The organism is Spirosoma migulaei, from assembly GCF_054776855.1.
This window is the reverse complement of sequence record NZ_BAAHBG010000045.1, coordinates 1-57671: the sequence shown is the minus strand read 5'-3', so window position 1 is coordinate 57671 and position 57671 is coordinate 1. Positions and strand designations below refer to the sequence as shown.

The 57671-nt window shown below is 48.0% G+C and carries 35 protein-coding genes (1 of these 35 running past the window's edge); 19 read left to right on the top strand and 16 right to left on the bottom strand.

The annotated features are described in order from the left end of the window. From ACYVGO_RS36890 to ACYVGO_RS36855, 8 genes are all read right to left on the bottom strand, one after another. Positions 1-363, bottom strand: partial view of a RagB/SusD family nutrient uptake outer membrane protein gene (locus ACYVGO_RS36890; protein WP_460973813.1) — the 5' portion only. 1179 nt of this gene lie to the left of the window's left edge; 363 of the gene's 1542 nt are visible here — the first part of the coding sequence; it begins with the start codon at positions 361-363; its stop codon lies beyond the left edge, outside the window. Positions 364-398: 35 nt separating this feature from the next. Then, positions 399-3533, bottom strand: a complete 3135-nt coding sequence (locus tag ACYVGO_RS36885) for a SusC/RagA family TonB-linked outer membrane protein (RefSeq protein ID WP_142770727.1) — start codon at positions 3531-3533, stop codon at positions 399-401. 485 nt (positions 3534-4018) lie between these two features. Continuing rightward, positions 4019-5629, bottom strand: coding sequence for a GH35 family beta-galactosidase (locus ACYVGO_RS36880; RefSeq protein ID WP_460973812.1), 1611 nt, complete (start codon positions 5627-5629; stop codon positions 4019-4021). A gap of 179 nt (positions 5630-5808) precedes the next feature. Then, positions 5809-7437 carry an endo-1,4-beta-xylanase gene (locus tag ACYVGO_RS36875; protein WP_460973811.1) on the bottom strand — a complete coding sequence of 543 codons (1629 nt, stop codon included), beginning with the start codon at positions 7435-7437 and terminating at the stop codon, positions 5809-5811. A gap of 111 nt (positions 7438-7548) precedes the next feature. Continuing rightward, on the bottom strand, positions 7549-9396 hold the full coding sequence (locus ACYVGO_RS36870) for a RagB/SusD family nutrient uptake outer membrane protein (protein ID WP_142770730.1): 1848 nt from the start codon (positions 9394-9396) through the stop codon (positions 7549-7551). A gap of 23 nt (positions 9397-9419) precedes the next feature. Next, positions 9420-12848, bottom strand: a complete 3429-nt coding sequence (locus tag ACYVGO_RS36865) for a TonB-dependent receptor (protein ID WP_460973810.1) — start codon at positions 12846-12848, stop codon at positions 9420-9422. Between the two features lie 240 nt (positions 12849-13088). Next, entirely contained in the window at positions 13089-14207 is a 1119-nt protein-coding gene (locus tag ACYVGO_RS36860) for a FecR family protein (protein WP_460973809.1), read from the bottom strand. A 55-nt stretch (positions 14208-14262) separates the two neighbouring features. After that, positions 14263-14835, bottom strand: a complete 573-nt coding sequence (locus tag ACYVGO_RS36855) for an RNA polymerase sigma factor (RefSeq protein WP_142770733.1) — start codon at positions 14833-14835, stop codon at positions 14263-14265. Positions 14836-15459: 624 nt separating this feature from the next. Between ACYVGO_RS36855 and ACYVGO_RS36850 the strand changes: the two genes are divergently transcribed. The 3 genes from ACYVGO_RS36850 to ACYVGO_RS36840 are packed head-to-tail and all read left to right on the top strand — an operon-like array spanning position 15460 to position 20564. Further along, on the top strand, positions 15460-18783 hold the full coding sequence (locus ACYVGO_RS36850) for a SusC/RagA family TonB-linked outer membrane protein (RefSeq protein ID WP_142770734.1): 3324 nt from the start codon (positions 15460-15462) through the stop codon (positions 18781-18783). Positions 18784-18802: 19 nt separating this feature from the next. Continuing rightward, positions 18803-20401: a SusD/RagB family nutrient-binding outer membrane lipoprotein gene (locus ACYVGO_RS36845; RefSeq protein WP_371731985.1), complete on the top strand. Its 1599-nt coding sequence runs from the start codon at positions 18803-18805 to the stop codon at positions 20399-20401. Positions 20402-20441: 40 nt separating this feature from the next. Next, entirely contained in the window at positions 20442-20564 is a 123-nt protein-coding gene (locus ACYVGO_RS36840; protein ID WP_460973808.1) for a hypothetical protein, read from the top strand. 93 nt (positions 20565-20657) lie between these two features. Here ACYVGO_RS36840 and ACYVGO_RS36835 read toward each other — a convergent pair whose 3' ends face one another. Beyond that, positions 20658-22238 carry an FG-GAP repeat domain-containing protein gene (locus tag ACYVGO_RS36835; RefSeq protein WP_460973807.1) on the bottom strand — a complete coding sequence of 527 codons (1581 nt, stop codon included), beginning with the start codon at positions 22236-22238 and terminating at the stop codon, positions 20658-20660. A 73-nt stretch (positions 22239-22311) separates the two neighbouring features. Then, positions 22312-23544, bottom strand: a complete 1233-nt coding sequence (locus tag ACYVGO_RS36830) for an ROK family transcriptional regulator (protein WP_460973806.1) — start codon at positions 23542-23544, stop codon at positions 22312-22314. Between the two features lie 247 nt (positions 23545-23791). Here ACYVGO_RS36830 and ACYVGO_RS36825 point away from each other — a divergent pair, with 247 nt between their 5' ends. From ACYVGO_RS36825 to ACYVGO_RS36785, 9 genes are all read left to right on the top strand, one after another. Continuing rightward, entirely contained in the window at positions 23792-24949 is a 1158-nt protein-coding gene (locus ACYVGO_RS36825; protein ID WP_460973805.1) for a glycoside hydrolase family 18 protein, read from the top strand. A 23-nt stretch (positions 24950-24972) separates the two neighbouring features. Further along, on the top strand, positions 24973-26430 hold the full coding sequence (locus ACYVGO_RS36820) for an alpha-L-fucosidase (RefSeq protein ID WP_460973804.1): 1458 nt from the start codon (positions 24973-24975) through the stop codon (positions 26428-26430). A gap of 251 nt (positions 26431-26681) precedes the next feature. Then, positions 26682-28745 (top strand): alpha-L-fucosidase, encoded by a 2064-nt coding sequence (locus ACYVGO_RS36815; RefSeq protein WP_460973803.1) that lies wholly within the window; start codon positions 26682-26684, stop codon positions 28743-28745. A 131-nt stretch (positions 28746-28876) separates the two neighbouring features. Next, positions 28877-31420 carry a carboxylesterase family protein gene (locus ACYVGO_RS36810; RefSeq protein ID WP_460973801.1) on the top strand — a complete coding sequence of 848 codons (2544 nt, stop codon included), beginning with the start codon at positions 28877-28879 and terminating at the stop codon, positions 31418-31420. A gap of 171 nt (positions 31421-31591) precedes the next feature. Next, the gene (locus ACYVGO_RS36805; RefSeq protein ID WP_460973799.1) at positions 31592-33871 is read left to right on the top strand and encodes a family 20 glycosylhydrolase; all 2280 of its coding nucleotides are present in this window, start codon (positions 31592-31594) and stop codon (positions 33869-33871) included. A gap of 371 nt (positions 33872-34242) precedes the next feature. After that, positions 34243-36879: a glycoside hydrolase family 2 protein gene (locus ACYVGO_RS36800; RefSeq protein WP_460973797.1), complete on the top strand. Its 2637-nt coding sequence runs from the start codon at positions 34243-34245 to the stop codon at positions 36877-36879. A 222-nt stretch (positions 36880-37101) separates the two neighbouring features. Next, positions 37102-37968, top strand: coding sequence for a YybH family protein (locus ACYVGO_RS36795; RefSeq protein ID WP_460973795.1), 867 nt, complete (start codon positions 37102-37104; stop codon positions 37966-37968). A 221-nt stretch (positions 37969-38189) separates the two neighbouring features. Next, a complete protein-coding gene (locus tag ACYVGO_RS36790; protein ID WP_460973793.1) occupies positions 38190-39398 on the top strand; it encodes a sensor histidine kinase in 1209 nt (402 codons plus the stop codon). Then, positions 39370-40170, top strand: a complete 801-nt coding sequence (locus ACYVGO_RS36785; protein ID WP_460973791.1) for a LytR/AlgR family response regulator transcription factor — start codon at positions 39370-39372, stop codon at positions 40168-40170. Before ACYVGO_RS36790 ends, ACYVGO_RS36785 begins: the two co-directional genes overlap by 29 nt. A 242-nt stretch (positions 40171-40412) precedes the next feature. On the opposite strand, the gene ACYVGO_RS36780 is transcribed toward ACYVGO_RS36785, so the two are convergent. The 3 genes from ACYVGO_RS36780 to ACYVGO_RS36770 all read right to left on the bottom strand — a co-directional run bounded on the left by ACYVGO_RS36780 (position 40413) and on the right by ACYVGO_RS36770 (position 44470). Next, positions 40413-41567, bottom strand: a complete 1155-nt coding sequence (locus tag ACYVGO_RS36780) for a glycosyltransferase family 4 protein (RefSeq protein WP_460973789.1) — start codon at positions 41565-41567, stop codon at positions 40413-40415. 624 nt (positions 41568-42191) lie between these two features. Next, on the bottom strand, positions 42192-43760 hold the full coding sequence (locus ACYVGO_RS36775) for an aminotransferase class V-fold PLP-dependent enzyme (protein ID WP_460973787.1): 1569 nt from the start codon (positions 43758-43760) through the stop codon (positions 42192-42194). Between the two features lie 47 nt (positions 43761-43807). After that, positions 43808-44470: a DUF4395 domain-containing protein gene (locus ACYVGO_RS36770; protein ID WP_460973785.1), complete on the bottom strand. Its 663-nt coding sequence runs from the start codon at positions 44468-44470 to the stop codon at positions 43808-43810. A gap of 404 nt (positions 44471-44874) precedes the next feature. Here ACYVGO_RS36770 and ACYVGO_RS36765 point away from each other — a divergent pair, with 404 nt between their 5' ends. From ACYVGO_RS36765 to ACYVGO_RS36755, 3 genes are all read left to right on the top strand, one after another. Next, on the top strand, positions 44875-45885 hold the full coding sequence (locus ACYVGO_RS36765; protein WP_460973783.1) for a sensor histidine kinase: 1011 nt from the start codon (positions 44875-44877) through the stop codon (positions 45883-45885). Beyond that, positions 45882-46595, top strand: coding sequence for a LytR/AlgR family response regulator transcription factor (locus ACYVGO_RS36760; protein ID WP_460973781.1), 714 nt, complete (start codon positions 45882-45884; stop codon positions 46593-46595). The genes ACYVGO_RS36765 and ACYVGO_RS36760 overlap by 4 nt, the downstream gene beginning before the upstream one ends. A gap of 355 nt (positions 46596-46950) precedes the next feature. Continuing rightward, positions 46951-47508, top strand: coding sequence for an RNA polymerase sigma factor (locus tag ACYVGO_RS36755; RefSeq protein ID WP_460973778.1), 558 nt, complete (start codon positions 46951-46953; stop codon positions 47506-47508). A gap of 41 nt (positions 47509-47549) precedes the next feature. On the opposite strand, the gene ACYVGO_RS36750 is transcribed toward ACYVGO_RS36755, so the two are convergent. Both ACYVGO_RS36750 and ACYVGO_RS36745 read right to left on the bottom strand, forming a co-directional pair. Further along, complete coding sequence (locus ACYVGO_RS36750) at positions 47550-47783, bottom strand: hypothetical protein (RefSeq protein ID WP_460973776.1); 234 nt, start codon at positions 47781-47783, stop codon at positions 47550-47552. 899 nt (positions 47784-48682) lie between these two features. Next, the gene (locus ACYVGO_RS36745) at positions 48683-49237 is read right to left on the bottom strand and encodes an RNA polymerase sigma factor (protein WP_142770747.1); all 555 of its coding nucleotides are present in this window, start codon (positions 49235-49237) and stop codon (positions 48683-48685) included. A gap of 717 nt (positions 49238-49954) precedes the next feature. Between ACYVGO_RS36745 and ACYVGO_RS36740 the strand changes: the two genes are divergently transcribed. From ACYVGO_RS36740 to ACYVGO_RS36725, 4 genes are all read left to right on the top strand, one after another. After that, positions 49955-50344, top strand: a complete 390-nt coding sequence (locus ACYVGO_RS36740) for a hypothetical protein (RefSeq protein WP_460973774.1) — start codon at positions 49955-49957, stop codon at positions 50342-50344. 917 nt (positions 50345-51261) lie between these two features. Then, positions 51262-53238, top strand: a complete 1977-nt coding sequence (locus ACYVGO_RS36735) for a sialate O-acetylesterase (protein ID WP_460973772.1) — start codon at positions 51262-51264, stop codon at positions 53236-53238. A 339-nt stretch (positions 53239-53577) separates the two neighbouring features. After that, complete coding sequence (locus ACYVGO_RS36730) at positions 53578-54489, top strand: hypothetical protein (protein ID WP_460973770.1); 912 nt, start codon at positions 53578-53580, stop codon at positions 54487-54489. 84 nt (positions 54490-54573) lie between these two features. After that, positions 54574-55482, top strand: coding sequence for a hypothetical protein (locus ACYVGO_RS36725; RefSeq protein ID WP_460973768.1), 909 nt, complete (start codon positions 54574-54576; stop codon positions 55480-55482). A 36-nt stretch (positions 55483-55518) separates the two neighbouring features. Here ACYVGO_RS36725 and ACYVGO_RS36720 read toward each other — a convergent pair whose 3' ends face one another. After that, on the bottom strand, positions 55519-57537 hold the full coding sequence (locus tag ACYVGO_RS36720; RefSeq protein WP_460973766.1) for a M13 family metallopeptidase: 2019 nt from the start codon (positions 57535-57537) through the stop codon (positions 55519-55521). Positions 57538-57671 lie beyond the last annotated feature (134 nt).

Genomic DNA, 57671 nt, shown 5'->3' with positions numbered 1-57671 from the left:
ATCAACGACCACATTGGCCCGGTGAATAACCCGGTAAGCGCCTGTCCAAACGGAACTCACCAACGAGTTTCCTGTGTCGTGAACACCCGTCAACAACTGGTTCCGGGGCGTTTCGAGTTGGCCACCGCCCGCCGATACATCGTCGGAACGAAGGTCTTCGGTAAAGAACCACTCACGCGCTATCAGATTAGTCGATTGAAGAGCCGCGTAGATACCATTCGTGGCGCTTTTTATCTGTACGTCGGTTTTAAAGTAACTATCGGTAGTAACGGCGTTTGGGTTGAGCTGATCCAAACTCTTGTCGTTACACCCAACCGTCATACCCAGGAGTAAAGCGCTGATTAAAAAATACTGTCTTTTCATGGAAATAATAAGATTTGAGGTCGTCGAAAAACCAATTAGAACGTGAGCTGAAGACCAGCCAGAAAGGTGCGTGCCTGTGGGTAGTTGGCATAGTCGATGCCGCTCCGTAGCAGCGTTCCATTACGCGAACCAATTTCTGGGTCGTAGCCTGTATACTTGGTCAGTGTCAGCAGGTTCTGGCTAGAGACATACACCCGGACTTTGCTGACGACACCACTGGTTAAGCTGCCCAGCGTTTTGACGGGTATCGTATACCCAATCGTCAGGTTCTTGATCCGCATATACGAACCATCTTCAATGAAGCGGTCCGATGTACGGCTGTTGTTGTTCGGATCTCCGCTTACTGCCCGTGGTACGTCGGTGTTGGTGTTGGTGGGTGTCCAGGCATTCAGGACAGCCGTGCCCGCATTAAACAAGCGAAGCATGCCCTGCGTAACCACTTTTGTGCCGTTATAAATCTTATTGCCCTGAACGCCTTGCAGATAGAGCGTAAAGTCGAAGTTTTTATAAGAGCCGGTGAAATTAGCGCCGTAGTTGAATTTCGGTAGATAGCTGCCTAAGTACGTCCGGTCGTTGGCGTCAATTTTACCGTCACCGTTGAGGTCTTTAAACTTGATATCGCCCGGTGCCGCCTTATCCTGGTACAAGGTCTGGTCATTTCCATCGATGCCATTTGCCGCATTGATAGCGGCCTGACTCTGGAAAATACCATCGACCTGCCAGCCATAGAACGACTGAATGGGTTGCCCAACTTCGGTTTTGGTAATATCGAATCCGCCGTAGTCCGCATTCTGGCCTGCGTAAATGGATGCCGTTGGCGTGGCCAGACTCAGCACCCGGTTGCGGGTAATCCCCACGTTTGCCGATACGTTCCCCCGGAAATCACCCTTCGCGTAATTATAACCTGCCTGAAATTCGTAGCCCCAGTTTTTCATGCTACCAATATTGGCAACGGGCGCATTGGTGTACCCAATGGAGTTCGGAATCGGAACAGCCAGAATCAAACCATCGGTAAAGCGGTTGTAGATTTCGCCGGTGAACGTAATGCGGTTATTGAACAAGCCCACATCCAGGCCTACATTGACCATGTCGGTAGTTTCCCATTTCAGTTCGGTATTACCCAGCGAGTTGAAATAGGAGCCCAACCCATTGGCGCTACCAAATGGATAAGCCGTGGCATCGGCCTGTACCAGCGATTGCCAGGCATAGTTGTTTATGCCATTGAAACCGGTCCGGCCGTAGCTGGCCCGCAGTTTTAACTCAGAGAGTTGCGGCATGCCTTTCATGAAGCTCTCCTGATTGATACGCCAGCCTACCGATGCCGATGGGAAGTTCCCCCACTTATTACCGGGGGCAAACAACGAGGACCCGTCCCGGCGAATCGAAGCGCTTAACAAATACTTACCTTCGTAATCGTAATTGATACGACCTACATACGAAATCAAGTCTGTTTCGGCACGAGTGCTGGTGATGGATGGGTTGCTAACACCTTGAATGACATCGAGATCGTTGTTGGGTCGGGTACCTGAACCGGTCAGACCCGTAGACAGTACCTTCTGCGTTTCGGCCACTGCCAGCACGCTGAGGGAGTGTTTTCCAAACGTTTTATCGAATGAAAGCTGGTTGGTAATTGTCTGAGCAATATTCGTATTGCGTACCTGCTGTACAGTGGCGGACGTACGCTGCACGTAGCCATCGTTGTAAATCGGATTAAACGTGCTACCGTTTGAAAACCCTAAATCGACCCCGTAATTAAAGCGGTATTTCAGAAAGCTGGTAAACCGGACATCGGCGTAGACCGTAGCAAAAGCTTTCAGGAATTTAGTTCGGGTAACGTCCATGGCTGGGGCGCGGAGCGGGTTTTCCGGGTCGGAACCGTCAAGGGCCGTTGGCGCACTATATCCACCTACTTTTGTAGGGTCCATCGTCGGCCAGTAAGGCATCATCCGAATGGCATGCATTAACTGCGACCGATCGCCTGTAGTTTCGTTACGCTGGTTGCTATAGGCAGCGGTCAGTGTCTGGCCAATCGTCAAAAACTTGGCTACCTGGTGATCGGAATTCAGGCGTAAAGAGCCTCGTTCAAAATCGCTCCCCCTCATAATACCGTCCTGTTTGAAGTAACTCCCCGACGCGAAGAAACGGGAAACCGTGTTGCCGCCAGACAGCGAAATCTGATGTTGGGCGATGGGTGCATTCCGGAAAAGCTCGTTCTGCCAGTTCGTTTCGGTTTGGGCAAATGTCTGCGTTGCCCCAGCGTAAATAGGCTGATTCAAATCACTCAAACGACCCGGTGTTGGGATTCCGGCGTTCGAGGTGAGCGCTTTAGCATATTGCACATACTGGTCGCGGTTGAGCACATCCACTTTATGCCAGGCGCTTTGTGTACCCACGTAGGAATCGAGGGTAATGCGTACTTTGCTGTCCCGGCCACCCTTTTTGGTTGTAATCAGGATAACACCATTCGACGCCCGTGAGCCGTAAATGGCCGCCGAACTGGCATCTTTAAGTACTTCCAGCGACTCAATGTCGTTGGTATTGAAGCTGTTGAGGTCACCGGTTGGTACGCCGTCGATAACGTAGAGAGGTCCCGATGCGTAGTTAATCGAACCGACTCCCCGAATCTGTACAATAGGCGACGTTCCCGGTCCTCCGTTGTTAACAACCGATACACCCGGCACCCGGCCCTGCAAAGCGGATGACACGTTCGGTACGGGCAAAGCTGTTAACTCTTTAGGTGTTACGGTCGAAACGGCTCCCGTTAGCGACGACCGCCGTTGGGTACCATAACCGACTACAACGACCTCTTCCAGCGAGCCTGCATCAGCCTCCAGCGATACATTGATCGTACTCCGGTTGTTAACGGGAACTTCCTGTTTTTTATACCCAATGTAGCTGAATACCAGAACCGAACTTCCGTTTGGAACATCAATCCGGAAAGCACCACCTGCATCACTGGCAGTGCCCCGCGTAGTGCCTTTAATCTGGATATTTACCCCGGCTAAGGGGCTTCCTTTTTCGTCGAGAACGGTACCCGTAACGAGTTGGTCGGCAGTAAGTGGCTTGTGGGCCCACGCGCTTGGTATAAGTGTCGCTATAAGTACGAATTGGTAGAGTCCGTGACGCAAAAAAATGCGCAGTAGACTACGTAACTGTAGTTGATTTGACATAAATTTGAAGGTTTGTCGGTTTAGAAACGGCAAAAAAATCCCTGCATCCGAACCGGATGAATTTTTCGCAGGAGAAATGGGGAAAGTTTGGAAGTCAGTGATGGGCCAACATCACTGGCTTTTTTTATGCGGTTACGTGTTTTGTCATAGGCTTAGGGAAAGGGTGGTTGGAAGAAATTGGTTTGGTTATGGATGTATAGTGAGTTAATAAGGTTAGCTTATAAGTCCACTTTTATAGGTGAATCGTATGCTACTATTTTTCGGTTTGATCCTTCAAGTCAGAATCAGTTGGCCATAAATTGATGGCTATTGGCACCCGAGTGCTTAAAAGTGTTTTTCGAACACGATCTACTCAATAATACTATTATTACTTACATTAGTACAAATATCATAAATAGTGTTTTGATTTGCAATCGGTTGCATTATTTTCATAATAAATTGTGTGAATATAAATAACGAGCCGAATTTAGCTACCAGAGCAGCCCCTAATATCGATACAGCATCAGCTTCTGAATCCCAAACTCCCCGGTTGGAATCCGGATATGACGGCCCTGGTGATCCTGATCGCCGTTCAGTCGCCGACCCGGTTTCCACTTCCCGTCGATGTACGTTCCTTCGTCCAGTTGCAAAATTCCCGCATTGGGTGCTTCGGGCTTATCGGACGTACAGGTAATGACTATACCTGTTCCCGACACCGTAAATTCGTCAGGCCCTGTTTGAATAATCAGGCCACCCGTCATTGGCCATTCATCCTCCTTTGCTTTCGGCGACCAGCCCAGGGTGTAATCGTGTTTGCAGATAAACGTATAGCCACCTAGCCGGATGGTATCAATAGCCGTCTTTCTGTCAAACAACATTCCGTTCATGACACCTTTACCCTGATTGGCTTGAATAAGGGGAGTGAGTTGAGACAGAATAGTATAGCTTTTTGCAATCGGCTCCTCGGCGGGCTTCTCTGTCGATTCAATCGAGAACGGGGAGAAACCCAGAGCTTCATAATGCCCAATGGCGTAAAAAACTTTAGCGGCATCGGACGGTTCAAAGCGAATCTCCGGAATAAACAGCGGATTGTCTTTACGGGTATACAGATCGTTCCAGTACTTAAAATCGGGATTATAAAAGTCGGGAGAGAGAAAATCAAGTGCGGGTGCGCCCGCTTTCCAGACGTCGATAACGTGGGGTAGGGGCCCACCGCTGGGATAATCGCCGGGCTTGACATTCGGGCGATTCAGGGCCGCATTCACAAACATCGGTAACGGATAAATGGCCTTGCCCGCTTTTGTTACCTGATTGGTGTACACGGCAAAGTACCACGCGATAAACAGTTCGTCGGTGGCCAGACTCTTGCCGAATACCGATTCCCAGGTACCACTGGTTTTTGATCCGTTGGCTTGCCAGGCGGTTCGGATGGCGGGTGCCAGCGATGCTTTGTTCGTTTGTACATACTGCATCAGTGCTGCCGGGACGGGTTTTTCAAAAGCAGCGTTTGCCAACGGCGAGTGATCCCGGGCTTCGGGCAGCATCCCGATCTCATTTTCAACCTGAATCATGATGACAGTCTGTTGCCGCTCGTCGGTTTCACGAATGTGACGCATGAGCGCACTAAATGCGCTTACATCTGCGTCAAGGGTATTTTTGTCAAATGGCGTCAGAATTTCAACGGCCTTCCCGCTCTTCGTCTGAACTCTAGGAAACCGTTTCGTATTGGTTTTGACCCAGGCTGGCGCATAGCAGGACATGCTGTTTTTCCAGGCCCCGAACCACAGAAAGACCAGCTTGATCTGATGTTGCCGAGCATCTTTAATCAATTCATCGACCAGCGTAAAGTCAAACTTTCCTTCCTGAGGCTCCAGCAATTCCCAATAGATGGGTGCCAGTACCGTGTTGACGTGCATTTGCTGCATCTTCGGCCAGATCGGTTGCATATACGCCATATCCGATGCGCTCGAATTACCGAGTTCACCACCTAGTATCAGGAAGGGTTTTCCCGAAACGATTAGTTGCGTTGCCGTTCCCTGTTTTTGCAGATGGGGAGGCTGGGCAAAAGCCGATAGTGTCAGGAAAAGGAAGATGAATTGGAAACAACGGTGGATCATCGGTGGGGGAGAGAACGGATTGACTTTGAAACGGCTTATATTTTTCTATTTCGGTCAAAAATGAGCATTTTTTTGTCATTCCGACGTCAGGAGGCATCTCAAGATTGACTATTAATCCACTTGAGATTCCTCCTTCGTCGGAATGACAAAACACCATCAAAATAATTAAGTTAATATGCTTAATTCGCTTGCCCTTTCAATCCCTGCAACACACCCGAATAGGCTGGTTTCTTGGTGTAATCGGCATTGAACAAAAGGGGGGTGTCGATCTTTTTCTGCTGAAGAACAATCCAGCTATCCGCATCCGTGACGCCCCAGATCGTGATACCCGCCCGCTGAGCTGCCGGAACATAGCGTAGGTAGGAGTCGATCACGTACTTGTACATAGCGGCCTGATACGCAAAAGCCTGTGGGTTTCGCTTTGGATCGAAATCTGCCTTGTCCAGCGGATTTGCGCGAACGTCCAGTTCCGAAACCCGAACCTTCAGTCCGGTAGCCGCCAGTTTCTGAAACGCATTGTCAATGCCCGCATAGGATGTATTGGTACTGATGTGCATCTGGGTGCCAATGCCCGAGATTTTAGCGCCTTTGCCTTTCAACTCGTTTACATAGGCAATCAACGAATCGAGTTTGGTACCGCTGGCTTCGAGATTGTATTCATTGATGTACAACTCCGCTGCTGGATCGGCTGCGGCTGCGTACTGGAACGCTTTCAACGCCCAGTTGCGCCCCAGGTACTGCGACCAGAAAAAGTAATCGGTGGCACCGTTGGGTAGGGTGGTATTGGTGTTGGTCCGCAGTGCCCCCGAGCCATCGATCATCGGTTCATTGACCACGTCCCAGGCTTTTACTTTGCCTTTGTAATGGGTTACGGTTTTGGTAATGAAGTCGTTCAGCGCATTATCGACCCGTGTTGCAATCTCAGCACCCGTTGCCGGGACAGAAACGCTCGGATCAGTGATGGTTATATCGTCAATGTAATACGTATTGGCCGTGCTGCCGACGTCCAGGACAAGTTGAGTAGCAGGTGCATTCGCCGTAATTGTCCAGCTATACTGCGCCCAATCGGTACCAATACCGGTATAATCAGCACTGTACTGCGCGTTGGGTGCTGTTGACAGACGCATCTTTCCACCGGCAGCCTGCGCCTTGATCCAGAACGAAATTTTATAGGAGCTACCTACGGTAGACGTGAATGCGGTACTAGCCAGTTGAACGCTATAGGGTTGCCCGCTCGCCGTAACCGTTGCCTTGAACGACCGGGTCCCACCGTGCACCTCAGCACCCGAACCCGCCGACATGGACGATCCACCATTGTAGGCCGACCAGCCCGTGAAACTGCTGCCGCTTCCCTGCTCAAAATCGCCATTGGTTAACAGGTTAGGCGCACCCGCCGAACTGGCACCCGCCGTGAGCGTCTTCAGATAAGTGGCATTTTGGTTCGTATGCCAACCCAGCGTATGGCCAAATACATCAAGCCCGGCAGCCGTTGCCAGATCATAAAGTTGATCAGCTTGGCTGAAGTTTATCGTCCCGTTGTTCTGCACCAGCGCACCGTGTTTCATCTGGTAGCCGAAAGTGACAGTTTTGGCCTCGCGGGCTATGGTGCCCCGATACTTGGCATCGTTCACAAAGGGTGTATAATCAATAGCGATACCAATGGGGACACTGGTCGCGCTTTTTAAGGTCCCGCTGGTATCGGAAAAGCTACCCAGATTCAGGGTGCCTACGGCATCGGGCTTGCTACAGGAAATCAATCCCGCACTCAATCCAAGTGCCAGTATATGAAGGAGATATGTCTTTTGCATGAATATTTAAAATTGAATGAATAATGGATAATGAATAATGTAAAATGGATGACATACCGATTATGAGCATGTTAATTATTGTGCATTTTACATTATTCATTATCCATTAATTTAATACCCCGGATTCTGATATTGTGCTTTGTTGGCGTCCTGCAAGGCGTCGAGCTGACTTTGGGGGATGGGCCGGAGCATGTGGAACGGCTGTACTTTGGGAGCGGCATCTGGGTTGCGGGTTTTCAGCCGATCCACCAGAATACCCCGTACCGCCAGATCAGGCCAGCGCAGACTTTCGCCACAGAGTTCGCGGGTGCGTTCGTCCATGATGTAGTCGAGCGTTATCTGCGAGGCTGAGTTTACTTTGATCTGAGCATAGCGTGCATCCACCTGCGCTGTCGTAAGGCCTGGTCGGTAAGCCGCGCGTTTCTTCAATACGTTAATCAGATCCACGGCCTCGGTCGATTTTCCCGTTTGCATAGCCGCTTCTGCCGCCAGCAAATACGTTTCCGATAACTTGCTCACCGGGAAGGGACGGCCCGATGCGTCCTGGAAGTTGGCGCGCTGTTTGGAATCATACTTTTTCAGATTCGGATACACGTTCAGCGTCCGGTTCGAAGGCAGGAAAAACTGCGAGGGGCCAACGACGAAATACTTCTTTTGCTGGGCACCCGCTAAGGCTTTCAGCGAATCCGCTTTTTTATCTGTGTTAGTTAGATAAATCGCGGTATCGCCAATGGCCAGACCATAGCTGTTGATGGTCGATACGTACGATTTATACGCATCGGTACCGGCGGCATCGTAGGTATCAGCTTTCCAGACCATGCGGAATGAGTTGTCGAAACGGCTATCGTTCCCCCGATCAGCAAAGGCGGTTTCGAGCAGCCATTTGGTGGGCGCGAAGTGGCGCAATGGCCGACCGTATTGCAATACGCGGCTGGTGAAAATGGTCTTTCCGGCAAGCGGTACGTACGGGTAATTGCCGGGGACTGCCTGTTGGTAGTTCATGTTGAACAGATTGTTGGCCAGGTTTACTTTGTTGGCAAAATCCGTGCTTGGGCTGGGCGATTCATTGGCTGCGTTGTTGAGTGGCATCCGTTCTACCGAAAACATGATTTCGGAATTATAATCATTGCCTTCTTCCATCACCTTACCAAAATCCTGCTGCAAGGCTGTTCCATAGGTCGACTGTCCATTGATCAGTTTTTTCGCCGTGTCATACGCATTCTGAAAATCACTGCCCTGTTTTACCGTCGAATAGCCCCGAAACAGATAGACTTTCGCCAGCATATGGAGCGCAGCCGCCTGTGATAGTTTGAAAGCGCCCGAAGGTCGGGTAATGGGCAGGTTGGCACTGGCATAGATCAAATCATCGATCATCGCCTGGTAATCTTTCACCAGCACATCATTCAGCGGTAACCGATAGAATGCCGTTGTCGGGGTTGTGTTGAATTTCAGATCACCCGATCCCAGATTGACCGGAACGGCCCCGAATTGTTGCACCAGTAACAGGTAGAATTGGGCTCGTAAATACCGGGCTTCGGCAATCAGGACTGTTTTGGCTGCGGCATCCATTTGGACTTCTGGCGCAAAATCGACTACTGCATTGCACAGATTGATGTGCCAATAATTTCGGTTCCAGGGCGTTTGAATCGCCCCATCATTGGAATTCAGCCCGTAGGTTCCTTCCTGAAACGCATCGCCTGTTAGACTTTGGTCGCCCATGGTCCACTCATCGGTGCCCATATTCGAAATGTCTAAGGCACCGATAGGGCCGAAATCATAGCGAAGGCCCGCATAGGCTGCCGTAACGGCACTTTGAAGGCCAGTGGCCGATTTAAAATAATCCGTTGTAAATACGGTATAGGGTTGTTCTTCCAGAATATCGTCTTTACAACCGAATGGCAAGCCGAGTAAGGCAAGGGTCAGCAACCGAACGACAGCTAATTTATACTTCGTTTTCATGGTCAGGATTTGTTGTTCAGGAATTAGAAACCAAGATTGACACCCACGATGAAGGAGCGGGTTGGCGGGGTATTCAGCGAAATGGTGAGCGCCCGGTTCGGGATGTTTCCGCCACTCTGCACAAACCCATTGGTACCCGTGCCGGTCGGCTCTGGATCAACGCCACCCGCTTTGACGTAGGGCGAGAACAGCAGAAATGGATTCTGCGCCTGCACATAAACCCGAACAGAGCGTGCGCCTAACCGACTCAGTACGTTCGTGGTGACCGTATAGCCCAGATTGATGCTTCTGATTTTGACGAACGATGCATCATAATACCCCAGCGTTGACCAGGCATTGCTGGCGTTGGGCGGTGTTATTTGCGACGAGGGCATCGGGAACGCATTCGTTGGATTCGTTGGTGTCCAGTAATCGACAGCTAGCTGATTCCGACGGCCATCCAGAATAGCCAGGTAACCCGCATAAGGCTGGTGAACACCGCTGACAAGCGTGCCTCCGATACGGGCGTAGGCAACGAATGAAAAGTCGAAACCTTTATACGTGAATCGGTTGGTCAGACCTCCCTGTAGTTTAGCCTGGCCACTCCCGATGATGGTCCGGTCGTTGTCGGCATCGATCTTGCCGTCGGGTTTGCCATCGGGTCCGCTGATATCCCGTACTTTAATCTGACCCGGTACCTGACCAAATGTAGCGGCCTGGGCGGCTTCGTTGATCTGCCAGATCCCCAGTTTATCGTAATCATAAATCGCCGAGAGTGGTTGCCCTACGTGCAGACCATTGGGTATGTTTCGCACAAACCCATCGTTCAGACTCAGTAACTTATTTCGGTTGAAGAACAGGTTCAGATCCGTCGACCAGGTAAAGCCGCTTTGAGTTCGAACGTTAACACTGCTCAACGTTATTTCCAGCCCCTTGTTCTCCATCTTCCCGATGTTGGTCACGAAGTTGCCCGGAATCCCCGACGACGACGGCAGGGCCAGACCATAAAGAATGTTGTACGTTTGGGCATTGTAGTAGTCAACCGAACCCGTCAGGCGATTGCCAAAGAGGCCAAAATCCAGACCGATGTTCGTTGTGCGGGTGTATTCCCAATCCAGGGCAGTGTTGGGGGCTGCGTTTACATAATAGCCACTCTGGATACTGGTGCCGTAGTTGTACAGAATTGGCACGTTCACGTTGCCGTTCGCAATGGTATTCGTCACCCCACCCAACGAGGAATACGGGGCAACGGCCTGATTCGAGGTTTCGCCCCAGCCAGCCCGTAGTTTCAGGTTGGTAATTACTTTAATGGGGTTCATGAAGGCTTCGTTGGCAATATTCCAACCCAGCGAAACCGCCGGGTAGTTGTGCCATTTATTAGCCAGCCGCGAAGACCCATCCCGACGTCCCGTTATGGTAAGCAGGTACTTATCATTGTAGGCATAATTTACCCGCAGCATATAGGAGATAAGTCCCCAGGTCGATTCGCTCCCGCTTAGTGTTGGCCGATTTGTTGCCGATTGTTTTGCCTGACCCAGATTGTAGAATTGGATAAAATCCTGGTCAATCGAGTCGACTTTTGCGTAGCTGTTGTACGTGCGGTCAACCTGCCGACTGTATAGGCCCGTTAAGCTGATCCGGTGTTTTTTAGCAATGGTTTTATCATAGGTCAGCAGGTTTTCAATGGTATAGCCGAAGCCTTCGATGTTATTGACACTGGCTGTATTGCCCATTTTCACCCGGAAATAGCTGTCGGCTCCCTGAAACTGAGCCTGTTGCTCCTGCCGATAATCCAGACCCAGATTCAACCGGTATTTTAATCCATCAATGATCTGAAATTCAGCATACAGGCTGTTGAAGGTACGGAGACGACGTTTCCGGTCAACCCAGTTATTGTTGTTGTTGAATAGCAACAACGGGCTGTAGGTGTTAGCCTGATCATCCACGTTACCCGCCGGGGCTTTCACGATACCGCCATTGGCGTCATAAGCGGGCATTAGTGGGCTCAGCGACAGGATGTTGAACATGGGGTTTACGAACTGATCGCCGTTGGTAATGCCCAGGGTGTTCAGCGTATTCAGGCCCAGTTTAAAGCGTTTGCCAATTCGGGAGTCGATGGTGGCGCGCAGGGAGTAGCGGGTAAAGTCCTGTCCGGGCAACACTGTTGTTTGCTTAAAATAACCACCCGCGAGCGAGAACTGCGTGTCTTGCGTGCCGCCCGACAAACCCAGACTATTATCGCTGATAAAGCCGTTTTTGTACATCAAATCCTGCCAGTCTGTGGTGCGTCCGGTCTTGATTGACTCCAGTTCTTCGGGCATGTAGCCACCGTTGAAGACCGAAATGTCCCGCAGTGCACGGTACTGATCGGCATTATAAACGGGGTATCGCCGGGCTACGGTGCTAACGCCATAATAAGAGTTAACCGTCAGTTTGGCGGGGCCAGCCTTCCCGCGTTTGGTCGTAACGAGAATAATCCCGTTGGCTCCGCGCGAACCATAAATGGCAGTCGCTGAGGCATCCTTCAGCACTTCAACCGATTCGACTTCATTGGGGTTAATGTCATTCAGGTTGCCGCCTTCAAAGGGAATTCCGTCCAGTACGATCAGTGGATCGTTGGAGCCGTTGATGGAGCGTTCACCCCGGATACGAATCTGTGCACCCGCACCCGGTTTGGTGCCAATCTGCTGAATTTCAAGCCCCGCAGCCCGCCCCTGAAGGGCTTGTTGCAGGTTGGCAACGGGCACTTCACGCAGGGCTTCTGAGCTAACCGACGCTACCGAACCCGTAATATCACTCTTCCGCTGTGTACCGTAGCCGACCACCACCACCTCATTCAGTGACTTAATATCTGTCACTAATTTGATATCTATAGCTGACCGATTACCAATCAACACTTCCTGCGACACGTAACCAATGAAGGAAAAAATCAGCGTGCCGCCACTATTGGGCACATTTACTGAGTACCGGCCATTAATATCCGTTACACTGCCGGTCTGCGTTCCCTTCAGCAAAACGCTCACACCGGGTAGCCCTTCACCTTTCTCATCCGTTACTACGCCGGTTACAGCCCGATCGACCCGTTCGGGTTCCAGAACAGTCTGGGGCTGTTCGGTGGGCGTGGGGAGAGTGAGCCCTACAGAAGGGTCATTCGGAACACGGGTCAGGATAATCTGCTGACCCGACACATTGTAGCTCACCCGTAACGGAGATAGTAGGTTTTCCAGTACCTCCCGCAGGGTTGTGTTCTGCATCGAGAACGACACCAGGCGTTTAGCCGGTACGATCTGCGGGCTATACGAAAATTTGACGTCCGCCATTTTTTCAATATCCCGCAAAACGGCTTTAATATTCTCGTTTCGAACAGTCAGGCTGAGCCGTCGATCCAGTAGCTCCTGGGCCGTTACGTCGGTGGCCCAGGATGCACTCATGAACAGCACTGCCAACAAGGCTTGTACACAGGTAATTTTCATACACCTTACTATAAAAGGAGTAGGTTTTTTCATAGTTTTGATTTGTCAGTTCGGTTTGCAAAAAAATCGGGCAAAACAATCCCCGTCAGCCTGAATCGGGCCGTATCACCTAAGGGGAAGAATCCAGCCAATGGTGCTTGTCCCACCATTGGCTTTTCACGAAAAATTGGGGAGCAGTAGCGAATAATTACAGATTCATAGCATACAGGTTAAGGTTAGCTTTAGGGTTAGTAAGATTTTTTACTGGCAATTTCCTCCGTTCACAATCACCTGACCATCCAGAATTTCGTAGGTGGCCCCAACTGTTTTGCAAATAATATCCAGCTTCTGTTCGAATGACTCGGCTTCCAGCGATGCACTTAACTGGCAATGGACCAGTGCTTCCTGATTGAAGCGAATGTCGATTCCGTAGGCGTCTTTTAAATCCTGAAACACCCGAGCAATAGGCGTTTCGTCGTACGAAAAGTGAACCGGCTGCTTCTTTACCGTAGCCAGGATATGGGGCGAATCGACGAGGGTCTTATTAAATTGCTCGGTTTGCCGGGAGAACACAACCTGCTGGTTGGGCAGCAGCAAAACGCCTTTGGTATCAGCGGATGCAGTTGTCGTTTGGGGTGCTTGAGCCAGATCGCGGTAAACGGATACCTGCCCGGATTGAACGTCAACACGTACTTCGGTTTCTTTCTCGAATGCCCGAACGATGAACTTCGTTCCCAGCACTTTCGTCACCACTTCGTTTGCGTAGACCAAAAAGGGCTTGTGTGGATTTTTAGTGACCTCAAACGTAGCCTCGCCTGACAAATAGACGGTTCGGGTTTGCTTCCCAAAATCAGCTGCGAAACTCAATCGACTTCCGGGAGCCAGAGAAACGTCGGAGCCATCGGCCAGATGAATCGACTGAGGTTGCGTTGTCGTATTTATCGTTTCAGTGAATGCATGTTTAAGTACGGTGAGATGTTTTTCGTAAGGAGACTCTACCGCTTTCGTCAATTGGAACCAGAAACCAACTCCCAGCGCGAGGAGCACACAGGCTGCGGCAACCCATCCCATCCTGGCCCAGCGACGATTCGGCACCTCAACGATCCGGGTTTCCTGCTGTGCATTCGTCTGTTTAATTCGACTGAGTAACGCATGGATGGTCTCCTCCGACAACTGCGTTTGGGCATAGTCGTCGAGGCCCAGGCGAACGGCCTTTAGTAAATCAACGGCCTGTTGCCAGTGTGCGTACCGATGCGGATGTTGATCAAGCCAGTTCGCCCAGAAGACCGTCGATTGGGGCGTGGGCATAAGCTGATGCGTAACGAACGAGTCGTCAGTTAGAAAATCAGCGGATGAAAAGGTCTCGTAAGCGGGTCGCACAATCTACCGGGTTTGTCAGTAGATGACGATTTTTGAAAAACGTACTCACTTAATCCTAAAAAAAATGGAAAAAAGTTAAAAAGGGGAGAACAATCCAGCCACGAAGCTTCTCAACGGCTCGAAAAACCAGATTTTTAGCCGATTGCTGATTGACTGATAATACTTCCCCGATCTGGTTGTAATCCATATTTTCGACAAAGCGCAATTTGAGGGCTTCCTGTTGGCGCGGGGGCAACTGGGCAATGAGTCGCTGGAGACGTTGCTGGCGGGAGGTGGCCGCTTCCAGTTCTTCCAGAATTTCCAGATCGTTTGGTTCATCCCAGAGCGTGTCGAAGTCGGTTTCGGTTAACGACTGGAAAGGGCGCTCTTTGCGCTCGAGCTGATGGATAATTCGGGTTTTGAGGGATTTGAGTAAGTAAGACCGAACGTTGTCGGGGGTAGTCAGACGCGAGCGTTTTACCCAGATTTCTGTAAACACATCATGAATAGAATCCAGCACGAAGGCTTCGGATGCCGACACCAGACTCATGCCATAGCGGTACATAGCCCGAATATGCAACTGGTAAAGTTGCGTATAGGCGTCCTCATCACCCGTCTGAAACGATTTCCAAAGTTGTTGTTCGTCCACCTCAGTTATTCGCTAATCAATTCGCGTACTACAGACGCGAATTGTATCAATAAATCTAACAAAAATAAGACATAAATCAGCTAGTAGGCAGGTTGGGATATTTCCATATGTGCCGTGATGGGTTCACTTTCTGTGCCTCTGTGGTTAACAATTTTGCGTGTTTACTGCTAAAAGGTCAGCTAAAAAACACGCGTAGATGACTAACGATAATGACAGGATATAATCTTTTACCTGCACACGCAACAGGCGCAACGCTCTGGATAAATGGTATTCAACAGTTTTAGGGGGATAAGTCCAGTTGCCGGGCAATTTCCTGATTGGATAACTACTGATAACGACTTAAAAAGAAAACCTTCTGGGCCGTCTCGGGTAATGGACAAATTAAACCGGGGCACACGACTTAACAAACAGATCTAAGTATAAACACTCAACACGATCTGTTCATCCTCCTTACGTATTTATTTTTTTGATAAGGACACATGTCGTCACAAATACCTGCCTGCTTATGTGAGTAAGCCAACTATAAAGTAATATTTTAAAAAATTTTATTTTATGATGTGGGGTTAAAGAAATTTATTAATATTGTATAAAATTTCTCTAACTTAAGCTTAATCAGATTATTGTATGGCAAAAGATTTACTGAGGCTTGTTATCCTACTGTTGATAATAAGCACGCCCGCATTGGCTCAGTCGATTTCGGGTAGGGTTACTGCAAGCAATGATGGTCAGCCGTTACCAGGTGTCTCTATTGTGGTAAAAGGCAGCACGTCGGGTACCATTACAGATACGGACGGAAAATACACGATTGCCGCTGCCAAAAACAGAGTATTAGTCTTCTCGTTCATTGGCTACAAAACCAAGGAAGTTGCAGTCGAAAACAGAGCTACTGTTGACATCGTGCTGGACGAAGATGCTTCCTCAATTGATGAAGTTGTTGTGACGGCTCTGGGTATTAAACGGGAAGAGCGCGCATTAGGCTACGCTACGGCTGTTGTTAAGAATGATGCCCTGATTAAAACGGCATCACCAAACTTTGCCACGGCACTTTATGGTAAAGCTCCTGGTGTAACCATCAATGCTACGCCGGGTGGCGCAACCAGTGCTGTAAGTATCAGCATCCGGGGCCTGGCTTCCATTACTGGTAATACACAGCCACTGATCGTCATGGATGGTATCCCCATTCGGAATGGTGAAGTACGGAACAATGATTATTGGGGTGACCAGCGTATTCGTGGGAATGGCCTGCTTGACCTAAACCCGGCCGATATTGAAAACATCTCTATTCTCAAAGGTGCTTCGGCGGCTGCGCTTTACGGCTCCGAAGCGGTGAACGGCGTGGTCCTGGTGACTACCAAAACGGGTAAAGGCAAAAAAGGCCTGGGTGTAGATTTCAGCGCGAGTTATAGCGAAGATAAAATTGCCTATCTGCCACGTTATCAGAACGTAAGAGGTCCCGGCTACTTTAAAAATTATGCGGATGGTGGGCAGGATGCCAACGGATTCATCTCCTACGACACCGATGGTGACGGAAAAGGCGACACACGTGGATTGCTCGGGGCTACGGTCAACTTCGGCCCCAAGTTTGATGGCCAGCCGGTTATGGCCTTTGATGGAGTAGTTCGACCTTATTTACCCTCCAACAACAGTTACGCTAATTTATTCCAGGCTGCCCACAGTGCAAACATTAACCTGGCAATCTCGAAAGCAACGGAGAATTCAAACCTGCGCTTTTCGTACACACGCCAGGATAACGGAATGATTAGCTATGGCGCGAAAAACGAAAAGAACATCATGAACCTGAATGCCAGCTTTAATATCAACCCAAAGCTGAAAACGGATCTGATGGTTAACTACGTCAACCAGTATACGCATAACCGCCCCTACAAAGTGGATCGCATGATCAACAACTTTACGGGGATGATGAACCGGTTTGAATCGGCCGACTGGTATTTCAATAAATATCAGACGAGCCAGGGCTATAAGTACGTGACTGGAACGAACCAGAGCTTAACCCCTGCCGAGAACATCATTCGGAATGGTTTCAAAACGGATATTGGTGATTACGTATGGAGCACCCGCGCCAACACTTACGATGAGTACAGCAACCGGGTAATCGCCAGCGTTACGCAGACCTGGAATATTCTGGACAACCTCTCGCTTCGTGGCCGGGTTGGAACGGACTTTACCTCGGAGCGGCTGGAAGATAAGCAACGTAGTGATAAGCCGTTGGCTTTTGGTTATTCCGGTTCCTTCTCGATGAGCAACAACTTCTATAGTAATGTCTATACAGACGTTCTGCTTAACTATACCAAGAAGTTGAACGAAGATATGACCGTTTCGGCCAGAGGTGGTTATACGGCCAACAAGACGCTGAATACATTACTACAACGGTCAACCAACGGTGGATTGAGTACCGAAAATTTCTTTGATGTCTCGGCTTCTGTGAATACCGCAAACGGTAGTAACACCCGTGACCGCTACGTTCGGGATGCCTTTTTGGGTACGGTAAACTTTGATTATAAAAACTTCTTCTTTGTTGAAGGGACGATCCGTCGTGACCGCACATCAACGCTGGCACCGGGTAATAATGCGTTCGTTTATCCGTCCGTAAACTCGAGCCTGGTGTTCAGTGATTTATTTAGATTACCCAACGCCATCAGCTACGCTAAACTGCGGGCTTCGTGGGGTATTGTGGGTAACTATCCAGCTATCTACAGCGCCAACAATGCCTATAATCAGGGAAGCCTGAGCTTACAGCAGGCGGGTGGTAGCTCAGTTCTGTATACCAACATCAGCAGTGACTACGGCAATGACAAAATCCGCCCTGAGCAGAAGCATGAGTTTGAATTCGGTTTGGAAGCCCGGCTTTTCAGAAATCGCCTGGGTGTCGACTTGTCTTATTACAATGCACAAATCGTCGATCAGATTCTGCCCTTAACCATTGCCGCCAGTTCGGGTGCCAAGTCGGTTCTGGCCAATATCGGTACGCTTAGAAACCAGGGTCTGGAACTGGCGTTGAACATCTCACCGATACGGAGCACAGGCACGAATGGATTGAACTGGGATTTGACGTTGAACCTGGCTAAAAACAGCAACAAGGTAGAAAAACTGACCAACAATTCGACTGAACTGTTACACGCCGACTACGACGGTAATGCTGCTCAGTTACGCTCTACAGTTGGGCAGCCAATGGGTGATATTTACGTCCATGGTATCCTGAAAAATGCCGATGGCAAGAACGTAGTTGGCCCCAACGGTATCTATCAACTGGATGGAAACAACTGGATCAAGGCGGGCAATGCCATGCCGAAATTGACGGGTGGTTTGCTGAATAACTTTAGCTATAAAGGCTTTAATCTGGACGTAGTTGTTGACTTTCGCTACGGTGGCTCTATTATGCCAACAGGTATTAACTGGCTGACATCAAGGGGTCTGACGGAAGAAAGCCTTACGGCTATGGATGCTGAACACGGTGGTCTGAGCTATTATATCGATGCAAATGGCAAAGGTGTTCAGACGACGGCTTCTGCCGGACCAGGCGGCCAGGTAGTCTATCACGATGGTATGTTGATGGACGGCGTACTGCCAACTGGCGAAGCCAATACCAACGTTGTTTCGCAGGCTGTTTATTACAACAGTACGTACAACTGGGGTGGTCCTCAGTACAGCAGTTCGCGCTATGAATTGTATGTGAAGGAAAACACCTACGTCAAAATGAGGGAGATCTCGTTAGGCTATCGGATTCCGGCCAGCATCACCCGTAAAATTGGCACGCAGAACCTGACCCTGTCCGTATTTGGTCGTAACCTGTTCTTTATCTATAGAACCATCAAAGACCTGGATGCTGAGCAAACCAACGTGGGTACGAAATGGTCGGATAACATCAATAACGCTGGTAACAACCCATCTTTCCGTACAATGGGGGTTATGTTACGTGCCAGCTTCTAACCTTACTTCAGTCATGAAAATGAAAAAAATATCTTTCCTGTTTTTAGGCGGGCTTCTCCTGGCAAATGTGTCCTGTAAGGAGTCTGATTTTTCGGAAGCCTATCCAAACCCTGCCAAGATTGCTGAGACAACCGTTGAAAAGCAGTTTACGGGCGTCCTGTATGCTAACAAAGATTATGTGCTTCCGGGCTATCGGTATTACTTTGTTACCCTGAGAACCTCCCTAAACCATTACAATCAGGCAACGGGCTGGGTTAATTCATCAGGCCAGTACATTCCGGGGTCGTCGGGCGTGGAAGACGTATGGTACAACTATTATAACATGCTGGCGCAGTATCGGGAACTGCAAAAAGTGTACGCATCGAAAACGGCAGAACAACAGAACGACCGGAAAATATTCATGCTGGCAGCCGCGGTTTACGTGTATGATTACACAGCCAAGATGGTCGACTTGCTAGGCTCCATTCCGTTCAGTGCGGCTGGTTTATTAAGCACCAATGGGGGAGATTACCTGGCTTCCAGCGCCAAATTCGATACCGCCGAAAGTATCTATACATTCTTGCTGGATGATCTGAAGCGTATCTCGACCGAGTTGAACGGGATTACGTTGAACGCCGGTTACCAGAAATCGTTTCAGACGCAGGATTTCCTGAACAAAGGGGATGTAACAGCCTGGAAACGGTATACAAATTCGCTTCGTCTGCGGTTGTTGAACCGTGTTTCGGATGTGGACAGCTTCAAATCGCGGTCGAATACCGAAATGGCTGAGATTCTGGGGAATGCAACAACTTACCCCATAGTTGAAACCAACGCGCAGAATATTCAGATCAACGTGTATGATATCAACACAGATATCAATTCGAAAGGATTCCAGGATGGTTTAGAGTCGGCGGGCTGGTTTGGTAATACAGCGGGTAAAGCGATGATCGACAATATGAATGCGAATAACGACCCCCGTTTACCTATCCTGTTTGAGCCAGGGGCTAGTGCAGGTGGAAAGTACGTTGGTATTGATCCTACAGCTACGGAAGCGTCTCAGACGGCCCTGTTTAATGCTGGCCAGGTTGCGATCTATAACCGCTTCACGTTAAGCCGTAATCAGTTCTTCCCAGGTGTGCTGATCAATGCTGCGCAAATGAACCTGATCAAAGCGGAGTATTATTTGAGAACGGGTAATGATGCTGCGGCAAAAACGGCTTACGAAACGGGAATTACGCAATCGGTTCAATTCTATAATGGAATTCTGGCACTGACCAACGCTACGGGTATTACAGGCTCTACGATCCCAACAGCGGCAACCACGGCTTCCATTTCGGCCTACATTGCTGGGCCGGGTGTAAGCTGGAGCAGCGCAACTACCAGTGCCGACAAGTTAAAGTTGATTGCTACCCAGAAATGGCTGCACTACAACCTTGTTCAGCCCTACGAAAACTGGTCAGACCTTCGCCGGCTGGATTATCCAACGTTGAGTTTCCAGGTTGATAACGCGAACAACCAAACATTACCTCCTGTTCGTTGGACGATCCCGGGTAATGAAATCACGTACAATGCAACCAATTATGCCGCTGTGAAAGCAACGGACAATCTGAAAACCAAGATTTTCTGGGATGTGAAATAAGACGTCCCGGTTCGGTAAGACAAATTAGTGTTTAAGTTAAATGGGCAGGCCGCTTGGTTTGCCCATTTTTGTTGTTTGGGCTTTCCCCTCACCCAAAACGGGAGAGGGGAAAGCCCAAAGTCCCGCTCTGTTCTCGCTTGGCTTTCCGACCGGGCTGGCGTAGCCAAGCGAGAACGTGAGTGAACGTGAGGAGGATAAACAGCTCTCTGTTTAACTCCGTTTATCCTCCGTTCCTCTGTGTTTAAAAAATCCTGCTCTATTTCCCCTTATTCTCCAGCACCAGCAATTGCGGAAAAGACGTAATGCCTTTAAAGAGCAATTGGGTCATTTCGCCAACGGTGTGAAAATAGGAGCCCAGCACAATATCGATATCGCCATCCTGATCGAAGTCGGCGGCTTCCATCGTCAACCATTTGCCGTAAGCGGCTTCCGGAGTGCTGAAAGGCTTGAAGGTCAGTTTTCCTTCGTTGGCCAGGTAAATAAATCCCTGCTCGGGTTGGGCCAGATTGGTGTAAAAAGATGTGGCGGCAATGTCGAGATCGCCATCGTTATCAAAATCCCGGGCAACGGCTTTGCTAGCCCCGTACATCGGGTAAAACCAGGCTTCTTTAAAGTTGTCTTTTCTGTCGTTCAGGTAGATACGTACCCCGTGGTAATTTTTGTTGATGGCCGAATAGTCCCAATTGTCGCCGTTTGCCAGCAGAATATCCTGAAAACCATCCTTATTGAAATCAACCAGTTCGAAATAGCTGGACCCGAATAGGGGGGAGAAACGTAGCACGGTTTTTTCTTTAAACTTGCCGTTTCCCTGATTATAAAATATAGATACCTCTTCCCGCGCCTGAGCCATCAGAACCATGATGTCGGGCTTTTTATCGCCGTTGAAGTCGGCAATTTCCACTTTCCGGGCACCGGGAAACGCTTTCAGAATATGCTCTTTGGTTGGTTCAAAACTGTCGTACCAGAACAGTTTTCCGGCGTTGTTGCCAAACCCACAGATAACCACATCTTCGTTGCCATCGGCATTCAGGTCGCCTGTAGCAAACTGAACGGGTCTGGGCAATCCTTTGATATTGATCGGAACAGAACCTGCTTTTGCGGATCGTTCTAGTGTCATGAGTCGGCCCAGTTGCTGGTCGGATGGGCTAAAAATGCCAATGGTGAGTACCCTCGGAGCGGCATTCTTAGGGAAATCTATATCGGTCGGTGGGGTATCAACCAACCAGGTATCTTTCAGCAATGTACCGTCTGGCTGTAATTTTCCATCGAGCACATAAACGACGTTCTGCGCATCACCCACGTAAAGCTGAGCCGTATTCTTATCGTATTTCAGCATCGTTGTTTGCGGTACCGGCTTGTCGCTGAGCACGAGTTCTTTCACCTTGAATAAGGGAAGCTGATTGGTAACGTCCGGATGCGATTTTTGTGGGAGTGGTTCTTCAGGCGCGGTACGTTCGTAGTAGCGTACAATTTTGTCCCAGTCTTCCCTTGGTAACGCGGGCGTTTCGGGATAAATGTTCAACTGGCTGATGGCTTTTTCTTCCTCGGGCGAGAGGGCTCTCAGCGTATCCTGACCGGGTTGTTTGATGCCAAGCCGCATGCCCATGTTCGGCAGTACGCCCGTAACCCAGGTTTTTTTGTCTAATAGTTCAGGCTCGGGAAACAGATGGCAGCTACTACAGTAACGGACTGCCAGTTGCCTGCCTGCACTAAGTGAATCAGTCAGCACGGCTTCTTTTTTGTCCCCGTTATTCGTAGAGTTGTTCGTTTCGATGTCAGAAAAAGAAACTACACCGAGAGAAATAAAAAGTAGCAACCCGATTTTAATAGAAGCCATCAGGTGATTCGTAAAAGTTAAAGTGCAATCCCACGTTGCAGACCTCTCCTATAACGGAAGAGGGGCTAAAAATTTACACATCCATAAACAGACTTTCTATAACATACGCGTGTGTACCGAGCCACTTGGCCGCTCCCTGGAGCTGCGTCACCTCAACCATCAGGTTGTTTCGGAATCCGCTCAGACAATGTTTGTTGATCGCCTGCCGGATGGAGTTGGTGATGAACAGGGAGTCTTCTGCCAGTACGCCATCAACGATAATAATCTCCGGATTGAACAGCGTAACGGCAATGGCCAACCCTTTCCCTAATTGATAACCAGTCTCATGCAATTGATCGATGGCGAACGTGTCGCCCTGATTGGCAGCCTGGATAACCTCGCTGATCGTAATCTGGGAGGGGTCATCGCGATAGCTAGCTAATTTTGTCGCCTGACCCGCCAGTACTTCCCGTTGCACGCGCTTAACCAGCGCCGATGCGGAGGTGATCGTATCCAGGCACCCTATTTTGCCACAATAGCATAATTCGCCCTGTGGGTCTACCTGAATATGACCTAACTCACCTGCGAAGCCGGACGCACCATGAAAAACTTCGCCGTTACTAATAATGCCCAGACCTACACCCCAGTCAATGTTGATCGTCAGGGCGTGTTGCTTACCCTGGCTACTACCAAACCGGTGTTCCCCCAGCGCGGTAGCTTTCGTGTCGTTGATCATAAAAACAGGCAAACCCCATTGCTGCTCCAGCCAGACCTTAATGGATCGCTCGGGTAAGCCAAGGTCAGGATAGCTCAAATTAAGGCCCTGTCGCGAATCAATTAGTCCCGGCATCGATAACCCGACCCCAATAACATCTGTTTTGGCAATGCCCGATTCGGCCAGTGCTTCGTTCACGAACGATACCAGAAAATCCGAAAAACTGGCTTTGTTCTCCAATATGGTATCGGCGCTATGTTGGAACACAATCTGTCGTAGCAGATTGACCAGCATTAGCTTCGTTTCGTGGGTGTTGCTATCTAGAATGAGGGCATAATGGCCCACCGGATTCAGGCTAAACAGAACGGGCCTTCGCCCATTGTTGCCGGAAACCGTTCCCAGGGTGCTTACCCAGCCTTCGTCGATTAACTGTTCGATTATGAGTGTAACAGAAGGAACACTGGTATTGAGCATTTCGGCCAGTTTGGCCAGTGTGCAGGAGCCTTCCTGATATAGGTATGAAAGTGCCCTCTTGACTTGCTGGTTTTTTTTAAAAGCAACAATAGACTTTTTGGTAATACTGGGGCCTTCGGCGGGGATAGATGTGAGCATAGGTAATAACGACTACTCGGCTAAAAGCCGTCGCTTAAGTAGAAGCATATAAGTCTGTACGGGTAGAAAGGCGTACTAGACCTATTTCTATTTAATAATCCAGAAAACTTATATACATACTACTAGTATGCAGCTTTTATGCCATTTATCAGCATAGTTAATAAATATTTTTTTAAATAAGGTCATATTATTAAAAAAATTTAAAATATAGGTATCTTTGTCTCGTACTCCTTTTTACCAAAGAATAGTGAAGCCACGTATATTATTGCCAGCTTTTTCATTGGTCGTTTCCTTGTTCGGCCTATTGCTACCCTATTCCTCTACGGTAGCCGCTCAAACGCCCCCCAAACGGTACGTACTCATCGGTTACGTGAGTGGAGATGGGTGGACGAAAGATCAGATTGAAGCCCGTAAGCTCACGCACATTAACTACGCATTTACCGTGCCCGCCGAAAACGGTGAATTTGCGCCCATTACGCCCAAAGATTCGGCTAACCTGGCCGCGTTAACCTCGCTTCGGTCGGTTAATAAAGACCTGAAAATACTGATCTCGGTCGGTGGTTGGGGTGGTTGCAAGTATTTCTCAGATGCTGCCCTGACGGATGCTTCACGGCGGAAATTTGCCAACAGTGCCGTGGCGTTCCTGAAAAAACATAAGCTCGATGGCGTTGACATCGACTGGGAATACCCGGCTCAAATTGGCGCAGGCAACATCTTTCGGCCCGAAGACAAGGGGAATTTTACCCTGTTCCTAAAAGCCATTCGGGATCGGCTCGATGAGCAGGGGAAGGTAGACAAACGCACAGGCACAAATCATTACCTGCTGACAGCCGCCACCGGGGGCGACACCGCTTTTGTGAGCCATACCAATCTGGGCGAAGCGCAACGCTACCTGGATTACGTCAACATTATGACGTATGACCTTTACCACGGCAACGATAAAGTAACGGGGCATCATAGCCCACTGGCGCAATCTAAAAAAGGTGATCAATCGCGCAACAGTTCTATTTCGGCCGTGGAGGGACACATTAAGGCGGGCGTTCCTGTTCATAAAATTGTACTGGGTATTCCGTTTTACGGGCGTGGCTGGGCCGACACTCGTCCGGTTGACAATGGTTTGTACCAGCCTTCAACGGGTAAGCACTCATTCATCAGCCACGATGAACTGGTGGACAAATACATCAACAAAAACGGATTTGTCCGCTACTGGGACGCCGACGCCAAAGCGCCTTATCTGTGGAATGCGACCTCACATACCTTTATTTCTTATGGCGATGCCGAATCATTCGGACCGAAGATCGACTATGTGAAGAAAAAAGGACTGGGCGGCATTATGTTCTGGGAATACATCTACGACCTGAAGCATAAAGCGCTTCTTGACCCGGTGGTCAACGGCCTGAAATAACCCTATACTGACAGTTCCTACCCATGAAGAATACCTATTTTAATTCATTGTACTACGGTTGGCTTCTATCCCTTTTGCTGGTATCGAGTACCGGTTTCGCTCAGCAGCATTCCGAACAAAACCACGCGCACTACGTACCACCCAAAGACAGTCTGGTGAGCCGAAAACTTGCCCAATGGCAGGACATCAAGTTCGGGCTGCTCATGCACTGGGGCACTTACAGCAAGTGGGGCATTGTGGAGTCCTGGTCGCTGTGCCCGGAAGATGAAGGCTGGTGCGAGCGCCGGGGGCCCTACGCGGCCAACTGGTACGAGTACAAAAAGGCGTACGAGGATATCCGGACAACCTTTAACCCAACGGAGTTCAATCCTGAACGCTGGGCTTCGGCGGCTAAAGATGCGGGTATGAAATATGTGGTGTTCACCACGAAACACCACGACGGATTCTGCATGTTCGACACCAAGCAGACAGACTACAAAATCACCGATCCGAAAACGGCGTTCTCGTCGAATCCACGGAGTAACATCGCCAAAGAAGTGTTCAGTGCATTTCGTGACAAGAACTTCATGGTAGGAGCTTATTTCTCAAAGCCGGACTGGCATATACCTTATTACTGGGACCCCTATTTCCCGCCCAAAGATCGGAACGTATCGTATGCGCCCAAAAAATACCCCCAGAAATGGCAGCAGTTCAAAGACTTTACCTACAACCAGATTCAGGAACTGATGACGGATTACGGTAAAATCGACATTCTGTGGCTCGATGGTGGCTGGGTCCGTCCAGCGTCTACGATTGATTCTACCATTAGCTGGCAACGCACCATTCCCTACGATCAGGATATCGACATGGCGCGTATTGCCAGCATGGGTCGTAGTAAACAGCCGGGATTGCTGGTCGTAGATCGTACCGTAACGGGTGAGTTTGAAAACTATGTTACGCCTGAGCAGTCCATTCCTGATGCGTACATGCCCATTCCCTGGGAGTCGTGCATGACGATGGGCGATTCGTGGTCGTATATCCCGAAAGAGAACTTTAAGTCGGCCCGCAAATTGATTCACACACTGGTGGATATTGTCGCTAAGAACGGCAACCTGCTCCTGAACATTGCCCCGAGCCCCAACGGCGACTGGCATCCCGAAGCTTACCAGCGGTTACAGGAAATTGGGGCCTGGCTGCGCGTCAACGGTGAGTCGATTTACGGCACAAAACCCGTAGCGCCTTACCGGCAGAAGCAGTGGGCTTATACCGGTAACGGTAAAACGAAGTACCAAACGTACCTGCCCGCCGAGAAAGAAACCGTACCTGCAACCATTACACTTAACAACGTTACTCAAAGCAAACCAACGGTAAAACTGCTGGGATACGCCAAATCGCTGAAAGCCAGTAAAACAGCAGAAGGTTTAGTTGTTGCCCTGCCCGAAGCCGCACGACAATTATTGGCCGCACAACCGGCCTGGGTTTTCAAACTGGAAGAAAAATAATTCTCATGTTCACGCTTGGCTTCGCCGAGTGTGTGCTATTATTTCAAGGGCCTCCGGCCCGTTTCGAGCCTAATGCTAATGCGTGCTACCGGCCAGAGGCCGTAAAATAATAACACACACTCGGCGAAGCCAAGCGTGAACGTGAGTAAGCAATCGGGACCAGTGCGCATAGTTTTCAACTTCTCCGAACAATCGCCGGAAAGGCTAACTAAAGGCCTTGTTACATTATTCTGATTACCTGTTTTTATTCAATGCAAATACGACTCATTGCCCTTTTTGTCATCCTGTCACGACTAACCTTGGCCCAAACGCCAGCGCCTTTCGGAGCTGTGCCATCTGCCCGCCAGTTGCAGTGGCATAAGTTGAAGTACTACGCCTTCGTGCACTTCAACATGAACACCTTCACCAACGAAGAGTGGGGCCACGGTACCGAAACCGCCGACATGTTCAACCCGACCCAACTTGATTGTCGGCAGTGGGCGCGGGTGGCTAAAGAAGCGGGTATGGAAGGGATTGTGATCACGGCCAAACACCACGATGGTTTCTGCTTATGGCCCAGCAAATTCACCGAACACTCGGTCAAGAACAGCAAATGGCGTGATGGTAAAGGCGATGTCCTGAAAGACCTCTCGGCTGCCTGTAAAGAATATGGGCTGAAATTCGGTGTTTACCTCTCGCCCTGGGATCGAAACCACCCCGCCTACGGAACCCCCGAGTACAACGAAATCTTTAAGAATACCCTCAAGGAAGTGCTGACCCAGTATGGCGACGTGTTTGAAGTGTGGTTCGATGGAGCTAACGGTGAAGGGCCGAACGGTAAGAAACAAGTCTACGACTGGCCGGGCTTTATTGCTACAGTTCGGCAATATCAACCCAATGCGGTCATTTTTAGCGATGGGGGCCCTGATATTCGTTGGGTAGGTAACGAAGATGGCTATGCGGGTGAAACCAACTGGGCAACCTTAAACCGGGATAAAGTCTATCCGGGTTATCCGAATTACTGGGAGCTGACGCCGGGCCATGAAGATGGTACGCATTGGGTACCTACCGAAGTGAACTGTTCGATTCGGCCGGGTTGGTACTACCACGCCAGTGAAGACAGTAAAGTGAAATCGCTGGAACATCTGGTCGATATTTATTACAGCTCAATTGGGCGCAATGGCAACTGGCTGCTCAACCTGCCCGTTGATCGCCGGGGGCTGGTTCACGAAAACGACGTGGCCCGGCTTATGGAACTGAAAGCCTATACCGATAAGGCGTCGGTCAATCTGGCTGGTGGGAAGAAAATTACCGCCAGTAGCGTCTTCAGTAAAGCGCCAACCTTTGCAGCCAGCAATATATTGGACAAAAGCCGAGATACGTATTGGGCAGCTGCCGAAGGGGCCAAACAAGCCACCCTCGACATCGACTTAGGTAAAGCCACTACCCTCAACCGGCTGCTTATTGAAGAATACATTGCATTGGGTCAACGGGTGAAGAAGTTTTCAGTATCAGCCTGGAAGGATGGCAACTACCAACCTGTTGCACAGGGAACAACCATCGGCAATCGGCGTATTTTGCGGTTCCCGACCGTAACTACCAGTAAAATCCGGGTAAACATTGAGGAGGCTAAAGCCAGCCCACTTATTCGGCATATCGAAATCTACAACGCGCCTGAGCTGATCGTAACCCCGGTTATCAGTCGCAGTAAAGACGGCCTGGTAACCATCGCCTGTCCCCGCACGACCGATCCGGTTATTACCTATACTACTGATGGGTCGGAGCCAACGGCTAGTAGCCCGCGCTTCAGTCAGCCATTTCCGATGCTTCAGAGTGGTACCGTGAAAGCCCGCGCGTTCATCGACAACATGAAAAAAGCTAGTAGCTCAGTCTCCACCGACTTTGATATTAGCTCAACGAAATGGACGGTTGTATCGGCAGGTAGCTCGGCATCTGGTAAGGGAATCGACCGTCTGATTGACGGGAATACGAATAGCTTCTGGCAGCAGCGTAAAGCGGGTGAAGGGACTGTGTCTGTTGTTCTTGACCTGGGTGAAACACTGCCACTGAAAGGCTTTACGTATCTACCCCGCCAGGATGGTAAAAAAGACGGCATCGTGTACCGATATGCCGTGTCGGTGAGCCAGGATGGAAAAACCTGGGCAGCACCGGTGAGCCAGGGCGCTTTCAGCAACATCAATAACAACCCGGTTGGGCAATCGGTCCGGTTCGATCAGCCGCAGTCGGCGCGTTACCTGAAATTCGATGCGCTCGAAACCACCGGTGAAAAAGACGCCACTGTTTCCATTGCCGAACTGGGCGTTTTGACGCGCTAATAGTCAATTGTTTATCAACTATTTTTAACCACAGAGGCACAGAGAACACGGAGATAAAATATTTATTATCAATCCATGAAAGCTCTGTGTTCTCTGTGCCTCTGTGGTTAAAAACGTTACCTCCATCAACTATGTTAAAACAATTCCTTCATCTCGCTCTCTCGCTCCTGTCAATAAGCCATCTTCAGGCACAGACGAAGCCTGAATCAACAACCTATTCGTTTACCAAAGGCCTGGTTGCGCTGACCGGTAGCCGATACGGACGCGAAGCAATTTATGCCGATCCGCTGGCCTATCAGCTCTACTCCGGCACGCTCAAACAACCAGCCGAAGGTGCTGTTTTCGGTACCGATGATCAAGGAAAGGAAATCAAATGGATGCCCGTTACAGCCGATAGCCTGAACCGATTGCGGTTTCGGGGAGGTTTTCGGGGGAATGGTGGAGCACCCGCCGGGCCTGGCGTCGTAGCGGGGAGCCTTCGGGGTGGCATCGGTGGGGGCGGGGGGTATACCTATCTGACGTACGCTTCTACCCGAGAGCAGATTGCCCTGCTCAATATAAAAGGCAACAGCAACGTCTACGTAAATGGCGAACTGCATATGGGCGATGCCTATAATATGGGCTATCTGCACATACCCGTAAAGCTCAAAAAAGGTCTGAATGAATTTTATGTACGGGGTGTCATGATCACGGCCAACTTGAATTTTCCGAACAAAGCCGCTTTATTACGCACTGATGACCCTACGTTACCCAGTATCCGGTTAGGCCAATCGAACGCATCACTTCAGGGCGCTGTGGTCGTGGTCAACACCTCGGCAACACCCTTAGCTGGGTTGCAACTAACCAGTAAATTGGCTGGTAAATCACAGACGACCAGTTTGCCCGTTATCCCCGCTTTATCGAGTCGGAAAGTAGCGTTTACCTTCGATGGAAGTGGCGTTAGTGCGAAAGGTCCGCAGCCCTGCGAATTGACCCTTGTTCAGAAAGGAAAGTCGCTGGACGCAGGTACGATTTCGGTGGAGGCCGTTCCATCCGGTGCCTCCTACAGCCAGACGTTCGTTAGCCACATCGACGGCAGTTTGCAATATTATGCCGTAACCCCACAGTCATCGGCCACGACGGCTCCCTCCGCACTGTTTCTGTCGGTACACGGCGCGGGTGTAGAAGCCAGCGGACAGGCTCGGGCTTATAAAGCCAAAGACTGGGGAAATCTGGTGGCGGCTACCAACCGTCGGCCGCGGGGTTTCAACTGGGAAGACTGGGGTCGGATAGACGCCCTGGAAGTACTGGCGATTGCTAAAAACCAGTTCAAACCCGATCCACAACACATTTACCTGACTGGCCATTCGATGGGCGGACACGGCACATGGTTTCTGGGTGCTACTTATCCCGATAAATGGGCGGCCATTGCCCCCTGCGCGGGTTACCCAACCCTGAAAGAATACGGTTCTGCCGATGGGGTAATTCCAGATAGTAGTAGCAACCCCCTGGAACAGATGTTGTTACGGTCTGGCAATCAGAGCGATGTGCTGAAACTGACGAGTAATTACAAACCACTGGGAATCTATGTCCTGCACGGCGATGCCGACCGAACCGTTCCGGTTACCTACGCTCGTCAGATGCGCAAAATCCTGGGTGAATCTCAACCCGACATGAGCTACTACGAATATCCCGGCGGTAGTCACTGGTTTGGCGATGAGAGTGTTGACTGGAAGCCTTTGTTCGATTTCTTCAAATGGCACAAGATTGCCGTTGATTCGACGGTGAACACCATCGATTTTATGACAGCCAATCCCGGTATTTCATCGGCGTATCGTTGGGCAGCTATTGAACAGCAAACCCAACCGCTACTTTATAGTCGGATACAACTCGGACGGAAAGGTCAGGCTATTACGGGCACAACGACAAACGTAGCCCTTTTGAAGCTGGCACTGGATGGATTTGCGGCAAAAACACCCGTGACGATTACGCTGGACGGAACCCCGGCGCTTACCTACACCACCACGAGTGCCCAGGATACCTTGTTCCTGCGTCGCGAAAACGGCCAGTGGAAGCAATCGCAACGACCCGATGCGGCTCAGAAAGGCCCGCATCGGAATGGTACATTCAAAGATGCCTTCAACAACCGAATGGTGTTTGTGTACGGAACGAAGGGTACGAAAGAAGAAAACGACTGGAACTGGCAGAAGGCTCGCTACGACGCTGAAACCTGGTATTATCGAGGCAATGGTGCTATCGACATCGTAGCCGATACTGATTTTTCGCTGGCGAACTATGCCGATCGGGGTGTTGTCCTGTTCGGAAATGCAACCAATAATGCCGCCTGGAAACAACTACTGGCCGACTGCCCAATCCAACTGGAACGCAATCGTGTGCTGGCAGGTGCTCAGCAGTGGCAGGGCGATGACCTGGCAGCCTATTTCGTTTGGCCGATCAAAGGTTCGAAAACGGCTTCGGTAGCGGTCATCGGTGGCACAGGGTTGAAAGGGATGCGAGCGGCTTCGGCCAACCAGTACTTTGCCGGAGCCAGTGGTTTCCCCGACTTCATGATTTTCGGACTGGACATGGTTCGGGATGGCAGCAAAGGCGTTCGCATGGCGGGCTTCTTTGATAACAACTGGAAACTGATGCCGAACCAGTACGTTGTCAATGGCCAGAAGAGCGGGGCTGAGTAAGCTATTTTAACCACATAGGCACAGAGGACACAGAGAGGTAAATGTGCGATATTTATCAGGTTATAAATCTGTGTCCTCTGTGCCTATGTGGTTAAAATTTTGTCTTAAACCCAATAGAATAGCCAAGCGAGAACGTAGGAACAGCGATTCTAATAAATTACCCATATTCCAATGATTCGATTACATTACCTGTTACTGGCCTTATTCGTCACCTTGTCTATTCAGGCGCAGGATGTGGCTCAGCGGTACCCGCTTATCCCGTATCCAACATCGCTAACACCTGCGTCGGGACAATTTGTCGTAACGGCTCAAACGGCACTGATCGTTCAGGACAGTCGGTTTGCGAACGAAGCCAGGCAGTTGCAGGCACTGTTAGAACCAGGTCTGGGCAAACAACTGTCCAGCAAAGGGAATGGCTCCAAAATCGTGCTTCAATACGATGCGTCGATTACGAATCCTGAAGGGTATGATCTCACAATTACACCCCAGCAAGTGACGTTGAAAGCCAGTCAGCCAGTCGGGATGTTTCGCGCTATTCAAACTATTCGTCAATTGCTGCCGGTGGCTATTGAGAAAGCAACGAAACCGCTGTCGTCGATAACGATTCCGTCCGTTCAGATTCGTGACCAACCGGCCTATGCCTGGCGAGGCATGCACCTTGATGTATCGCGGCATTTTTATTCGATGGCGTATTTACAGACGTTCATTGACCGGCTGGCACTCTATAAATTCAATAAATTTCACCTGCACCTGACTGACGATCAAGGCTGGCGGCTGGAAATCAAAGCCTATCCTAAATTAACGAGCGAAGGGGCGTGGCGAACCTTTAACAATCAGGATTCGGTCGTCTTGAAACGGGCCGTTACTAACCCCGACTTTGACCTGCCCAAACAGTTTATCCGGCAACAGAACGGACAAACGCAGTACGGCGGTTTCTACACCCAGGCACAAATGCGCGACCTGATTGCCTACGCAGCCGCCCGACACGTTGAGATCATTCCCGAAATCGACATGCCCGGCCATCTAACGGCGGCTATTAAAGCGTACCCGTTTCTAAGTTGCACCGGTCAGGAAGGTTGGGGGAAAACGTTTTCAGTACCCATTTGTCCTTGCAACGAGCCAACCTACACTTTCATGAAAACGGTGCTGAGCGAAGTCATCGCACTGTTCCCGAGCCCGTACGTTCATATTGGTGCCGATGAGGTTGAGAAATCGACCTGGGCACAATCGGCGGGTTGCCAGGAGTTGATGAAACGGGAGAACATTAAAAACGTTGAAGAGTTACAGAGCTATTTCGTGCACCGGATTGAGAAGTTTGTGCAGTCGAAAGGCAAGAAGCTGATGGTTTGGGACGATGCCCTCGAGGGTGGGCTCAGGCCGTCTACGGCAGTCATGTACTGGCGCAGTTGGGTAAAAGATGCTCCCCAGAAAGCCGCTCAGAACGGGAATGATGTCGTCATGACGCCCGTGAGTAACCTGTATTTTGATAGCCCTCCGGGAATTCAATCCGTCGAAAATATATATAATCTTAACGTCGTGCCTGAACGGATAACCGCTGGGCAAACAAAGCAGTTTCTGGGTGCACAGGCCAACATCTGGACCGAATACATCCCAACCGAAAACCGCGTGGACTACATGAGTATGCCCCGCATGACGGCGCTGTCGGAAGTAGTCTGGACGGCAAAAAAGGATTATTCATCATACCAGAAGCGGCTTCTCCAGCACTTTCTGCGTATGGAGAAACTGGGCATTCATTACCGCCTGCCCGACCTCTCGGGTTTTGCCGAAGAAAATGTATTTGTCGATCAGGCTACGTTACGCATCAAAAAGCCGCTGGACAGTTATTCTCTCCGCTATACAACTGACGGGTCGAACCCTCAGTCAAATTCACCCGAATTACCAGGCGGGTTATCCATTACAAAACCACAAACGGTTAAGGTAGCGGCCTTCACGCCATCGGGTGTGCGGGGCGATGTGTATTCGCTCCGTTACCAGCAGCAAGCCTATGCAACACCAGTCACCATTGCCAATCCACAAGCCGGTTTAGCAAGCAACTATTTCAAAAAGTACTTCAAGGAAACCAAGCTGATGAAGCAGCAAACGCCCGATAGCACGTATACGATCAACAACGTTGTGGTACCAAAATCCGTAAACGCGCCTAGCTTCGGTATCCAGTTTCGGGGGTATCTGACCGTACCCGAAACGGGTGTTTATAGCTTTTTCTATACCTGCGACGACGGCGGCATTCTCCGTATCGCCGACCGGATGGTGGTCGATAATGATGGCAACCATTTTCCTATCGAAAAAAGTGGTCAGGTGGCTTTACAAAAAGGCGCACACCCCTTCGAAGCCGATTTCATTGAAGGCGGTGGTGGCTTCACGCTCAAACTGAAATACAGCCTGAACGGCTCCGAACCAATGGACATTCCGGATAGCTGGTTTGGGCATTGAGGGTGTGAGAAAGCTACATTATCTTAAGCTATCCTGATTGATTTTGTCATGCTGACGAAGGAAGCATCTTAAGATTTCCTTACTTACTCATTAGGATAGTTTAAGATGCTTCCTTCGTCAGCATGACAAAAAATCATCGAATGTTCCTTCATCGAACTAACTACATGAACTATATCAAATACCCGCCGTTCTCGCTTGGCTATCCGACCGGGCTGGCGTACCAGCGTGAGCTGTTATTTTGACGGCCTCTGGCCGGAGAAAAACACCAGTACAGCCAATACGGGCCAGAGGCCCTTGAAGGAATAGTCCTCACTCGGCGTAGCCAAGCGAGAACGGCAGCGCTAATACATACAACCTGAAAAATATCATCAATGAACTATATCAAATACCCACTACTCGCCCTGCTACTAACGCTCCCGTTCTGGACGCAGGCGCAGAAGCAGTATGAATTAAATTCAGGCTGGCAGTGTAGCCCGATTGCAAAAACGAAGGATACTGGCTTTACCATTTCAGCACCGACCTATTCGCTCGCGGGCTGGCTGCCGGCTGTTGTTCCCGGAACCGTCCTGACCACTATGCTGGCCAACAAGCAGGTGCCGGACCCGTTCTATGGGATGAACAACAATAAAATCCCGGATATCTACGCTACTGGGCGAAATTACTACACCTATTGGTTCGTGAAGGAGTTTCAGGAAACGCCGAAAGCTGGCGAGCAGGTATGGCTCAACTTTCGGGGAATAAACTACAGTTGCGATATATTTCTGAACGGCCAGAAAGTGAATAGTCGCCCGTTTGTGGGCATGTTTCTGAGGCAGTCGTTTAACATTACGTCGCTACTTCGGAAGGATGGTAAAAACCGGCTGGCCGCTATCGTGCATCCACCCGACCCGGTTGGGAATGCTAACGGTGGTCAAGGGGGCGATGGCACTATTGCTAAAAACGTGGCGCATCAGTACGTAGCGGGCTGGGACTGGATTCAACCCATTCGTGATCGGAACACTGGAATTTGGGACAAAGTAACCATCGAAAAAACGGGCGCTGTCAACCTGAAAAACCCACATGTTGTTACGAATGTGCCGGGTAAACGCTTTCCCGATGGGCCTCAACAACCAGCAATAGTGCGTGTATCCGCCGAACTGGAAAATACCTCTGCTATCCGGCAGTCGGGGGTGCTTCGGTACACATTGAATGGTCAGGTAATAACAAAGTCTGTCAGCCTGGCACCCCGTACGACAACAACCGTCGATTTGCCCGCGCTGACGTTGGCGAATCCGAAATTATGGTGGCCTGCCGGATACGGGGAGCAGCACCTGTATCCGATGAATGTGCAGTTCCTGACGGGCGATAAAGCCGTTTCGGATGAGGAAAGCCTACTGGTGGGTGTCCGCGAAATTCAATCCGAGTGGAACAGCTTTACCCGAAGCCGTCAGGTTTTGGTGAACGGGCAGAAAGTGTTCATCAAAGGGGCCAACTGGATTGTTTCGGATGCGATGCTTCGGTTTACGCCCGAGCGGTACAACGCCGAGATTCGGTTCCACCGCGATATGAACCTGAACCTGATTCGGATCTGGGGTGGCGCGCTGTCGGAGCGTCCGGAGTTTTATCAGGCATGCGATAAATACGGGTTGCTTGTGATGCAGGATTTCTGGGGATCAGGCGACTGCAACGGTCGATGGGTCGATCCGATGAAAAAAGAAGACCAGTGGACGCGCCGAAATTACCCCGACGATCATGACTTATTTCTAACCTCCGCAGCCGATCAGGTCAAGATGATTCGCAACCACGCGTCGCTGGCCATCTGGTGCGGAGGGAATGAGATTACGTTGCCGCAGGACATCATGACGCCCCTTCGCGACACAATATTGCCCAAACTGGATGGGACGCGTTGGTTCATCGACTACTCGAACTCAGATGAAATGTCGTTCAACTTTCTGGGTGGAAACGGCGATGGCCCGTATGGTATTCAGCCGATCCGTCAGTTCTGGGAACATAGAACCTGGCCGTTTAACTCCGAAGTAGGTTCGGTTGGTGTGGGCGACTATGCATCGCTGGAGCGGTTTATTCCCAAAGAGAATCTGATCCCGCCGGTTTACGAGAAAAATGGGAAAAGCCAGGTCGATTCGGTTTGGGATTACCACAAATATATTGGGTATGATGCCTCCATCGATCCGTACGGAAAAGCGACAGACGCGCGTGATTTTGCCAAAAAAGCACAGCTCGTAAACTACGACCAATATCGGGCGTTGATGGAAGGATTCAGTTCGCACATGTGGGACTGGTACACCGGAACAATCATCTGGAAAACGCAAAACCCCTGGACAGCCATGCGCGGGCAGATGTACGATTACTATCTCGATCCGAATGCCTGTCTCTACGGTCTGCATAACGGTAGCGAACCCCTGCACATCATGTACAATCCTGTCGATAGCATGGTAATGGTGGTGAACAATACGTTCCGCTACTACCGCGACATGATGATGGTGATCAAAGTCTACGACATGGCGGGTAAAGAAACGACCATAACGCAGGTGTTTTCTGAAATCGGCCCGACGCTGGTTCGCCCATACGTGCCCATTGGCCGAACATTGCAGGCGCTGACTAAAGACAAAGGGGCCTTCCTGATGCTTCAACTCCTCGATCTGAATAAGAAACCCATCAGCGAAAATATGTACTGGCTACCCGACGCAACCGGTGAGTACTCCGGCTTGCAGCAGCTGGCCAAAGCGCCCGTTCAGGTGAAGGCCCGGCAAATTTCCAGCGGAAAAGTAGAGGTAACCCTAACGAACCCCGCCAGAAACCCGGTTGCTTTTTTCAATCGGCTATCGCTGGTGGATGCGACCACCAAAGCGAGGCTGCTACCCGTTTTCTATAGTGACAACTACGTTTCGGTCCCGCCCGGTCAGCAGAAAACCGTAACCATCGATTTTACGCCTTCTGCCAGTACGCCAATGGTTTCGCTGGAGGGTTGGAACGTGGCCGAGCAGTATGTTCCAATAGCTAATCCTTGAGTATAGTCCGGATCATACCTGATATACGTTTGTACAGCCTGCATGTTTCTCCAGTACAAAGGCCTTCGGCCGGATTTTATTCCCAAGATACTAGAGATTCAGATATGATTTCACGCTGTTCAGACAACGAATCAATCAGTTGAAATAATGAAGCCTGTGATCGTGTAACCAGTCGCCTTACCTTGTTGTGGAATTTCTTAACTGGATTCATCACAATTGCTTATGCTTCATATCTACTGGCTATTTACGGCTATTCTATGGATAGGCTCCACCCAGACGAATCCACGTTCTGCCCAGACCGATTACGAAAATTTAATTGCAGCCGAACGAGCTTTTGCTCAACTGGCGCTGGATCAGGGTGTAAAGAAGGCTTTTGTCGAAAACCTTGATGAACAATCTGTTGTCTTTCAGAATAATCGCTTTTTGCCCGGTAAGACAACGTACCAGCAACTCCCGGATGGATCGGGTAAATTAACCTGGCGACCTGCTTACGCAGAAATCTCGGCTTCGGGCACACTTGGCTATACAACCGGCCCCTTTGAATTTCGGCCCCGCTCGCTGGACGAAGAACCGGTTAGTTACGGGCAGTTTACCAGCGTTTGGCACAAAACAGCAACAGGCCAATGGAAAGTGCTGATTGACTTTGGCTGTACGCTTTCCAAGCCCAATCAGCCAGACGTTATCTTACAGATACCTACTCAGGTTTCATCCAAATCGACGCTACTCCTGGATACATCGGTAGTTAGCCGAGCGTTACGGCAAACAGAACTTGCCTTTATTCAGACAGCTCAAACCAAAAGCCTGCGGGAAGCCTACCAGTCTGTACTGCCTACCAGCGACTCGATTCGCCTGTTGCGGGAAGGCAGTAGTAGTTCTGTAGGACTAACAGCCAAAAAGATAGCCGTTGCTTCCGATCAAAAAGTCGACTATCAGCTTGTTCGTATAATTTCGTCTCCTGCGGGCGATCTGGGCTATAGTTATGGCTATGCCACCTTCGGCAATTCTCGGCAAGGTTACCTGCGTATCTGGCGAAAGCAACATAATCGCTGGCAATTGGCGCATGAAGTTCTTGGCGTCAAGCTCACCTGACCAGAACAATAAAAATTAGTAACCACACAGGCACGCAGAAAAGGTATTTACAATAACTCTTTATTCTCTGTGCCTGTGTGGTTACTAATTTTGCCTAATTGATTTATTACTATCGACTATTGGTTGAAGAAATAGCTGTCCAGTAGTTTTTACTGACTCTGTATTCTTGATATACTAAGCCTTACCGTTTACGTTTATTGCCCTTTTGCCAGCGACCGACTATGACGCGAATCGACAAACTTCTGCAACGGGCCAACTTGCTGATTACGTATCGGCAGTTCTGGCGATATGCCTTTATTTTCTGGGGCATCTTAGCCATCATTTCCTATATTCAGAGTACGCTGGTCTGGTTGTTGAGTAATGCCCAAACTATGTACGTTTCAGAGTCGATCCAATGGTTGATTAACTACCTGCTGTGGCTGGGGTCTTCTCCTCTGATTTTATACGCAGCCTACCGGTTTCCATTCCGGCTGACTGGCAGTAACTATTCGTGGCCCAGAACGATCATCATTCACGTACTGATTGCCTCTGCCCTTGGACTGCTAATTACCGTTATATCCTACGCATTGGTCCGGCCCTTACACGCCTATGAAACGGGGCATTGGATGAATCCAAAAACTATTTTACTTTGGTTTTTCTATGGCTATTCCCTTTCTGTAATCACTTACTTATTGGTTGTGGTAGGCTATAGCATCATTTCTTACACAACTCACTATCAAGCCCTAAAAGAACAGAATCTTAAGTACGAACTGAATAATGAGCAGTTGAAAACCCAATTGACGAGTGCACAGCTCCAATCGTTAAAGATGCAGCTGAATCCTCATTTTTTGTTCAACACCCACCATGCTATTGTTAGCCTGATGTTGCAGAATGACACCCGTAAAGCCATTGATATGGTTACCGCTCTGAGTGATTTATTACGGGGTGTTCTTGCCCATCAGACCGAGAACTTCCTGACTCTGCGCGACGAGCTGAACTTAACTCAGCAATATTTAGCCATTCAGCAAATTCGCTTTCAGGATCGACTGCGCATCGAATACGATATTGATCCGGCCACAGAGCACTGTCTGGTACCGCAGCTTATCCTTCAGCCACTGGTTGAGAATGCCATTACGCACGGAATTTCTTCCCTGACCAACGATGCGCTCATTCGGATCACCACCCGGAAACAGGAGGATTCGATTCAACTAACTGTTTTCGATAATGGCGTTGGCAAAAGTAGCTCTGATACGTATCGGAGTGGACGTAATGGCTCTGGTTTGGGACTTAACAATACCCGCCTACGGCTAGCGCAGGCATTTGGGAAGGCCGCTCAGTTTACGTTCGACCAACCTTCGGGCGGAAATACAAGGGTTATCATTACGTTTCCCTGCCAACCCAGTCTGCTAACGAATTCCACTCATGACAACCTATCGTTCGCTCATTATTGATGATGAAGTGCTGGCCCGAGGGGTCATTCGTACGTTTCTGAAAGCCGACCCATCCATCGTTGTGGTGGACGAAGCGGGCAATGGAACAGAAGCCGTCATTAAAATTCTACAGTATCGGCCTGATCTGATTTTTCTGGATATTCAGATGCCCGAACTGGATGGGTTCGAGGTTCTTAAAGAGATCTGGCCGCATCATCAGCCATTTGTGGTATTCACGACTGCCTACGATCAATACGCCCTGAAAGCCTTTGAGGTCAATGCCATTGATTACCTGCTTAAACCGTTTAACGAAATGCGCTTCCATCAGGCGCTAGGGCGTGTGCAGGAGCGACTTGCTCAACAAACTCAGCCACGTATCGAAGCCTTAGTTAACCAACTGATGGCCGATCAGGCTACCCAACCCAAAAGTGCTTATCTGCGCCGGATTCTGGTTAAAGAAACGGGACGCATGTACTTCGTAAAAACCAATGACATCATTTATCTCGATGCTGATGGTAATTATATTACGCTGCATACCGCTACCAGTAGCGACGGGTATGTGGGCGTGGAACGGCACGTTATCTATGACAGCCTGACCAGCCTCGAAACCAAACTTGACCCGACTGATTTTGTCAGAATTCATCGTTCCTATATTGTCAACCTTAACTACATCGACGAAGTTGAAACCTACTTTAATGGCGACTACATTGTTAAGCTGAAAAACGGTCAGCAACTCAAGTGGACCCGCAATTATCGGGATAACCTGAAAGCATTTTATTCGAAATCTGCCTAAGCAACCGGGTTTAGTTGATCAGGCAGAATTAAGTTGCCGCTATTGAGTTACTGGCTATTTATTCCAGATTGACACATTAAAAAAACGCTGGCGTGCAACTGAACAGGGCGATAAAGGGAGTCAGGTGTTTTTTCATGACAAACATTACTAAAAAAAACATGTAAAAGTAGTTACTGCCTGGTATAACTGCCCAATTGATCACTGGTAATAGCTACTACCCCTTTTGTCCGCAAATAGACTGCTTATTGAACCGAGTAATGGGAGAATTCCTTTAAATCTGTTGTTGCCTCGAGAGCGATTACCCGCCGGTAAACTTCCAGGGTTTGATTAACCATTTGGTCTGTGGAGAACGCTTCCTGCCGCCGATAACCTTTCTGACGTAAAGACTGACGCAACCCAGGATCGACAAGAATGGATTCAATCTGTTGACGAATGGAGCGGCCAGACTCAGGATCAAAATAAAGGGCCGCATCCTGGGCTACGTCTGGAAAACACGATCTATTACTTAACACAACGGGACAGCCAGCCGCAAAGGCTTCCAGAATCGGAATTCCAAATCCTTCGTAAAGTGAAGGATAAATAAACGCCAGGGCATGTTGGTATAACCGATACAAAATCAGGTCATTGATCGCGTAATAAACTACCTGGCCGGTTAATCCCAGTTGCTCAATGAGTCGAATTTCATCGACCGAAAACGTACCACCACCCCCACAAAGTAGTTTCAACGTTGAATCGTTCTTGAGCAGTGGAGCAAGAGCCTGCAGAAACGGACCGAAGTTTTTGTAACTGTCCCGGCTGCCTACGTAGAGCAGGTAAGAGCTGGGTATCTGGATTTGAAACGTATCGGGTACTGCTAGATTTTGGAAATGAGTCGCGTGATGAATAACTGTAATTTTATCGGCCTGAATCTGGAATAGCTCAATTAAATCATTCTTGGTGTTCTCTGATACCGCAATGATATGAGCTGCCCGGTTGAATAAAACCTGTTTTTGGGCCTTCGACGCATTATCAACGTGCCCGTATCTATCGCCGAATTTATCTTTTATGGCATCGTGATAAGTTAAGACAAAGGGTTTATTCCCAATGAATTTCAGGAAGTAGGGATGGAAAAAGGTGGGATGAAACAGGTCATACTGCCCACGCCGTACTTGCACCGAACTCCACAGCCGATTAATCAATGAAAAGAGCCGGTTCGTGCGCCTGTAGCCCAAGAAGTATTGAAAGGATGTAGTACGCGACCATTGATTTTGGTTTAAATACTCATTATTGGAAAATCGGATTGCTACGCTGGTCTCGATGCCTTGTCGGCGAAGGGCACTCATCAGTTGATAAAAATAGCGGGAAATGCCCCCAAATCTATTGGCAGTAAAGGTTTGGTGATCGTACAGGATTTTCATTCTGGGTGTATTTTTATGGATATGGGGATAGAATAGCAGGCATAGGGACCGGACCTATTGGCCGGAAAAAGTCGCTTGAAACGACTACAAATCCACGCAGCTTAGGGGTGGCTCCGTTGGTGCCTTTGCAAAGGCCATAGGGAGAACTGCCTTAACCATATATCATTTCGGCTAACGGCTTCACAGGAAGCGACGGGATCTAATAAGATTAGTAACCGCTTCGTTTAGAGTTGGTTGGGAGAGTAGGTGAACGGGGTGGTGGTCAATTAGGAGTTTCATTCTGTTTTTGGCTAGAGGTGTGTTTTCGTCAAGACCCCAAAAGAGAATGAGTGGTTGGATTTCCCGTTCTGTCTTTTTTATAATTTTAGGCTGACAGACAGTACCAGTTCTCAGTGGGAAGCCGAAATTAAACGCATCCTCTCTCACCTACAATAGAAGATATGCTGTCTACCGCTACTACGCTCCAGAATGATCAACTACTTTGCGGCCTGAAAGCTAAAGGCAAGCAGAGATCGTCTATACTAAACTAAAATTACTTGTCAGAGTTAGGGTGATCTAGAATTCGGTTTCTAATCAAATCGTCGAACTTAAAAACGGGCGTTGCCTCTTAGCTGATTTTGAACATTAACCCCAATTCGAGACCGTGAACCAATCCTCAATCTGAATGGATGGCTTGGCTTTTACCCCATCGACGATGAATTGGTTGTATTCAGGATCGTACGTATAAGCAGGTATCCATTCCTGAATATGAGAGGCTGTCCACTCAATTGCGTCCAGTATAAACTCCATTTCGGCATTACTCATCGTAGGATGAATAGATAACCGGACCCACCCTGGTTTGCCCAATCGATCACCGGACTGAATTAATGTCAAAAGCTCTTGGGATTTAAGCGCATCAACTTGCAGCAAGAAGTGTCCGTATGTACCGGCACACGAACAGCCTCCTCGAGTCTGAATGCCAAATCGATCATTTAGCAGTTTGACAACCAAATTATAGTTGACTCCCTCGACAAGAAAGGAAATCACACCCAGCCTGTTTTTATAGTGCCCTTCCAGTAGGTGTACCTGTTTCATGGTTGAAAACCGATCAAATACTATCTGCAGCAATTCATCTTCCCGGTTTCGTATATTGTCAACCCCCATTGCTTCCTTCAGACGAATACACATTGCTACCTTTATTCCCTGTAACAGGGGAGGAGTGCCACCATCTTCACGCTGTTCTATATCGGTGCTATAGGTATGCTCTCCCCAGGGGTTGCTGTATAAAATGGTGCCTCCTCCCGGATGATCAGGAATGCGGTTTTTATAGAGTTTTTTGTTGAAAATCAACACACCCGCCGTACCTGGACCACCCAAAAATTTATGGGGCGAAAAATAAATTGCATCTAAATGAGTACCATTTTCGGCAGGGTGCATATCGATCTCCACATAGGGAGCCGAACAGGCAAAATCAACAAAGCAGAACCCCTCGTAAGTGTGAATTAACCTGGCGATGTGGTGATAGGGCGTTTGAATGCCGGTCACATTCGAACAGGCGGTAATAGCCGCTATTTTATTTTTTCGATGCCTGTATCGGTCTAATAGCGCTTTAAAGCCCTCTATATCAACATTTCCATGTATATCTGAGGGGATGATTTCTACCGTGGCAATGGTTTCCAGCCAGCTGGTCTGATTGCTGTGGTGCTCCATATGGGTCACAAAAACAATTGGTCTTGAGGCCTCATCCAAAGACAGGTACTTACCTAAAAGCGTAGCAACCTTAACCGCAGGGTCGGTACACTCTACTACAGCCGGGCAGTCTTCCTTTTCGAAATAGTCCAGTATTCGTTCTGGTAGTCTTAGGCCTAATAGTCGTTGCAGCTTATTGACCGCTGCGGTCATGCCACTACCGCAAAAAACAAGTACATCATCGCTCTGGGCATGAACATGGCGTTTAACAATATCTTTAGCTGCTTCGTACGCTTGTGACATCAGACGACCCGTAAGGGTCGTCTCCGTATGCGTATTGGCCCAGAAAGGCATAATCTGGTTTTGAATGCAGTCTTCAATAGGTCCGTAAGCGCGACCGCTGGCGGTCCAATCTGCATAGAGTATTTCTTTTGTACCAAACGGAGAGTCAACTTTTTGTTGATGGCCGATAATGTTCCTTCGGAATGGAGCAAAATAGTTCTCTAATTTACTTGGCTGGGCCATATGCTAATTTCAGTTATGTGATATAAAATAAGGCCTATTTTTAGCGTTTATTTTACTTGCTTGCCAGTATTTATTCCAAACATATCATAAGGTTTTTTTTCGAACTGTTTATTAAATAAAAAGACCGTCAGAATAATATAGGCGATAAACCCAAAAACAATAACTAGCTGACTAATTGATGTTTTCTGAATAGGCTGTTTGGAATTTATATCACAAACTTCTCCTGGACAATACTGTGCTTTTTCCTGATAAATCAGCCTATAAACTTTACAGCCTAAACAAATGCCAAATGCCGATTCAAAAAATAGGAATATCAGGCAAAGCAGGCAGACAATGCCGGTTATCGGACTATAGGCATTGACAACCACCAGAAAAATAAACATCGTAGCTGACAGTACAACGCCAATGATCCAGGCAAACTTTTTTTGTTGAGCTCCCACATATTCAGGCGTTTGATTACCAACAATTAATCGTCCGATGATTAAGGCGGGAGAAAATTTAGGATTTACAAAAACGCGGATGAGAAAATCAGTTAGAAATACGGTTATGGCATATTTCGCTAGTAAAAAATCATTCTTAAACAGGATGAGCATTAACGATAAAAAGATAATTAAAAAATAGATGCCAGCTGCTGCTCTTATTTCCCGTTCGTTTAAAACAGGAATGGTATATCCGTCTACGTGTTCACCAAAGGCTACAATCTTTTTCATGAGTTGTTGGGTTTTCTTTTTACAGTAAATATTGGTAAGACCTTAATTAGGGGATCATTTTTTTTTTTTTGATAAAAGTATATGGGCGATTAGTGCTAAAGAAATATATATGATAGGTGTGAGGGTAAGCTACGTAATTGGATAGTTTTACATAAAATCCTTATTTATCCGTATAGCCTTATAAATGAAAGGCTATACGGATAAATAAGAGCCTGTCTGTTGAAAATTAAGTAATTGGTCTGTTTGGTGAATTCAGCTGAACTAAAAAATTTGTAGGATAAGAGGTATAGATTACAGGATAACTGTACGTTTCTGCGTGAAAAACATTATTTGGATAAACAGGCTGTTTTTGTTTGTCAAGTCAATAAAATATATTTATCTATTTACTGAACTAAAGACAGGCGATGTTTATCAAACGGCGTATCTATTATGTACTTTTTTGGCTAGCCTACATCGGTGCCCTGATTATTGAGAAACCAACGTATTCAGGGAGTAGTGTGGTGGATTGTTTTTCGTACCTGTTTACGATCATTGTTCACTTTTCGCTGTTTGTGGGTATGATCATAGCCCATAGTTCGTTTTTAATTCCCTACCTGCTGGAAAAGCAGCGATTTGGCTGGTATCTGGTCAGCCTCATTAGTTTGGTTTCGGTGTATACCTTCTTGGTCAGCCGCTACAACCACTTTATACATAACGATCTCTTTCACGATGCGTTCATCAACACCAGCGCTGGTTTCTGGGACAGCTTTGTGTATGGGCTCTGTTGTAACGCCATTGCCTCTTTGTTGTATATAATCCAGAAATGGGCAGACCAGCAGGAGCAGGTTAAAAATAGCCAGATCAATCAACTACAAACGGAATTAAAATACCTGCGTTTGCAACTTAATCCTCACTTTCTGTTTAATGGCCTGAACACCGTTTACGGCTCAATTGACAAGGAGAACCGACAGGCCAGAGACATGATGGTGCAGTTCTCCGATCTGCTTCGGTACAATTTATATGAAGCCGATGTTGATATGATTGAACTGGAGAAGGAAGTAAACTATCTGAAAAATTACGTAGCTCTGCAAAAAGCCCGCAGTAATGAGAATATGCAGGTTAGTTCCACGCTAACCTATCAAGATGGAGGAGTCAAGATTGCCCCCCTTCTTTTCATGGCGTTTGTCGAAAATGCATTTAAATATGTCTCCAGGGATGATACGATTATCAACCGGATCATGATCCGGTTGAAGGAGGAAGCGGGCCAGTTGGATTTTACCTGCGAAAATTCGTATGAAGAGATGGAACTAGCCGTGGGTGGGATAGGCCTGACGAACGCAGTTAGAAGGCTGGACCTCTTATATAAAGATCGTTACCAATTAGCAATTAAAAAAGATCAGAATATGTATCAGGTCCATTTAACACTAACCTTATGAAGAAGCTCCGCTGTATCATTGTGGATGATGAGCCCGTTGCCCGGAAACTGCTGTATGAGTTTGTGGAGCAGGTACCCTTCCTAGACTGGCAAGGTAGTTTTGAGAGTGCGATGAAGGCAGAAGTGTTTCTCAGCCATACGACTACTGATCTTCTCTTTCTGGACATCGAGATGCCCAAGATCTCTGGTCTACAGTTCTTGCAAAAACTGGATATCGACTCGTTGGTGATCCTAACCACGGCTTTTCCCCGTTACGCTCTGGAAGGCTATGAGTTGGATATTATTGATTATCTATTAAAACCCTTTGCCTTAAGTCGATTCCTGAAAGCGGTGCACAAGGCCAGGGATTACTATCAACTGAAGCATGGGGCAACTACGAGCTTGTCGCCTTCGTACCTGTTTATCAAAAGTGAAAAACGAATTGAAAAGCTTGAGTTGAACGAAATTCTTTATGCGGAAAGTGTGGGCAACTATGTGCGTATTTACACGGAACGTAAAATAATTCTGGCTTATCTGACTATGAAAAGCCTGGAATCACAGTTACCCGTAGAGGAGTTTATTAAGATCCATCAATCCTATCTGGTCAACGGGTCAAAAATCGACGCGATCGAAGGAAACGAGATCAAACTAGGGAGTAAGAGCCTTCCCATGAGTCGCAATTATCGGGAAGCGTTAATGAAGCAGGTTCACCAGCGTTTATTAAAAAGGTGAAAAATAAGCTTTATTAACACTGGTATCGCATCCCTATGCCAATGACACATCTTCCCAAACTTGTCCCATTGGCTTATGAACAGCCTCTAGTCAATGTAACTAAATATACCGTATGCTAAGTTTCTAGTATCTCATATAGCCATTAAAAAAGCAATAATTGCCAAAATACGTAGCACATAGTCCTTATCGTTATTAGAATAAGCGAATTTATTATTCGATAAATTACACTTTTAGCTTTTATAAGTATAAGCGACAATTATTTAAACTATATTTGGTGTAACAGATATAAAATTTTTATACGTAAAGTCTAATTTTGTAACTGTAATTAGCATCTAGCCCATAAAATAGCACTTTCATGAAACGAACTTCACTAACAGCTAACCAGCTGCAGAGTCGGCATGGCGTTAGCTCACCAGCCAACACATTTGAAGCCCTCTACAATCAATACGTTAGTAAGGTCTATCGAAAATGCCTGAGTATGACCAAGGACGCTGAGATGGCTCAAGATTACACCCAGGATATTTTCATCAAAGCTTTTGAAAAGTTTGATTCGTTTCAAAATCGTTCCTCTTTTTCCACGTGGCTTTATTCAATTGCCTACAACTACTGCGCCGATCAGATTAGACTGGCTAAACGATTACCGACAACCGCCTGGTTACCAGAAAATATAGCTCATGACCGACCGGATACACCTGAGGCTAACCTGCATGAAGAAACCCTTAAGTTGGTCCGGAAGGCTATGGAGACGCTTTCCCTTGAGGAGCGGACATTGCTTCGCCTAAAATATGAAGACGGCTTGACTATTGATGAGATTGCTGACTTGTACGCTATTAAACCCAGTGCGGTCAAGATGCGACTCAAGCGAAGCCGGGAAAGAATACACCTTCTGTATGCCAAGCTGTATTCTGTATAGGCACAAACACACACGAAGCCATTGTCTTCTCAAGATACCGATCAAGGGATGGTTCTTATATAGCCCGCCTTTGTCAAATCATTAATGAAGTGGTCGGTGGTATCAGTTCGCACAATCTCTCCCCGCTTATTCATCAAGTGATTGGCAAAGTGGATCATAAATGCCGATAAGGACATGTTTTTAGGGGGATGACTCAAGGCAAGCAACTGTTCAACTAGTTCGGTCGAGGAGCTTGTCTGAAGTTGGATGGATCCCTTTAATGGTGAGTAAGCCATAACGTTGCCACAGGTAGAAAAGGATAACTAACTACTAACCGATAAGCAACCTGCTGAGTAGACTACTCATTCGCCTTTAGTCTCAACGGGTATGGGCGTTGTTAGAGTGGCCTGTTCATAGTTGTACTGGGTGCCTACCCTGACTTTTCTGGTATAGCACTGCTTCAGCGTCTGGTGTCGATCAGAAAGCTATACATTATTTTTTACTCTGAGAAGGGGTAAATTACCCTTTTTTGAGGGGCGATTTACCGGAAATTAGATGGGTGACTGACAAGAGTCAAGCATTATAAGAAAGGAGAATAGGTAGTTGACAGTTAGGAAGTGGCTACTCTATATTTAATTATTTGTTTCTATTTACAATATTTAGTTAATGTTTGGTGACCGTTATGAAATCTATAGTCTAAATTATAAACTGTAACTTAATAGCTTGTCAATCATGGATACTCAAAATCGTCATTCAATTATTCTGGACTATGTTATCCTGGCACTAGGTTTCCTATCGAGTCTTGTCATCGGATTGATTACCTTCCTATAATACCCTGAAGACTTCAAGTTGATAACCTGCTCGGCCGAAGTGGTGAGGGCGGTAAAATATCTTTTTTCTATTTCCTTTTTAAGAGTAGCCTGTCTCAGGGGTACTTTCGCTAGGTAAGCCCACTTTTAAACGTGGAAGTCTAACACCTTGCTGGGCTTTTTGCTTGCCTGAGAAGAAGCACTTGGCTTTACCTCGTCAGCCGCCCGTCTCTATGCTATACTGATTCCCTCCCAAATTGCTTCAGGCTAACTATACGAGTAGAGTTAAAATCAAGCTCGATAGTGGCTATACTGTTAACGTAGTATTGAACGTAGTATTGAACGTAGTATTGATGGAGCAGGTTAAGAATGTGGCTGATGGCACTTCAGCTTAAACACTGTTGAACACACAGACTTTTTACCTTTTCCCGGCTCCTCTTGAGCCGCATCTTGACCGCACTAGGCTTGAGATCATACAACTGAGCAAGTTCTTCAATACTCATACCATCCTCGTACTTCAGGCGTAGGAACGTCCGTTCTTCAACCGATAAGGTTGTCATCGCCTGCTGGACGACTTGAAGGGTTTCCTCATGCAACTGAGTTTCCTCCTCATCAGCAGTATTGTGGTCAATGCCGGCTTCTTCCCAGGTAGTGGTCGGCAATCGCTTGGCCATACGGAGTTGATCAGCACAGTAATTATACGAAATTGAATAGAGCCAGGTCGAAAAACTAGACCGTTCTTGAAAGGCATCCAGTTTGTTGAATACTTTCAGGAAAATATCCTGTGTAAAATCCTCAGCCTGTTCAGCATCTTTGGTCATTGATAGGCACCGCTGATAGACCTTTTTCACGTATCGGGAATAGAGGGCTTCGAAACATTGATTGGGTTGACTAGGCAATAACTGACGAATAGTTTCTTCGTCGGATAAGGAAGCGTACATGAATAAATGAAATGTTAAAATTTAAAAATATCATATATGGTTAACTAAAAAGGTATTCGTAATATACTTTAGATGTAAATCGAGTAATTAAGACACAATTAATCTACTAGACGGTATATAAATATAGGGTTACCTTTTTTTAGGTATTTAGTGTGCTGAGTAGATTTACTCAGCAAGCTGCGGATAGATTAAACGGTTTTGTTGATGGGATATATTGATTATATAGGTTATGAAAATATGACTTACCGACCCGATCGATTGAAAAAAGCTCCGTAATTGGTGACCTTATATTCCTGGCCTACTTAAACTTATTTCGAAGCGAACAGGATAATTGAGCCGTTCGGACTACCCTTTTGTTATCAATATAGAAGCCCGATGGGAGCACTACGGATTATAGCTAACGAGTGAACGTGGCATATTTGGACCGTGACCTTTCTGTCCAGTGCCAGTCTAATGATCAGTAGTTTTAATAAATCTGTAAATACTAAAAGTCTGGCTACTAGGGCCAAATCACATCTTATACTTGTTGAGGAAGAGTCTATACACGAACAAACATTGATCATTAGTATGTGTTATAGGGTCTGATAGCTCTGTCAACGCAACCTTGCTCAGAAGCCTTTGTATCCGTACTAAAGATTGTGATTGGCCAAACGCTTTTCATTGCGAAAACGCTGAACCCCTGGCTTGCCTGTTAAGGGCCCCCTTCATTACCCATAAATGAATACTAGATCTTTGAGGAGTCAACGACTCCACCCGAATCAGTTGGAAAGCAGCAATGTTGTTGCATCCTGGTCAGAGTCGCTCGCTCTGTTTCATGCCTACTATTACAAAGTAATGGCCTGTCTTCAAGAAAATAAACGCAGACCAAGATCTGATCAGAACCAGTCCATTAGCAGTTGCTCACAGGATAGACTAGTATCTCTGCTGATGAGAATGCAGGCGGAGCTACAAATACTCTTTCAGGATATTGATGGCTTAGTACTCCTAACTCCTGGCATCGACAACGGATTAACTAAAAAGCTAGCCATTCACGCAAAGTACCTAACCCAATTAAATCAGCAAGCCCGCTTACTGCTTACGGATCAGTTTCCAAACCAGGTAGTTTAATTTAGCTTTAGCCATTGGATCTCCTGTTGCCAGATTTAATCCAAATTTTGTTGCTCAAACACGGCTTTTCTAGCTAGAAAAGGCACGCAAACAGGACCAGAAAAGACTACAAGCATTGGAGCAAAAGCAGACCGAACTGGAGCACTTGTTAAAGCAGATTATAAGCCGAAAGTAGGTATATAATTGGGGTTCTTGGCGGTTTATTTGTGTCGGAAGTGTGGAGAATGCAGGCTATAAAACGTCTTTTCTCTCTGTGACCTTTTGTCCGCTTTCTGGCCCAATGGGCCGTTTGCAAACTATAAATATTAAGCCTGGCTTATATCGCCGGGCTTTTTTCGTGTAGAACTCAGCAGAATAAATGGAGATAATTTCGCGTTAACTAACTAACCTGTTCGTAGCAAGCACCCAGAAATGTATCCTTAGTTATTTGTGTAATCACAGATATCCCAGCGTGTTTACCAGTGTAGATAGCATCGAAAGCCCACTTTCCTAGTCCAGGCTTTTTTGTAGCATAAAATGCCAGATTTGGATATTTTATGTTATAAAAAATGATTATTTGGTGTATATTCGCGACCTTAACTACCCGAAAAGGGAAATTTTATCAACACTAATCTATAGCTGTGGTATATCATTGCCAGGCGGCTTATAATTATTTGTAAAAATTAATATATGATCAATTTTTGTAATTACCTTTGAAGTATAGTTGTTCTGGTGGGTAAGCTCCAGGAGCTATTTTGAGGTATTACTAATCAACAACCACAGTTTACTTTTTAAACAGTTTCGCAGGACTGCCTGTGCGGTAAAAAACTGCCGGGCTGCGGGAGCGGATGAGTTTACAGGTTATTGTAGACTCAGTCATTTTTCTACGATAAATCAATCGAAGACTCAATGATAAGACCGCTTCTACTTTACACATTATGATTCATACAATTTATCGGGCTTTTTTTTTGTGTGCACTGCCCTATCTGCTCCAGGCGCAGTTTATCATTAACTCTCCTAAGACCCGTTCAGTCATTCAACGCGATGGCGCCAATCGTGCCCAACTCATTATCGCCGGTACTGCTCCCAATTCATCCTCTACTATCGAAGCGCGCCTGATACCAATGGTGGTAGGGCAAGGTACTCCTAGCGACTGGACGACCGTAGCCACCGTCACTGGTGATCACACATTTAGAGGCACACTGGCCGCCCTGGGCGGCTGGTATCGGGTTGAGATACGCGCCAAAGCAGCAACTGCGATTATTGCCGATACGGCTGTCAATCGTATCGGTGTAGGCGAGGTATTTGTCATTGCGGGCCAATCTAATGCCCAGGGCGGTATCGAGAACAATGTCCCACCGGCCATTGATGACCGGGTATCCTGCATCGACTTATTTCAATATAACTCGATTGACACCCAGGCCTTCCCCTTCATGTTCAGTCATGTCAGTGCAGGAGCCAGCATTGGCCCATCGAATTCGCCCTACCTCTGGGGTATTTTGGGAGATAGTCTGACCAAACGGCTCAATGTACCGATTCTGTTTCTGGGGGCCGCTCAGGGCGGCAGTAATAGTACTGAGTGGGCAATCAGTGCTGCGGCAACGCCAGCTACTCTCCCCTATCAGCGCATCAGTGCCACGCTCTTATCCTACATTAATCGACTGGGTATGAGGGCCATCTTGTGGCATCAGGGTGAAAGCGACGGCGGGGTGGCTGAACAGGCGTACGTCAACAACCTCAACTCGATCATCAATAAAAGTCGTCAGCAACTGAATCATAGTCGCCTGGCCTGGCTGGTATCACGGGCTAGTTACATATCAGGCCAAACAAATAGCCAGGTAATTGCTGCCCAGAACCGCTTAAGTAGAGAGGTATCAGATGTATATGCTGGTCCAGCAACTGATGGGCTGATTGGTCCCGATAACCGCGTCGATGACATCCATTTTGGTGGAAATGGTCTTTGGCGCGTGGCCAATTTATGGAATCAGAGTCTGACAGATCTGTTTTTTAGTCAGTCAATTCCGTTCATTCCCGCAACCAATACCATTGGGACCGATGCTGGCTGGCAACCTGTTACAACAGGCAGCCCGTTTAGCAGTCTCCAGCGGGTAGGTTATCGCTATGAGTCGTCGTCGCGCGGTTTTTTTCTGTTAGTTGGCTCAAGCGGGCCAGTTGAGGGGCGGTTAGAACGGCTGGATAGTGGTGAGTTCACGGACACATCCTGGTCTACGCTTACCCCCACGGCTAGTTCAAGCTCTAACAATCCGGGTTTCAGTGATTATGCGTCTTTACGTGGTTATCCGTCCAGTATATCGCCGGGACGCTATAGGCTATCAGTACGCCAGGTTGGGGATACGGGCCCAGGTTATCAACTCGAGACGGTCTTACACGATTATCGTAATACTCTATTCATCGGTAATGAGCCCGTTATCCAACAGACTGGCCCAGTAGTCAGCTCCGATTTAACCATCAATCTGGACTTACCGCAGGCTAACTTCGCAGCCGCAGGCAATGTGGATAATTTCGTGGTGAATGTCTTTGAGGTAGCTGGCCTACCCACTTCTTCGGGCAATGTCCGGGTCAACATTACCGTCCCTGTTGGTTATAGCCTCTCTTTTGCCTCCAGTCTGACCAATATCAACGTATCCGGCGGAGCATATAACCCGGTAGCGGTGGATAATTCACAGTGGACAGCAACACCTTTGGTGGCGGATCGGCAGTTAACCCTGACGATGAACGCAGGAACCTTTATCCCTGGCAATGGAAAGTCGAGTTTAGGCTTTAGCATCATCCGAACGACGGCTAACCCTGGCAGTGCGGCCAACATCACGGTCAACGTAGCGGATGACCCGACCAAGAGTTATGATAGCAACCTGTCCAACAATGTGTATGTCCGCGTCATCAGTGGATTATAACGGAGGGATAATGTTGTCTTTGTGAGTTGTTTTAGTCATTAATGTTTCAGGGCCCTGACTTGGGACTGTCGTTTTTTAGTGACCTATTTTGGGGATTGTCTTCTAAGCTGTGCGATTGCGCCAATATAGCAGCAATACATACGGTAGATCTTAACGCTGGCTTCTCTTGAGGCCAGCGTTTTTTTATAGCAAAACAGTACCCTATCGTGATTTATAGGATTGATATTGGAAGCAGCCTAGTTGCCATTCCCTAAGTTACAATCACCGTTAAATCAAAGGATGAGCCTTTGTATTGGACGGAGGTTTAATTTACTGTGCTCTTTTAAGCTGCTCAACCCCATGAACCAATCTATTTTTATCCTCATTAGCCTGCTCATACGAGTTTCAGCAACTCAGGCACAACCGACTGTTGGATTAAATACGGTCAACCGTTCCGTCGAATCCACAGTAACGGAGAAAGCTCCCTATACCAGTAAGGCCACCGAGGCCCCCTTTTACATAAAGGCTTATGGGTTTTACAGCCTGCTGACACCAGGGACAGAAATCAATTATAGTGGGTCACAAAGCCAAATCAGTTCACCCACCACCTACAAGCCAATCAATACGCATCTGGGGGCTGGCCCGCGCGCTGGTATCGGAGTTGGAGTCATCGTCAGTGACTTCATCAACGTTGGAATTGATGCCGATGTTCTGATTGGAACAGCGCTGAAAGTTGACGACAATGTTTTCGTTGGCAGTGGCAGTACCTATAGCTTCTATGCCATTTCCACCAATACAACACTAAGGGTCTTGTCTATTATACCCAACATCACCTTTAAGGCCCTCTCGCGGCCAGCCTATTACATTTACAATCGACTCGGTCTGGTGGGAGGGCTCGTACTGGATTACAAGACGACTAGTAATGTTCTTGAAACGCCTACTAAAGGAGCAGTCACGACGTCTGTAGGCAACACTACGTACACAAAAAATTCCCTGGCGTTGGGGTATCAGGCCGCCCTGGGGATTCAGTTTCGGTTGAGTCAATCTATCCGGGGGTTTGCCGAAGTGGTGGCGTACAATCAATCGTTCAAACCCAGGGAGGTTCAAAATACCACGACCAGTACAAAGAGTGGAGTCGCGACCCTACAGAATTCCACTACCGAATTCAAAGATCAGGGCGACTATAACAAATCCAACCCCTACGAGCAACCAAGCTATAATGTAGCAATCAATAGTGTGGGCATAGGGGCAGGCCTGATAGTCCGGTTTTAGTTGCAGACTAATCAGTCCCGCTCACACAATCTCAAAGCCCCTAATAGGCTGTAAATCTCAGATAAACCGTCAACGTTTCTACTCATGAATCGATTCGTCATGCTCCTCATCGGCTTGCTCATGTGCACTGCAATGGTGCAAGCCCAGTCTACCCTTGCATCAAATACCCTAACCCCAGTGGACAAAACGGCTGCACCAGAAACTGCTCCACGCAAGACTAAAGCGAGCGAGTCTCCCTTTTATGTTAAGCTGTATGGATCGTATGGCTTATTAACGCCAGGAGTACAGATCAACTACAGCGAGACACAAAGTGCGACTGGTATTGCTTTTCCATTCAAAACAACGAATAAAGGATTGGGCGCTGGTCCACGCGCCGGTATCGGAGTTGGCCTGATCGCGAGCGAATTCATCAATGTGGGCGTTGATGCCGATATCTTGTTTGGAACAGCAGTAACAATTACGAATAGTTATAACGATGGTTCCTTTACGTACACAAACTCGTCGAGCACAACGCTGAAGGTTTTATCCATTACGCCCAACATCACCTTCAAAGCTCTCTCGCGGCCAGCCTATTACATCTATAACCGACTTGGCCTGGTGGGAGGGCTCGTGCTCGATTATAAGACGGTCGACAACGCGCTTAACCAGCCAAACAGAGGAGTTGCTAGTTCATTTGAAACCACTGCTACGTACACAAAAAACTCCCTGGCGTTGGGGTATCAGGCCGCCCTGGGGATTCAGTTTCGGCTGAGTCAGGCCATCCGGGGGTTTGCCGAAGTAGTGGCGTACAATCAATCATTCAAGCCAAAAAGACTTGAAGTTGTCAGTTCCAACGTAATTGCGGGAAAACCCACTAACGGTGTTGTTGTTACGGAATACACGGATGAGGGCAGCATAGTAAATTCGACCACTTCCCAACCGAATCAAGCCTTGAGCTTTAACGTAGCCATGAACAGTGTGGGCGTCGGGGTAGGTCTGGTAGTCCGGTTTTAATTGCTCCTTACGCTGCCCTGCAACCTAGTTTGAACCTTACCAAACGGTTATCCTTGCCGTTTCTGGTTTATATAGTTTATCACCCGGTTGCACATTAAATGCTTTGTAAAAAGGCGTGAAGTTCATCAGCGGTCCGTTTACGCGCCACTTGGCCGGTGAATGCGGATTGGTGTTTACGTACATGCGCATAAACTCATCCTTTGTTTTTACGCGCCATATTCTTGCTATTGAGATGAAAAAACGCTGATCAGGTGTAAAGCCATCCAGTTTTGTCGTGTCTTTACCTTGGTCCGTCAATTTAAAGGCATCATAAGCAATGGCAACACCAGCAATGTCGGCGGTGTTTTCACCCACCGTTAAGGCCCCTTTTACATGCATCGAATCGAGTACGGTAAACGAATTGTACTGGTCAATTACCTGTTGGGTCTTCGCTTTAAATTTATCATAGTCCGATTTTTTCCACCAGTTGGTCACATTGCCGACTTTATCATACTGGGCTCCCTGATCGTCGAACGAGTGCGTTATTTCGTGACCAATCACCATACCGATGCCCCCATAATTAAGTGCATCATCGGCATATAAGTTAAAATAAGGGGATTGTAAGATGCCAGCCGGGAAAACAATCTCATTGAGCGGAGGATTGTTGTACGCTGTTACCGTTGGTGGCGTCGTGAACCATTCCGTTCTGTCGACCGGCTTTCCTACTTTAGCCAGGCTGTAGAGGTAGTCATTTTTATTCGCCGACAACCGGTTTTCAAAATAAGCATCTCGTTTCACGTCCACTTTTGAGTAATCGCGCCATTTATCCGGGTAGCCGATTTTTTCCGTGAAGGCGTACAGTTTTTCTTTGGCCTTTGCCTTGGTAGAATCGCTCATCCAATCCAGCTTGTTGATGCGGGCTTCAAAGGCTTTTTCCAGGTTGTCGACCAGAACGGCCATGCGCTTCTTGGCATCTTCCGGGAAGTATTTTTTTACATACAACTGGGCCAGTGCCTGCCCGAGTGAGCCATCAACGGCTTGCGTCATTTCTTCGGCACGTGTTTTCTTAACCGCTTGTCCGGTCAGAATTTTTGTGTAGGCAAACGACGCATCAACAAACGGTTGGCTTAAGAATTTCGAATAGTTGGTCAGCGCATTGGCTTTTAAATAGACTTTCCAATCGTTGATGGGGACCGATTTTACGAGTGTATTCAGCTTGTCATAATAAGCCGGTTGGCCGACGTTAACTGAATCGGCCTTTACGCCCAAGTCGTTCAACAACGTTGTCCAGCGTAGGTTAGCATGTTTCTTTGACAGCGCAGCAACCGCCAGTTTGTTGTAGTTCGCCTTTACATTTCGGAGTTCGATATTTGTTCGATGTGCGTTGGCTAACTGTTTTTCAATATCATAGGTCACTGTGGCGTTTTTCTGGGCGGCAGCGGCATCGGTGCCGGTCAATTCAAACAAGCGGGTGAGGTATGTTTTGTAGGCTTTTTGAATAGCAAGTGTCGACGAATCGGTCTTGAAATAATAATCTCGTTCCGGCAAGCCAATACCTGCCTGATAAAACTGCGCAATATTGACCGTACTGTGTTTGTCATCGGGACCTACCGAAAAACCAATGATGGAACCATCACCCGATTTTTGTTCGTCAGCCACCAGCCTCAGCAGTGAAGATATATCGGTCACGGCATCGATTCGGGCAAGCACGGGCTTGATGGGTTCATAACCGCGTTTGTTAATTGCGGTTGTATCCATTCCTGACGCATAAAAATCGCCTACCTTTTGTTCGATGCTTCCCGCCGGATGAGTGCTTCCCGAAATGCTGTCCAGAATCGCCTGTAGCCGTATCCGCTGCGGGAAATTCATAAAGGAGTACGAACCCACACCTGTTTGACTGGGTGGTATCTGGGCGGTATCGTACCAAATGCCGTTGGCGTACATAAAAAAGTCATCGCCGGGTTTTTTGGTCGTGTCGATTCCCGTTAGAACTACGCGGTTTGTAGCTGTATCAGAAACATGCTTACAGGCGCCTGCCAACACTAGGGCCAAAGCGAAAAATAGTAGTCTTTTCATGGTTTACAGTTTATTGGTATTAGGCAATGTACACCAATATTCTTGTCAAGATTAAAAAAGCATCGATCTAAATTTACTGATGTTACGCAGGCCATCCTTAGATTGACAGCCTACTGATTAAATTTAACAAAAAT

What these genes read in the sequence shown, in the direction of transcription:
- ACYVGO_RS36885 (WP_142770727.1), bottom strand. Translation starts at nt 3,533, where the DNA reads ATGTCAAATCAACTACAGTTACGTAGTCTACTGCGCATTTTTTTGCGT.
- ACYVGO_RS36880 (WP_460973812.1), bottom strand. Translation starts at nt 5,629, where the DNA reads ATGATCCACCGTTGTTTCCAATTCATCTTCCTTTTCCTGACACTATCG.
- ACYVGO_RS36875 (WP_460973811.1), bottom strand. Translation starts at nt 7,437, where the DNA reads ATGCAAAAGACATATCTCCTTCATATACTGGCACTTGGATTGAGTGCG.
- ACYVGO_RS36870 (WP_142770730.1), bottom strand. Translation starts at nt 9,396, where the DNA reads ATGAAAACGAAGTATAAATTAGCTGTCGTTCGGTTGCTGACCCTTGCC.
- ACYVGO_RS36865 (WP_460973810.1), bottom strand. Translation starts at nt 12,848, where the DNA reads ATGAAAATTACCTGTGTACAAGCCTTGTTGGCAGTGCTGTTCATGAGT.
- ACYVGO_RS36850 (WP_142770734.1), top strand. Translation starts at nt 15,460, where the DNA reads ATGGCAAAAGATTTACTGAGGCTTGTTATCCTACTGTTGATAATAAGC.
- ACYVGO_RS36845 (WP_371731985.1), top strand. Translation starts at nt 18,803, where the DNA reads ATGAAAAAAATATCTTTCCTGTTTTTAGGCGGGCTTCTCCTGGCAAAT.
- ACYVGO_RS36840 (WP_460973808.1), top strand. Translation starts at nt 20,442, where the DNA reads ATGGGCAGGCCGCTTGGTTTGCCCATTTTTGTTGTTTGGGCTTTCCCC.
- ACYVGO_RS36835 (WP_460973807.1), bottom strand. Translation starts at nt 22,238, where the DNA reads ATGGCTTCTATTAAAATCGGGTTGCTACTTTTTATTTCTCTCGGTGTA.
- ACYVGO_RS36830 (WP_460973806.1), bottom strand. Translation starts at nt 23,544, where the DNA reads ATGCTCACATCTATCCCCGCCGAAGGCCCCAGTATTACCAAAAAGTCT.
- ACYVGO_RS36820 (WP_460973804.1), top strand. Translation starts at nt 24,973, where the DNA reads ATGAAGAATACCTATTTTAATTCATTGTACTACGGTTGGCTTCTATCC.
- ACYVGO_RS36815 (WP_460973803.1), top strand. Translation starts at nt 26,682, where the DNA reads ATGCAAATACGACTCATTGCCCTTTTTGTCATCCTGTCACGACTAACC.
- ACYVGO_RS36810 (WP_460973801.1), top strand. Translation starts at nt 28,877, where the DNA reads ATGTTAAAACAATTCCTTCATCTCGCTCTCTCGCTCCTGTCAATAAGC.
- ACYVGO_RS36805 (WP_460973799.1), top strand. Translation starts at nt 31,592, where the DNA reads ATGATTCGATTACATTACCTGTTACTGGCCTTATTCGTCACCTTGTCT.
- ACYVGO_RS36800 (WP_460973797.1), top strand. Translation starts at nt 34,243, where the DNA reads ATGAACTATATCAAATACCCACTACTCGCCCTGCTACTAACGCTCCCG.
- ACYVGO_RS36795 (WP_460973795.1), top strand. Translation starts at nt 37,102, where the DNA reads ATGCTTCATATCTACTGGCTATTTACGGCTATTCTATGGATAGGCTCC.
- ACYVGO_RS36790 (WP_460973793.1), top strand. Translation starts at nt 38,190, where the DNA reads ATGACGCGAATCGACAAACTTCTGCAACGGGCCAACTTGCTGATTACG.
- ACYVGO_RS36785 (WP_460973791.1), top strand. Translation starts at nt 39,370, where the DNA reads ATGACAACCTATCGTTCGCTCATTATTGATGATGAAGTGCTGGCCCGA.
- ACYVGO_RS36780 (WP_460973789.1), bottom strand. Translation starts at nt 41,567, where the DNA reads ATGAAAATCCTGTACGATCACCAAACCTTTACTGCCAATAGATTTGGG.
- ACYVGO_RS36775 (WP_460973787.1), bottom strand. Translation starts at nt 43,760, where the DNA reads ATGGCCCAGCCAAGTAAATTAGAGAACTATTTTGCTCCATTCCGAAGG.
- ACYVGO_RS36770 (WP_460973785.1), bottom strand. Translation starts at nt 44,470, where the DNA reads ATGAAAAAGATTGTAGCCTTTGGTGAACACGTAGACGGATATACCATT.
- ACYVGO_RS36765 (WP_460973783.1), top strand. Translation starts at nt 44,875, where the DNA reads ATGTTTATCAAACGGCGTATCTATTATGTACTTTTTTGGCTAGCCTAC.
- ACYVGO_RS36760 (WP_460973781.1), top strand. Translation starts at nt 45,882, where the DNA reads ATGAAGAAGCTCCGCTGTATCATTGTGGATGATGAGCCCGTTGCCCGG.
- ACYVGO_RS36755 (WP_460973778.1), top strand. Translation starts at nt 46,951, where the DNA reads ATGAAACGAACTTCACTAACAGCTAACCAGCTGCAGAGTCGGCATGGC.
- ACYVGO_RS36750 (WP_460973776.1), bottom strand. Translation starts at nt 47,783, where the DNA reads ATGGCTTACTCACCATTAAAGGGATCCATCCAACTTCAGACAAGCTCC.
- ACYVGO_RS36745 (WP_142770747.1), bottom strand. Translation starts at nt 49,237, where the DNA reads ATGTACGCTTCCTTATCCGACGAAGAAACTATTCGTCAGTTATTGCCT.
- ACYVGO_RS36740 (WP_460973774.1), top strand. Translation starts at nt 49,955, where the DNA reads ATGAATACTAGATCTTTGAGGAGTCAACGACTCCACCCGAATCAGTTG.
- ACYVGO_RS36735 (WP_460973772.1), top strand. Translation starts at nt 51,262, where the DNA reads ATGATTCATACAATTTATCGGGCTTTTTTTTTGTGTGCACTGCCCTAT.
- ACYVGO_RS36730 (WP_460973770.1), top strand. Translation starts at nt 53,578, where the DNA reads ATGAACCAATCTATTTTTATCCTCATTAGCCTGCTCATACGAGTTTCA.
- ACYVGO_RS36725 (WP_460973768.1), top strand. Translation starts at nt 54,574, where the DNA reads ATGAATCGATTCGTCATGCTCCTCATCGGCTTGCTCATGTGCACTGCA.
- ACYVGO_RS36720 (WP_460973766.1), bottom strand. Translation starts at nt 57,537, where the DNA reads ATGAAAAGACTACTATTTTTCGCTTTGGCCCTAGTGTTGGCAGGCGCC.